Annotated in this window: 52 protein-coding genes and 2 tRNA genes (2 of these 54 running past the window's edge); 17 read left to right on the top strand and 37 right to left on the bottom strand. The window is 61.2% G+C overall.

Annotation, left to right across the window (positions count from 1 at the left end):
* The 6 genes in view from glp to KUV26_RS02970 are tightly spaced (at most 11 nt apart) and all read right to left on the bottom strand, a layout consistent with a single transcriptional unit that may run on beyond the window.
* Positions 1-483, bottom strand: the start of a protein-coding gene (gene glp, locus KUV26_RS02995; protein WP_222507253.1) for a gephyrin-like molybdotransferase Glp. Its footprint begins 690 nt before the window's first position; 483 of the gene's 1173 nt are visible here — the first part of the coding sequence; its start codon is at positions 481-483; its stop codon lies beyond the left edge, outside the window.
* On the bottom strand, positions 484-954 hold the full coding sequence (gene moaC, locus KUV26_RS02990) for a cyclic pyranopterin monophosphate synthase MoaC (protein ID WP_222503178.1): 471 nt from the start codon (positions 952-954) through the stop codon (positions 484-486).
* A gap of 11 nt (positions 955-965) precedes the next feature.
* Positions 966-1778 carry an indole-3-glycerol phosphate synthase TrpC gene (trpC, locus tag KUV26_RS02985; RefSeq protein WP_222503179.1) on the bottom strand — a complete coding sequence of 271 codons (813 nt, stop codon included), beginning with the start codon at positions 1776-1778 and terminating at the stop codon, positions 966-968.
* The gene (locus KUV26_RS02980) at positions 1775-2446 is read right to left on the bottom strand and encodes a uracil-DNA glycosylase (RefSeq protein WP_222507252.1); all 672 of its coding nucleotides are present in this window, start codon (positions 2444-2446) and stop codon (positions 1775-1777) included. Before KUV26_RS02980 ends, trpC begins: the two co-directional genes overlap by 4 nt.
* Positions 2443-3462 carry an anthranilate phosphoribosyltransferase gene (gene trpD / locus KUV26_RS02975; protein WP_222507251.1) on the bottom strand — a complete coding sequence of 340 codons (1020 nt, stop codon included), beginning with the start codon at positions 3460-3462 and terminating at the stop codon, positions 2443-2445. Before trpD ends, KUV26_RS02980 begins: the two co-directional genes overlap by 4 nt.
* Positions 3459-4040, bottom strand: coding sequence for an anthranilate synthase component II (locus KUV26_RS02970; protein ID WP_222507250.1), 582 nt, complete (start codon positions 4038-4040; stop codon positions 3459-3461). The genes trpD and KUV26_RS02970 overlap by 4 nt, the downstream gene beginning before the upstream one ends.
* Positions 4041-4227: 187 nt before the next feature.
* On the opposite strand from KUV26_RS02970, the gene KUV26_RS02965 reads away from it, so the two are divergent.
* Positions 4228-5796, top strand: coding sequence for a divergent polysaccharide deacteylase family protein (locus KUV26_RS02965; protein WP_222507249.1), 1569 nt, complete (start codon positions 4228-4230; stop codon positions 5794-5796).
* Positions 5797-5866: 70 nt separating this feature from the next.
* Here KUV26_RS02965 and trpE read toward each other — a convergent pair whose 3' ends face one another.
* The 5 genes from trpE to fabI all read right to left on the bottom strand — a co-directional run bounded on the left by trpE (position 5867) and on the right by fabI (position 12081).
* On the bottom strand, positions 5867-7378 hold the full coding sequence (trpE, locus tag KUV26_RS02960; protein WP_222507248.1) for an anthranilate synthase component I: 1512 nt from the start codon (positions 7376-7378) through the stop codon (positions 5867-5869).
* Between the two features lie 15 nt (positions 7379-7393).
* A complete protein-coding gene (locus KUV26_RS02955) occupies positions 7394-9235 on the bottom strand; it encodes a peptidyl-prolyl cis-trans isomerase (RefSeq protein ID WP_222507514.1) in 1842 nt (613 codons plus the stop codon).
* A gap of 115 nt (positions 9236-9350) precedes the next feature.
* Complete coding sequence (locus KUV26_RS02950; RefSeq protein ID WP_222507247.1) at positions 9351-10526, bottom strand: aminotransferase; 1176 nt, start codon at positions 10524-10526, stop codon at positions 9351-9353.
* A gap of 166 nt (positions 10527-10692) precedes the next feature.
* Positions 10693-11196, bottom strand: a complete 504-nt coding sequence (gpt, locus tag KUV26_RS02945) for a xanthine phosphoribosyltransferase (protein WP_174144832.1) — start codon at positions 11194-11196, stop codon at positions 10693-10695.
* Positions 11197-11277: 81 nt separating this feature from the next.
* Positions 11278-12081: an enoyl-ACP reductase FabI gene (gene fabI, locus KUV26_RS02940; protein ID WP_222503187.1), complete on the bottom strand. Its 804-nt coding sequence runs from the start codon at positions 12079-12081 to the stop codon at positions 11278-11280.
* A gap of 125 nt (positions 12082-12206) precedes the next feature.
* On the opposite strand from fabI, the gene pdxH reads away from it, so the two are divergent.
* From pdxH to KUV26_RS02915, 5 genes are all read left to right on the top strand, one after another.
* Positions 12207-12818 carry a pyridoxamine 5'-phosphate oxidase gene (pdxH, locus tag KUV26_RS02935; protein ID WP_222503188.1) on the top strand — a complete coding sequence of 204 codons (612 nt, stop codon included), beginning with the start codon at positions 12207-12209 and terminating at the stop codon, positions 12816-12818.
* Positions 12819-12950: 132 nt separating this feature from the next.
* Positions 12951-13490: a cold-shock protein gene (locus KUV26_RS02930; RefSeq protein ID WP_222503189.1), complete on the top strand. Its 540-nt coding sequence runs from the start codon at positions 12951-12953 to the stop codon at positions 13488-13490.
* A gap of 4 nt (positions 13491-13494) precedes the next feature.
* On the top strand, positions 13495-13971 hold the full coding sequence (locus KUV26_RS02925; RefSeq protein WP_222507246.1) for a DUF192 domain-containing protein: 477 nt from the start codon (positions 13495-13497) through the stop codon (positions 13969-13971).
* A gap of 44 nt (positions 13972-14015) precedes the next feature.
* A tRNA-Pro gene (locus KUV26_RS02920) sits at positions 14016-14092 on the top strand.
* A 723-nt stretch (positions 14093-14815) separates the two neighbouring features.
* A complete protein-coding gene (locus tag KUV26_RS02915; protein WP_222507245.1) occupies positions 14816-18460 on the top strand; it encodes a vitamin B12-dependent ribonucleotide reductase in 3645 nt (1214 codons plus the stop codon).
* A 316-nt stretch (positions 18461-18776) separates the two neighbouring features.
* Here KUV26_RS02915 and KUV26_RS02910 read toward each other — a convergent pair whose 3' ends face one another.
* Together KUV26_RS02910 and KUV26_RS02905 are read right to left on the bottom strand one after the other, a co-directional pair.
* Entirely contained in the window at positions 18777-19640 is an 864-nt protein-coding gene (locus tag KUV26_RS02910) for an acyl-CoA thioesterase (protein ID WP_222507244.1), read from the bottom strand.
* 54 nt (positions 19641-19694) lie between these two features.
* On the bottom strand, positions 19695-20906 hold the full coding sequence (locus KUV26_RS02905; RefSeq protein ID WP_222507243.1) for a serine hydrolase domain-containing protein: 1212 nt from the start codon (positions 20904-20906) through the stop codon (positions 19695-19697).
* A 273-nt stretch (positions 20907-21179) separates the two neighbouring features.
* Here KUV26_RS02905 and aroQ point away from each other — a divergent pair, with 273 nt between their 5' ends.
* A complete protein-coding gene (gene aroQ, locus KUV26_RS02900; RefSeq protein WP_222502694.1) occupies positions 21180-21629 on the top strand; it encodes a type II 3-dehydroquinate dehydratase in 450 nt (149 codons plus the stop codon).
* Positions 21626-22381: an autoinducer binding domain-containing protein gene (locus tag KUV26_RS02895; RefSeq protein ID WP_222507242.1), complete on the top strand. Its 756-nt coding sequence runs from the start codon at positions 21626-21628 to the stop codon at positions 22379-22381. The genes aroQ and KUV26_RS02895 overlap by 4 nt, the downstream gene beginning before the upstream one ends.
* Positions 22382-22857: 476 nt before the next feature.
* Here the strand turns inward: KUV26_RS02895 and tsf are convergent, their stop codons facing one another.
* From tsf to KUV26_RS02870, 5 genes are all read right to left on the bottom strand, one after another.
* Positions 22858-23733 (bottom strand): translation elongation factor Ts, encoded by an 876-nt coding sequence (tsf, locus tag KUV26_RS02890; protein WP_222502692.1) that lies wholly within the window; start codon positions 23731-23733, stop codon positions 22858-22860.
* A 79-nt stretch (positions 23734-23812) separates the two neighbouring features.
* On the bottom strand, positions 23813-24583 hold the full coding sequence (gene rpsB, locus KUV26_RS02885) for a 30S ribosomal protein S2 (protein WP_222502691.1): 771 nt from the start codon (positions 24581-24583) through the stop codon (positions 23813-23815).
* 188 nt (positions 24584-24771) lie between these two features.
* Complete coding sequence (locus tag KUV26_RS02880; protein ID WP_222507241.1) at positions 24772-25602, bottom strand: lysophospholipid acyltransferase family protein; 831 nt, start codon at positions 25600-25602, stop codon at positions 24772-24774.
* Positions 25599-26360, bottom strand: a complete 762-nt coding sequence (locus KUV26_RS02875; RefSeq protein ID WP_222507513.1) for a GNAT family N-acetyltransferase — start codon at positions 26358-26360, stop codon at positions 25599-25601. The genes KUV26_RS02880 and KUV26_RS02875 overlap by 4 nt, the downstream gene beginning before the upstream one ends.
* A gap of 106 nt (positions 26361-26466) precedes the next feature.
* A complete protein-coding gene (locus KUV26_RS02870) occupies positions 26467-26649 on the bottom strand; it encodes a DUF3553 domain-containing protein (protein WP_039145992.1) in 183 nt (60 codons plus the stop codon).
* Positions 26650-26683: 34 nt separating this feature from the next.
* On the opposite strand from KUV26_RS02870, the gene KUV26_RS02865 reads away from it, so the two are divergent.
* Positions 26684-27280, top strand: a complete 597-nt coding sequence (locus KUV26_RS02865) for a histidine phosphotransferase family protein (protein WP_222507240.1) — start codon at positions 26684-26686, stop codon at positions 27278-27280.
* Between the two features lie 59 nt (positions 27281-27339).
* Here the strand turns inward: KUV26_RS02865 and KUV26_RS02860 are convergent, their stop codons facing one another.
* From KUV26_RS02860 to KUV26_RS02830, 7 genes are all read right to left on the bottom strand, one after another.
* The gene (locus tag KUV26_RS02860) at positions 27340-28605 is read right to left on the bottom strand and encodes a glutamate-5-semialdehyde dehydrogenase (protein WP_222507239.1); all 1266 of its coding nucleotides are present in this window, start codon (positions 28603-28605) and stop codon (positions 27340-27342) included.
* A gap of 75 nt (positions 28606-28680) precedes the next feature.
* Positions 28681-29787, bottom strand: a complete 1107-nt coding sequence (gene proB, locus KUV26_RS02855; protein WP_222507238.1) for a glutamate 5-kinase — start codon at positions 29785-29787, stop codon at positions 28681-28683.
* The gene (obgE, locus tag KUV26_RS02850; protein WP_222502685.1) at positions 29775-30809 is read right to left on the bottom strand and encodes a GTPase ObgE; all 1035 of its coding nucleotides are present in this window, start codon (positions 30807-30809) and stop codon (positions 29775-29777) included. Before obgE ends, proB begins: the two co-directional genes overlap by 13 nt.
* A 120-nt stretch (positions 30810-30929) precedes the next feature.
* Complete coding sequence (locus KUV26_RS02845) at positions 30930-31466, bottom strand: GNAT family N-acetyltransferase (protein WP_222502684.1); 537 nt, start codon at positions 31464-31466, stop codon at positions 30930-30932.
* 252 nt (positions 31467-31718) lie between these two features.
* Positions 31719-31988 carry a 50S ribosomal protein L27 gene (rpmA, locus tag KUV26_RS02840; protein ID WP_222475790.1) on the bottom strand — a complete coding sequence of 90 codons (270 nt, stop codon included), beginning with the start codon at positions 31986-31988 and terminating at the stop codon, positions 31719-31721.
* 11 nt (positions 31989-31999) lie between these two features.
* Entirely contained in the window at positions 32000-32563 is a 564-nt protein-coding gene (gene rplU, locus KUV26_RS02835; protein WP_222507237.1) for a 50S ribosomal protein L21, read from the bottom strand.
* 216 nt (positions 32564-32779) lie between these two features.
* Positions 32780-33631, bottom strand: a complete 852-nt coding sequence (locus KUV26_RS02830; protein WP_222507236.1) for a DUF2059 domain-containing protein — start codon at positions 33629-33631, stop codon at positions 32780-32782.
* Between the two features lie 119 nt (positions 33632-33750).
* Between KUV26_RS02830 and KUV26_RS02825 the strand changes: the two genes are divergently transcribed.
* Positions 33751-33840: transfer RNA gene (locus KUV26_RS02825), tRNA-Ser, on the top strand.
* A 226-nt stretch (positions 33841-34066) separates the two neighbouring features.
* Here the strand turns inward: KUV26_RS02825 and KUV26_RS02820 are convergent.
* The 5 genes from KUV26_RS02820 to KUV26_RS02800 all read right to left on the bottom strand — a co-directional run bounded on the left by KUV26_RS02820 (position 34067) and on the right by KUV26_RS02800 (position 39805).
* Positions 34067-34918 (bottom strand): tyrosine-type recombinase/integrase, encoded by an 852-nt coding sequence (locus KUV26_RS02820; RefSeq protein ID WP_222507235.1) that lies wholly within the window; start codon positions 34916-34918, stop codon positions 34067-34069.
* A 242-nt stretch (positions 34919-35160) separates the two neighbouring features.
* Positions 35161-36771: a hypothetical protein gene (locus tag KUV26_RS02815; protein WP_222507234.1), complete on the bottom strand. Its 1611-nt coding sequence runs from the start codon at positions 36769-36771 to the stop codon at positions 35161-35163.
* Between the two features lie 705 nt (positions 36772-37476).
* Positions 37477-38538, bottom strand: a complete 1062-nt coding sequence (locus tag KUV26_RS02810) for a methyltetrahydrofolate cobalamin methyltransferase (RefSeq protein WP_222502670.1) — start codon at positions 38536-38538, stop codon at positions 37477-37479.
* A gap of 17 nt (positions 38539-38555) precedes the next feature.
* Positions 38556-39482 (bottom strand): methylenetetrahydrofolate reductase, encoded by a 927-nt coding sequence (locus tag KUV26_RS02805; RefSeq protein WP_222502669.1) that lies wholly within the window; start codon positions 39480-39482, stop codon positions 38556-38558.
* Between the two features lie 26 nt (positions 39483-39508).
* Positions 39509-39805: a virulence factor gene (locus tag KUV26_RS02800; RefSeq protein ID WP_222502668.1), complete on the bottom strand. Its 297-nt coding sequence runs from the start codon at positions 39803-39805 to the stop codon at positions 39509-39511.
* A gap of 285 nt (positions 39806-40090) precedes the next feature.
* Here KUV26_RS02800 and KUV26_RS02795 point away from each other — a divergent pair, with 285 nt between their 5' ends.
* Genes KUV26_RS02795 through KUV26_RS02785 form a run of 3 tightly spaced genes read left to right on the top strand, consistent with a single transcriptional unit; the run spans position 40091 to position 42383 of the window.
* The gene (locus KUV26_RS02795; protein WP_222502667.1) at positions 40091-41203 is read left to right on the top strand and encodes a Ppx/GppA phosphatase family protein; all 1113 of its coding nucleotides are present in this window, start codon (positions 40091-40093) and stop codon (positions 41201-41203) included.
* A gap of 30 nt (positions 41204-41233) precedes the next feature.
* The gene (locus KUV26_RS02790; protein WP_222507233.1) at positions 41234-41614 is read left to right on the top strand and encodes a hypothetical protein; all 381 of its coding nucleotides are present in this window, start codon (positions 41234-41236) and stop codon (positions 41612-41614) included.
* A 52-nt stretch (positions 41615-41666) separates the two neighbouring features.
* A complete protein-coding gene (locus KUV26_RS02785; protein WP_222502666.1) occupies positions 41667-42383 on the top strand; it encodes an RlmE family RNA methyltransferase in 717 nt (238 codons plus the stop codon).
* Positions 42384-42389: 6 nt separating this feature from the next.
* Here KUV26_RS02785 and KUV26_RS02780 read toward each other — a convergent pair whose 3' ends face one another.
* Both KUV26_RS02780 and KUV26_RS02775 read right to left on the bottom strand, forming a co-directional pair.
* Complete coding sequence (locus KUV26_RS02780; RefSeq protein WP_222507232.1) at positions 42390-42578, bottom strand: hypothetical protein; 189 nt, start codon at positions 42576-42578, stop codon at positions 42390-42392.
* Between the two features lie 129 nt (positions 42579-42707).
* Positions 42708-43574 (bottom strand): YihY/virulence factor BrkB family protein, encoded by an 867-nt coding sequence (locus KUV26_RS02775; RefSeq protein ID WP_222502730.1) that lies wholly within the window; start codon positions 43572-43574, stop codon positions 42708-42710.
* A 144-nt stretch (positions 43575-43718) separates the two neighbouring features.
* Between KUV26_RS02775 and cls the strand changes: the two genes are divergently transcribed.
* Positions 43719-45134 carry a cardiolipin synthase gene (cls, locus tag KUV26_RS02770; protein WP_222502664.1) on the top strand — a complete coding sequence of 472 codons (1416 nt, stop codon included), beginning with the start codon at positions 43719-43721 and terminating at the stop codon, positions 45132-45134.
* Here the strand turns inward: cls and KUV26_RS02765 are convergent.
* Complete coding sequence (locus KUV26_RS02765; protein WP_222502663.1) at positions 45131-45580, bottom strand: potassium channel family protein; 450 nt, start codon at positions 45578-45580, stop codon at positions 45131-45133. The genes cls and KUV26_RS02765 overlap by 4 nt on opposite strands.
* 195 nt (positions 45581-45775) lie before the next feature.
* On the opposite strand from KUV26_RS02765, the gene KUV26_RS02760 reads away from it, so the two are divergent.
* Genes KUV26_RS02760 through KUV26_RS02750 form a run of 3 tightly spaced genes read left to right on the top strand, consistent with a single transcriptional unit; the run spans position 45776 to position 49885 of the window.
* Positions 45776-46432: an ABC transporter ATP-binding protein gene (locus tag KUV26_RS02760; RefSeq protein ID WP_222507231.1), complete on the top strand. Its 657-nt coding sequence runs from the start codon at positions 45776-45778 to the stop codon at positions 46430-46432.
* On the top strand, positions 46429-48846 hold the full coding sequence (locus KUV26_RS02755; protein ID WP_222507230.1) for an FtsX-like permease family protein: 2418 nt from the start codon (positions 46429-46431) through the stop codon (positions 48844-48846). The genes KUV26_RS02760 and KUV26_RS02755 overlap by 4 nt, the downstream gene beginning before the upstream one ends.
* Positions 48836-49885 (top strand): lipocalin-like domain-containing protein, encoded by a 1050-nt coding sequence (locus KUV26_RS02750; protein ID WP_222507229.1) that lies wholly within the window; start codon positions 48836-48838, stop codon positions 49883-49885. The genes KUV26_RS02755 and KUV26_RS02750 overlap by 11 nt, the downstream gene beginning before the upstream one ends.
* 27 nt (positions 49886-49912) lie before the next feature.
* On the opposite strand, the gene KUV26_RS02745 is transcribed toward KUV26_RS02750, so the two are convergent.
* The 4 genes from KUV26_RS02745 to KUV26_RS02730 all read right to left on the bottom strand — a co-directional run.
* A complete protein-coding gene (locus tag KUV26_RS02745; protein WP_222502659.1) occupies positions 49913-50344 on the bottom strand; it encodes a universal stress protein in 432 nt (143 codons plus the stop codon).
* On the bottom strand, positions 50341-52950 hold the full coding sequence (locus tag KUV26_RS02740) for a TRAP transporter permease (RefSeq protein ID WP_222507228.1): 2610 nt from the start codon (positions 52948-52950) through the stop codon (positions 50341-50343). Before KUV26_RS02740 ends, KUV26_RS02745 begins: the two co-directional genes overlap by 4 nt.
* Before the next feature lie 114 nt (positions 52951-53064).
* On the bottom strand, positions 53065-54030 hold the full coding sequence (locus tag KUV26_RS02735; protein WP_222507227.1) for a TAXI family TRAP transporter solute-binding subunit: 966 nt from the start codon (positions 54028-54030) through the stop codon (positions 53065-53067).
* A 793-nt stretch (positions 54031-54823) separates the two neighbouring features.
* Positions 54824-56726: the 3' portion of an efflux RND transporter permease subunit gene (locus tag KUV26_RS02730; protein WP_222507226.1), read on the bottom strand. It continues 1223 nt past the right edge of the window; 1903 of the gene's 3126 nt are visible here — the last part of the coding sequence; the start codon falls outside the window, past its right edge; its stop codon occupies positions 54824-54826.

Below are 56726 nucleotides of genomic sequence, written 5' to 3'. Positions count from 1 at the left end.
GATGTTCATAGCCGCCAGCAGCGCAATGTCGGCCGGGGCCAGCAGCCGCGGCGCACTGACGGTCTGGCCATCGGTGAAGTCGCCGCCGCGGGGGCGGATGTTGTGGTTGCCGCCTGGCTCATCTGTGATGGTGATGAGATCGCCGCTGCGGGTCACATCTTCTTGGATGACAACGAAACTTGCGCCTTCGGGCACCGGGGCGCCTGTGAAGATCCGCACCGCCTGGCCAGCGCCGACGCGGCCAACGAAGGCGTGGCCGGCGGCCGCCTCTCCAATCACCTTGAACATGGCGTGCAGTTCAACCTCGGCAGCGTTGACCGCATAGCCGTCCATCGCGGAGGCGGAGAACGGCGGCTGGTCGCGGCGCGCTTGCATATCCCGGGCTAGCACCCGGCCCGCGGCCTCTGCCAACGGGGCTTCTTCGGCTTCCAGCTTGACAACCAGATCCAGTAAATGCGCGCGGGCTTCGCTGACGGGGATCATTTACGCCTCGTACCTGCCTGATTTTCCGCCGTCTTTAAGCGTTACGCGGATGCCGCCGATCTGCATCGCCTTGTCGACGGCCTTGGCCATGTCATAGACGGTCAGTGCAGCGGTGGAGACCGCAGTCAGTGCCTCCATCTCGACCCCGGTCTGACCGGTGGTCTTGACCGTCGCCTTGATGCGCACGCCTGGCAGGTCCGGGTCCAGAGTCAGTTCCACCGCAACCTTGGTCACCGGCAGAGGATGGCAAAGCGGGATCAGCTCCGGGGTCTTCTTGGCGCCCATGATGCCGGCCAGCCGGGCCACTGACAGCACGTCGCCCTTTTTGGCCCGGCCTTCGGCAATGATGTCAAAGGTTTCCTGTGCCATGGCGATGTGGCCCTCGGCGGTGGCGATGCGCGATGTCACCGCCTTGTCCGAGACGTCGACCATATGGGCATCGCCCTTGGTGTCGAAATGCGTGAGGCTCATGGCGCTCCTCCTTACATCATTCCCGGCATCAGCGGGTTGGCCAGAAGTGCGCGGGTGGCGGATGCCACATCGTCCTGACGCATCAGGCTTTCGCCGATCAGGAAGGAGCGGGCGCCGTAACGGGCCATGTCGCTGAGGTCGCCGGGGGTGAACAGTCCGCTTTCGCAGACGATGGTGCGGTCTGCGGGCACCAGGCGGGACAGCTGACGGGTGGTATCGAGCGTGGTTTCGAATGTCTTGAGATTGCGGTTGTTGATGCCCATCAGCGGCGACTTCAGGTTGCACGCACGCTCCAGCTCGTCGGCGTCATGCACTTCCAGAAGCACGTCCATGCCCCATTCGAAGGCGCTTTCCTCAAGCTCCTGCGCCTGGGCATCGGAGACGGAGGCCAGGATGATCAGGATGCAGTCGCCCCCCAGGGCGCGGGCTTCGGCCACCTGATAGGTGTCATACATGAAATCCTTGCGGAGCGCCGGCAGGGAACAGGCATCGCGGGCCTGGGTGAGGAAGTCCTTGGCACCCTGGAAGCTGGGGGTGTCGGTAAGTACCGACAGGCAAGCGGCGCCGCCTTCCTCATAGGCCTTGGCCAGTTCCGCCGGCTCGAAATCGGCGCGGATCAGGCCCTTGGAGGGGCTGGCCTTCTTGATTTCCGCGATCAGGCCATAGCCTTCGCGGCTGGCCTTCATGAGGCTGTCGGCAAAGCCGCGCACCGGGGAGGCCTCGCGCGCCTCGGCCTCGACCGCCTCCAGCGGTTTGGCGGCCTTGTCGGCGGCCACTTCCTCAAGCTTGTAGGCCTTGATCTTGTCGAGCACGTTTTCGGTCATGCCTGTGCCTCCGTTCCTGCGTTCCAGTCTATGGCATCTTCGCCGCGGGCGGCGAGCCAATTGTTCACTTTTGAAAAGGGCCGGGACCCGAAGAAGCCGCGCCGTGCCGACAGGGGCGAAGGATGGGCGGTTTTCAGGATCAGGTGATCGCCCGGTTTGATATGTTTTTCAAGCTTTTGCGCCGCATTTCCCCAGAGAATGTAGGCCGTAGGGGTTTTGGACGTCAGTTCCAGCACCTGATGCACCAGATGGTGCCAGCCGAAGGACTTATGGCCGTTTGCCTCTCCCGCCGGGACCGAGAGCGCGGTATTCAGCAGGAGCACGCCCTGGCGCGCCCAGCCGCGCAGGTCTGCATCGCGCCGGATGACACCAAGATCATCGGACAGCTCCTTGTAAATGTTAGACAAAGAGCGGGGCAAAGGGCGCACGTGAGGCTCCGCGGAGAAGGCAAGCCCGTGGGCATGTCCCGGGGTCGGATAGGGGTCCTGGCCCAGGATCACCACTCGGGTGTCCTGCGGCTGTGTCAGTTCCAGCGCCGCAAACCGCTGATCGGCGGGCGGCAGAATGTCACGCGCATCTTCCGCGATTGCCGCAGAGATGTCGGGCCAATGGGCAGTGAAAAACGGCAGGCTGGACCAGGCGCCCAGCCCTGCGGGCAACTCGGTCATGCGGCTGAGGTGATCCGGGCCAGTGCCTCAACCTTGGCTTTGGCCGCACCGCTGTCGATCGACTCCGCGGCCCGCGCCACACCATCCTTGAGGTCCGGGGCCTTGCCGGCAACCACCAGCGCGGCAGCTGCGTTCAGCAGCACCGCGTCACGGTAGGCCGACGGTGCTCCCTGCAGCAGCATGCGGAAGGCCATCGCGTTTTCCTCAGGCGTGCCGCCGACGATCTTGTCGAAGGAATGCACCGGCAGGCCGGCGTCCTCGGGGTGCAATTCAATATCGCGGATGGTGCCGTCTTCCTCCAGCGCCGAAATCCAGCTGACGCCGGTGATGGTCAGCTCATCGGTGCCGTCGGAGCCATGCACCAGCCAGGCGCGCTCCGCCCCCAGCGTCTTGAGCGTCTCGGCCATCGGGCGGATCAGGTCGCGGCTGAAGGCGCCGGTCAGCTGGCGCTTCACGCCGGCCGGGTTGGTGAGAGGGCCGAGGATGTTGAAAATGGTGCGGGTGCCCAGCTCCTGGCGGGTCGGCATCACATGCGCGACAGCCGGGTGGTGCATCGGCGCCATCATGAAACCGATGCCGGCCTCATTGATCGCCCTTTCGACCACGCCAGGACCGACCATCACGTTGATTCCCATCTGGGACTGCAGGTCAGCGGTGCCGGATTTCGAGCTGAGGTTGCGGTTCCCGTGTTTGGCCACCACCACATCCGCACCCGCGACCACAAAGGCGGTGGCGGTGGAGATGTTCAGGGTGTTCTTGCCGTCACCGCCGGTGCCGACGATATCCATGGCGCCCGCGGGTGCCTTCACCGGGTTGCATTTGGCGCGCATCACGGCGGCGGCGGCGGCATATTCATCCACACTTTCACCGCGGGTGCGCATCGCCATCAGCAGGCCGCCGATCTGGCTCGGCGTGGCCTCGCCCTCGAACAGCAGGGTGAAGGCGGTTTCGGCCTCGTCACGGGACAGCGAACGTTCTGCGGCAGCGCCGATCAGCGCTTTCAGCTGGTCGCTCATGCCGGCACCTGCATCACGTCGAGAAAGTTCTTCAGCAGCGCATGGCCGTGTTCCGAGGCAATTGATTCCGGGTGGAACTGGACGCCGTGAATCGGCAGCTCCCTGTGCTGGAGGCCCATGATTGTACCGTCTTCCAGCTCGGCGGTGATCTCCAGGCAATCCGGCAGGCTCTCGCGCTCAACCACCAGGGAATGATATCGGGTCGCTTCAAAAGGTGTCGGCAAGCCTTTGAAAACACCGGTGTCCTTGTGGTGCATCATGCCCATCTTGCCGTGCACGATCTCGTGGCAGCGCACCACCTTGCCGCCGAAGGCCTGGCCGATGGTCTGGTGGCCGAGGCACACGCCCATCAACGGGGTCCTGGTTTCAGCCGCGGCTTCGGTCAGCGCCAGGCAGATGCCGGCCTGATCCGGGTCGCAGGGGCCGGGGGACAGAAGGATGCCGGAAGGCTTCATCGCCATCGCTTCCTGCACGTTGATGGCGTCGTTGCGGTGCACTTCCATTTCAGCGCCAAGCTCCCCCAGGTAATGGACGAGGTTGTATGTGAAGGAATCGTAGTTATCGATCAGCAGCAGCATCTTGCGGGCTCTTTTAAGGGTGGCGGGCGGGGTGCGCACCGCAGTATAGTGGTTGCAACATACTTGTTCAGGGATACGGGGCAGCGTCAAGGGCAGGATAGGCGAATGCAAGGCGGAACGGAGACAGTCTCCGCCGGGCAAGCCGGAACGGCGCAGCACGGAAAAACGATTGAGAGGCAAAACAGGCATGCGGGGATTTCTGGGCGGCGTGAGTGTCGGGGCATTGCTGGCCGCGGGCGGGCTGGCGATGCTGTCTTTGTCGGTGCCGCTGCCGGAACAGGCGGCTCAGCCGGACCTGGTGCCGGAACCTGCGGAGGAAAACGCCGCGCAAGTGCCGGAGCAGGACGCCGCCGGCGAGCTTCCTGAACCTGTTGCGCATGATCCCGGTGAGGCGCCGCAAATGCCCAATGGCGCAGCCAAAGAAACGGACGTTCCCGAAAATGATCAGGTCCGGGATGCGGATCTGGCCGAGGTTCAGCCTGAAGCGCCCGGTGCCGGGGCCGCAGGCGATGATCTGAGCGCTCTGGCGGAAACCGACACATCCCCGGCGGAAAAGCCGGCGGTCGGGCTGTTGCCTGCCACGGAAGAGGCCGGGACGCTCGCGCCGCCGGCAGCACCGGAAGCGATGGAGATCTCCGCCGGACGGCAGCCTCAGGCGGTGCAGCCTGCGCCCCCTGCCGCACCGGGAAACGAAAATGCCGTCGTGGCCGCGACTGAACCCGCGCTAGAGCCCGATGACAGCTCCGCGGGAGAGGATATCGCTGCCGCAGAGCCGCCGGAGCCGGAACAGGCCCCCAAGACGGTTGCCGCGCCGGACAGCAGCGCGGTGCAGGCCCCGGATATCGGCAGCGCGCCGCAGGCAATCACGCTCCCGGTGATCGGTGCGGCACCTGCCGTGCCGGCCGGTTCTGCGGGCAACGGTGCCGAGACCGGTGCCGCTGCCGGGGACACCGCTGGCGGCACCGAAGCGGCGGATCCAGCCCCCCTGACGCCCGGAATCGGCACGCCGGTGGTGCCGCTCACCGAGCGCGACAAGCAGGAAACAGGTTTTCCGGCCTCCGGCAGCCGGCCGGACATGACGCCTTTCACCGCCAACTCCGAGCCGTTTTTCAACCCGGAAGACCGCCCCTTGATGTCGATCGTTCTGATTGATGATGCCGGTGCCATCGGGGCCGAGGCGCTGGCTGAATTTCCCTACCCGTTGAGCTTTGCCATTGACCCGGATGACCCGGATGCGGCGGCAAAGATGGCTGCGCGCCGGGAGGCCGGTTTCGAGGTGCTGATGCTGGCTGACCTCCCGCGGCAGGCATCGCCGCAGGACGCGGAGACCGCACTGGAAGTCTGGCGCGGCAAGCTGCCGGAGGCGGTTGCGATCCTGGAAGGCGTGGAAACCGGCGTTCAGGGCAACCGGCCGCTGGCGGACCAGGTGGCGGCGGTTGCGGCCTCTGCCGGGTACGGCCTGGTGACGCAGGACAGCGGCCTCAACACCGTGCAGAAGCTGGCGCTGCGTGACGGCGTGCCGGCCGGTGTGGTGTTCCGGGATTTCGACGGTGCCGGCCAGGACCCGCGGGCCATCCGGCGGTTCCTGGATCAGGCGGCGTTCCGCGCCGGGCAGGAGGGGGCCGTGATCATGCTGGGCCGCCTGCGCCCGGACACGATTACGGCGCTGCTCCTGTGGGGGCTGCAGGACAGGGCCGAGCGGGTGGCGCTGGCCCCGGTTTCGGCCAGCCTCGAGTCGCTGCTGCCGGCCAAGTGAATACGGCGCCCTGTGCGGGCGCCGCTGACTTGGGCGAGAATGCTGAAAATAAGGCCTTGCGTGCCGACCTTCAGCTGTTGCCGTTTCCAGTGAAGCGGGCGGCGTCCGCGGCAGCGCGGCGGATGGCGTTGGATTTGTGGACAGTCTCCATGTATTCCGCCTCCGGGTCGCTGTCATAGACAACGCCGCCGCCGGCCTGGATGTAGAGGTTCTGGTCCTTGACGATGGCGGTGCGCAGCGCAATGCACATGTCCATGTCGCCGCCGGCAGAGAAATAGCCGACGCCGCCGCCGTAGATGCCGCGCTTCTCCGGCTCCAGTTCGTCAATGATCTCCATCGCGCGCACCTTCGGCGCTCCGGAGACAGTGCCTGCGGGCATGCCGGCAAAGAAGGCATCAAGAGCGTCCTTGTCTTCGGCCAGTTCGCCCACGACGTTGGAGACAATGTGCATCACGTGGCTGTAGCGCTCGATGATGAATTTCTCGGTCGGGCGCACGGTGCCGATCTTGGCCACCCGACCGGTGTCGTTGCGGCCAAGGTCCAGCAGCATCAGGTGCTCTGCCAGTTCCTTTTTGTCGGCCAGCAGGTCGGCCTCCAGTGCCTTGTCCTCTTCGGGTGTGGCACCGCGGGGGCGGGTGCCGGCGATCGGGCGGATGGTGACCTCCTGCCCGAACACGCGCACCAGGATTTCAGGGCTCGCGCCCACCACCTGGAAGCCGCCGAAGTTGAAGTAGAACATGAACGGCGACGGGTTGGTGCGGCGCAGCGAGCGGTAGAGCGCAAACGGCGGCTGGCGGAATTCCTGGGTCCAGCGCTGTGCCGGCACCACCTGGAAGATGTCGCCTGCGCGGATGTACTCCTTGGCCTTCTCCACCGCGGCCATGTAGCCCTCTTTGGTGAAGTTCGACACCGGCGGCGCGACCTCGTGCGCCTCGCCCAGATCGCGGCTTTCCGCGGGCATGGCGCGCTCCAGGTCGCGCACAGCATCCATCACCCGTTCGGCGGCCTGGGCATAGGCAGCCTTGGCCGTCTGGCCGTCGCTGGACCAGACCGGCGACACCACGGTAACCTCGCCCTTGACGCCGTCCAGCACGGCAATGACGGAGGGGCGCAGCATCAGCGCGTCGGGCAGCCCGAGCGGGTCAGGGTTTACGTCTGGCAGATGCTCCACCAGGCGGATCATGTCATAGCCGAGATAGCCGAATAGCCCGGCCGCGGCCTGGGGCAGATCGTCGGGCAGGTCGATTTTGCTTTCGGAAATCAGCGCCCGCAGGTTGTCCATCGGGTTGCCGTCCTGCGGCGTGAAATCATCCGCGTCGAACCGCGCCGAGCGGTTCAGCGCGGACCGCTCGCCGTGGCAGCGCCAGACCAGATCCGGTTTCATGCCGATGATCGAGTAGCGCCCGCGCACCTCGCCGCCGGTGACCGACTCCAGCATGAAGGCGTCCTTCTGGGCGCCGGTCAGCTTGAGCATCAGCGACACCGGCGTGTCGAGGTCAGCGGCAAGGCGGGTGTAGACGACCTGGTTCTCGCCGGCCTCATATGCCTTGGCGAAAGTGTCGAAATCGGGGGTCAGGGCCATGAGTGCGCGCCTTGATTACTGGAAGTTTGCCTGCGCTGCATTGAGCGCCTGCTGGTCAACACGGGGTTCGGCGCGGGTCTGGACGTCCTGCGCGTAGGCCTGAAACAGTTCCTGGGCCAGCGACTGGTCCAGCTGTGCCTGCAGAGCCTGGGTGAGCAGGGCCATGTCGTCGCTTGCTTCCGGCGGCAGGATGGCGTCGAGGCGGACAACCACGGCGGAATCCGCGTCCTGCACCAGGCGGAAATCGCCGACTTCCAGCTCAAACACCTGGCTGACCAGATCGGCCGGCACAGTGTCGATATAGGCGGTGCGGGTCAGGCCGCTCTCGGTGCTCACCTCCGCGTCTTCGGCAAAGCCGCCTGCGGACACAGCCTGCGCAAGAAGCGCTTCGCCCTGCGCCTTCAGAGCGTTGGCAAGCCGGTCTGCCTGCCAGGCCTCCAAAACCTTGTCTTTGGCCTCTTCAAAGGGTTCCGGGCGTTCCGGCAGGACCTCATCAAGACGCAGGGCAAAGAGGCTGCCGTCGTCGAGGAAGGCGACCTCCGGGAAGTCATCGGCGGTCACCGCTGCCGCAGCAGCGCGAAAGCCTTCATAGGCGGCGATATCGTCGCTGGTTTCCTCGGTCCAGTTGATCTGGGCCAGTTCCAGGCCGCTTTCGGTTGCCAGCTCCTCCAGCGTCGCGCCGCCGGCCAGCATATCGTCAATGTCCTCGGACTGGGTTTCCACCAGACGGCGGGCACGGTCGGAGGCGAGTTCCTCGATCAGGTCCGGCTTGGCGTCTTCGAAGGCGGTGATCTGTGCCTCCAAACGGCCGTTTACCCTGTAGAGCGCGGGGCCGAGATCCGAGGGCAGGGGGCCTGCAACGGTGCCGACCTCTGCAGCGAAGATGTCGCTGGCCGCGGCTCCGAGGTCGCCCATGGTGACGTCGCCCATGTCGATGTCCTGCAGCGTCAGGCCGCGGGCCTCAACCAGGCTTTCGAAGGTGGCACCGCCGGTTTCCAGCTGCGCCTTGGCGCTGGCGGCGGCCTCTTCATCGGCGAACACAAGGCGTTCCACAAGGCGGCGCTCCGGCACCTGATACTGATCTGCGCGGTCCTCGAACAGCCGCTGCAGCTGGGCTTCATCCACCTCGATCTCATCCAGCAGCGCTGACGGGCGCAGGGCGGCGTAGGTGATGACCTTGGTTTCCGGCAGCATGAACCGCTCCTGGTTGGCCTCGTAGAAGGCCTTCAGGTCCGAATCCGAAGGCGCTTCGGCGGTCAGCGCAATATCCGCGGCGTTCAGCTGCACATACGAGAAGCTGCGGCGGGCGCCGATGTAGCCGGTCAGCGTTTCTGTCAGCGTGGCAGGCATTTTGGTGCCGGTCAGGATTGCATTCTGCACGATGGTGCGGGCCGCTTCGCGGCGCAGGTCCTCTTCGAACTCCTTTTCCGAAAGGCCCGCGTTGCGCAGGGCAAAGCTGTAGGCTTCGCGGTCGAACTGGCCGTTCACGCCCTGGAAGGCGTCGATGGCAGCCAGTTCATCAATCAGGTTCTCATCGCCCAGCGACAGCCCGAGGCTTTTTGCCTCGTGATCCAGCGCTGCCAGCGAAATCAGGCGGCCAAGCACCGCCCGGTCAAGGCCGAAGGCAGTCATCTGGGACATCGGCATGGCCTGGCCGGTCTGCGCCTGCAGGGCGCGCTGTTCGCGCTGCAGCTCACGCACATAGTTGCCGATGCTGACTTCCTCGTCGCCGACGGTTGCGACCGAGGAGGACGAACTGGTGAAGTTCACCGCGCCAAACCCGGCAAGGCCGACGATCAGCATCCCCATCAGGATCCAGACAAAGGTTTTGGATAGATGTTTCATGCCTGCGGCCATGATGCCCTCTTTATTGTTCTGCTGCACCGGGTCACGGGCAGCGGGAAATGCCGCTGACTGAATACGCGGCTGCCCGCACAGGGGCAAGATGGTTGCGGAGCAAACTGCTGGATGTTCAGGGATTAAAGGCGGCCAGACGGTCAAACAGCGTGCGGATGCCTTCACGGTCCACATTGGCAAAGGCAATCCGGAACTGGCGGGCGCCGTCCGGCGCACCGGCCGGCATGAACATCGAACCCGGCAGCATCAGGATCGACGCCTCGTCCACCAGCCTGCGGGCGATTTCCTCGGACGTCTGGTCGAAAGGATGTTCAACATAGGCGAAATAGGCGCCGCAGCCGAGCAGTTTCCAGCCCATTTCGGCGAGCACCGGGAAACCCTCCTCGATTGCCAGGCGCCGGTCGAGGATTTCCTGGCGCTCGCCCGCGAGCCAGTCCTGCAGATTTTCAATGCCCCAAAGAGCACCGGCCTGTCCCAGCTGCGAGGGGCAGATCGTGACGGTGTCGAGAAATTTCTCCATCTCAAACAGGCGGTCCGAAGACGCGGCAAGAGCGCCGACCCGGTGGCCGGTCAGGCGGTAGGCCTTGGAAAAGGAATAGAGATGTATCAGGGTGGCGTCCCAGTCCGGCATCCGGAACAGCCCGTGAGGCGCACCGGTGCGGCTGTCGAAGTCGCGGTAGGTTTCATCAACGATCAGGGCAAGGCCGCGGTTTCGGGCGAGGGTGAAGAAGGCCTGCACCAGCCCGGCCGGGTACTCCACGCCGCAGGGGTTGTTGGGGGTCACCAGCACAATGGCACGGGTGCGCTCGGTGATCAGCGCCTCGGCCTCGGCCGGATCCGGCAGCATGCCTTCGCCCACATGCAACGGCACTGCGGCGACGCCCGCCATATCCAGCCACATTTTGTGATTGAAGTACCAGGGAACAGGGATGATCACTTCATCGACTTCGCCGCAAAGTGCAGCAATGGCAGCAGCAAAGGCCTGGTTGCAGCCGGAGGTGATGCCAACCTGTTCCGGTTTGACGTCAGCCTGATAGTGGCGGCTCATCTGCCGGGCCAGCGCCTGGCGCAGCGGGCCGTTTCCCAGAACGGGACCGTACAGATGCGCGTTCACGTCATTCAGCGCGGCGTCGGCCAGCGCTTGCCGCAAGCCTTGCGGCGGGGCCTCGGCCGGAGCGGCCTGGCTGACGTTCAGAAGCGGGCGGTCCGGCGGGAAATCCGCCCCGGCCACCCAGCGGCGCGATTCGACGATGGGGGAAACGAAGGTCGTTTGTGTGCGGGGCAGGGGCATGGAGGGCTCCGGGCTGCAGCGTGAATTCAGGCACGTCCGATTGCGCGCGCGACATGTCTGGCATGCCATCCCCGGCGGCTCAAGCAGGAACGGCTTTGCCGGGCCGGGGCAAAAGGAAAAGGCGCGCCAAGGGGCGCGCCTTTCCTGTCATGCGGCCGGAACCGGATCAGTCCTTGCCGCGGTAGGGCTCCACATACTGGAGCGCCATGTCCCAGGGGAAGAAGATCCAGGTGTCCTGGCTGACTTCGGTGATGAAGGTGTCCACCATCGGGCGGCCCTTGGGTTTGGCGTAGACGGTGGCGAAATGCGCCTTGGGGTACATCTCGCGCACCAGCTCAAGGGTTTTGCCGCTGTCGACCAGATCGTCAATGATCAGTACGCCCTCACCGTCGCCCATCAGGCCTGCGTCCGGGGATTTCAGCACTTCCGCCTCCCCCTGGGCCTGATGGTGGTAGGAACGCACCGAAATTGTGTCGACGGTCCGGATGTCCAGCTCCCGGCTGACAATCATGGCCGGGGCCATGCCGCCGCGCGTGATCGCCACAACAGCGCGCCAGGCGCCGTCATCGGGGCCTTGCCCGTCCAGACGCCAGGCCAGCGCGCGGCTGTCGCGGTGGATCTGATCCCAGCTGATGTGAAAGCCTTTTTCGTGCGGCAGACGGTCGGTCATGGTTCTTGCTCCCCGCGAGATCGCGCCAGAGTGCGGGACCCGGGGGTTATCCCGGATCCGGCTGGAGTGGCTGTTTCAGTGTTACTTGGTGATGTCCGGCGCGTCCACGGCCTTCATGCCGACGACATGATAGCCCGCATCCACATGCAGGTTCTCCCCGGTCACGCCGGAGCTGAGATCGGACAGCAGATAGAGAGCCGATTTGCCGACATCATCGGTGGTCACATTGCGGCGCAGCGGCGAGTTGTATTCGTTCCACTTCATGATGTAGCGGAAATCACCGATGCCGGAGGCAGCCAGCGTCTTGATCGGACCGGCGGAAATCGCGTTGACGCGGATGCCGTCCTTGCCCAGATCCTCTGCCAGGTATTTGACAGACGCCTCCAGCGCGGCCTTGGCGACACCCATCACATTATAATGCGGCATCACCTGCTCGGCGCCGTAATAGGTGAGGGTCAGCAGGGAACCGCCTTCGGACATCATCTTTTCCGCGCGGTTGGCGACGGCGGTGAAGGAAAACACCGAGATGTCCATGGTCATCTGGAAGTTGCTGCGGCTGGTGTCGACATAACGGCCGCGAAGCTCGTTCTTGTCAGAGAAGCCGATGGCGTGGACGACAAAGTCCAGCTTCCCCCATTTGGCTTCCAGCTCGGCGAACAGCGCGTCGATGGACGCTTCGTCCGACACATCGCACGGCAGGACGATGTTGCTGCCAAGCTGTTCGGCCAGCGGGTCGACCCGCTTCTTCAGCGCTTCGCCCTGATAGGAAAAGGCAAGCTCGGCACCGGCATCGGCGCAGGCCTTGGCAATGCCCCAAGCAATGGATTTGTCGTTGGCCAGGCCCATGATTAGGCCGCGCTTACCGGCCATCAGTTGACTAGACATGCAGGTTCTCCGCCTGTGATCTGATAATTTAGCGGTGTTTAATATGCTGCGCGGGGCGCTTCAAGGGTTCACGCCCTTGCCGAGGGCCACGAAGCTGCATAGGTTGCATCAAAATCCGACAAGAGGTGCCCATGTCCGACCGTTCCGGTATTTTTGCAGGTGACGATCCCTTTGCCATCGCCAGGTCCTGGCTGACGGAAGCGGAAGCATCCGAACCCAACGATCCCAACGCAATTGCGCTGGCAACGGTAGATGAAACCGGCCTTCCGAACAGCCGCATGGTGCTGCTGAAGGAGATCGAGGACGACGCCTTTGTGTTCTACACCAATTACGAAAGCGCCAAGGCCCGGGAACTGGACCATGCGGGCAAGGCAGCGTTTGTGATGCACTGGAAATCGCTGCGGCGCCAGATCCGGGTGCGCGGCGCCGTCACCCGCGAGGACGGGGCAAAGGCCGACGAATACTACAGGTCCCGTTCGCTCAAGAGCCGGCTGGGCGCCTGGGCATCGAAGCAATCGCAGCCGCTGGACAGCCGCGGCACCCTGATGGCGGAAGTTGCCAAGGTCACGGCCATGAAAGGGCCGAACCCGGACCGCCCCCCGTTCTGGGGCGGTTACCGGCTGGTGCCGGTCGAGATCGAGTTCTGGGCTGATGGCGCCTTCAGGTTGCATGACCGGTTCCGCTGGCGCCGGGATGACGCAAATGGGGCATGGCGGATCAACCGCCTCAATCCCTGACGAAAATCGTCATCTTACCTAGGGTCAAGAAGCCTTTCATGACGATTTCAAGACTTTTTAGCTTGAATTCCAAGGTCAATTTGGCGCATCAGAGCACAATCAAAAAACAAGAAACGCGGTAGGGAATATCCAGTGGCAGAAGATCTCAGCAGCTTGCAGCAGGTTCATGGGCTGGTGAAATGGTTTGACCCGGCAAAAGGCTACGGGTTTGTCGTTTCCGACACTGGCGGCCCGGACATTCTGCTGCATGTGAATGTCTTACGGAATTTCGGTCAAAGCTCTGTCGCAGACGGCGCACGCATTGAGATCGTGACGCATCAGACTGGCCGCGGCGTTCAGGCGGTCGAGGTGATTTCGATCCAGCCGCCGGAACGCGAAGATACCCCCGTGCTCAGCGATTTTGCTGAGCTGGACATGGACAGCCTGCAGAACGAACCGCTGGAGCCTGCGCGGGTGAAGTGGTTCGACAAGGGCAAGGGCTTCGGCTTTGCCAATGTCTTCGGCCGCAGCGAGGATGTGTTCCTGCATGTCGAGGTGCTGCGCCAGTCCGGCCTTGCGGACCTGCAGCCGGGCGAGGCTTTGGCGATGCGGGTGATTGATGGCAAGCGCGGCCGCATGGCGGTTGAAGTACTGGCTTGGGAAGCCGCGCTGATGCCGGCTGTACAGGCCTAACCAGATGCTGCGGCGCCTGCTTTTCAGAGGAGCTGCAGCTGCACTGATTGCTGCTTGCGGAACAGCGTTGGCCGCAGACTGCAAGCCGGACCGGGTAGATCTTCGCGGCAGTTGGGGGCAGGCCGGTTTCACCGTTGAAATCGCCGATGACGAGCAGGAGCGCGCCCGCGGGCTGATGTTCCGCGACAGCATGCCCAGCGGGGCAGGAATGCTCTTTGTCTATGAACACCCGCAGCCTGCCGCCTTCTGGATGAAGAACACGCTGATCCCATTGGACATCATCTTTGTGGACGAGCTGGGCCAGGTGACTTCCGTCCATCAGAACGCCAAGCCGGGGGACCTGACACCGATCCCGGGCGGCGACCATGTGTACGCAGTGCTTGAAATCAACGGCGGCCTTGCTGGTCGATACGGTATTACTGCCGGGTCACAGATGCGGCACGAAATTTTTTCTGCTGTCGGCGCAGTTTGGCCCTGTTAGGGGGTTTTCAAATCAATCTGCCGGGGATAGGAAGGCGCACGGTCCGGGGCGTGGCGCAGTCTGGTAGCGCACCTGTTTTGGGTACAGGGGGTCGTGAGTTCGAATCTCGCCGCCCCGACCACTTCTTTCCATTAAGGTTCAGCGAATCTAAGCCAGCTTGAAACAGCTTTGGAGTTCCAGTCTCCCTTGTGGAGTCTGAATGGCGGCCTGCACAACCCAAAGCATTAACGCTCTCTTAACACCTTGTTAACACACTCTTAACCTTCTGCTTCTGACCCGCATCAATTTGTTAAGCCTGTTGCATGTTTAAGGGCTGAAGATGCGTGATGGCTGCGACAGATCACCGAAAAGTTGTTTAGGTAGCCAGGAGACGCTGCCAGTCCCGTAAGCTGTGCATCACTGCAGGAACCGGCTGGTTGGCCGGTTTTTCTGCGAAGCGGCAAGTTACTCACCGGGAATAAGAAATCGGGATTGCCCGCGAAGGGCGCCGGAACGGCAATACCCGCCATTGCCTGTGGATGAATCAATGCCCGGAAGGCGACCCTGCAAACCACGGAAAGCGTCAACAGCAAAGATCGTTGCCAAGGGGTAAATTTAACATTGACCCTTTGTGTCTTAATACGCCAAATTGTGGACACCGGTTGCGATGGCACTAAATCTGGTGGGTGACAGGGCCGCAGCAACAACGCTGAAAACAGCAGACAGCCCAGTGAAGAAAGGCCGGCGAGGGCCGCAAGCATGCCATCTGCGGCGTGCGCCGGGTATCTGCGTGTTGCGCGGCCGGGCTGGCTGGTGCGGGGGCACCGTGACACTTGACCGATGTGTGCTTGAGAAGGGGCAGAGCATGAAGATCGAACGGAAATTCACCAAACCCGGACAGGATGCCTATGCCGATCTGGCCTTTGTCTCGGCCACCTCGGAAATCCGCAACCCGGACGGGACCATCGTTTTCCGTCTCGACAATATTGAAATCCCCGCCTCCTGGAGCCAGGTGGCCAGCGATGTCATCGCCCAGAAGTATTTTCGCAAGGCGGGCGTGCCGTCCCGGCTGAAGAAGGTCCGCGAAAAGGGCGTGCCCGAGTTCCTGTGGCGCTCTGTCCCTGAAGAAGGCGCCGCCCTGGGCGGTGAAACATCCTCCAAGCAGGTGTTCGACCGCTTGGCGGGCGCCTGGGCCTACTGGGGCTGGAAAGGCGGCTATTTCTCCTCCGAGGAGGACGCGCGTGCCTACTACGACGAGATGCGCTTCATGCTGGCGACGCAGCGCTCTGCGCCGAACTCTCCCCAGTGGTTCAACACCGGCCTGCACTGGGCCTATGGCATCGACGGCCCGGCGCAGGGCCACCACTATGTCGACTACAAGACCGGCAAGCTGACCAAGTCGGACAGCGCTTACGAGCACCCCCAGCCGCACGCCTGCTTCATCCAGTCGGTCTCTGACGACCTGGTCAAGGACGGCGGCATCATGGACCTGTGGGTGCGCGAGGCGCGGCTGTTCAAATACGGCTCCGGCACCGGCACCAACTTCTCCCATCTGCGCGCCGAGGGCGAGCCGCTGTCCGGCGGCGGCAAATCCTCCGGCCTGATGGGGTTCCTCAAAATCGGCGACCGCGCGGCGGGCGCCATCAAATCAGGCGGCACAACCCGTCGGGCAGCAAAAATGGTGATCGTGGACGCCGATCACCCGGATATCGAACAGTTCATCGAATGGAAAGTTATCGAGGAGCAGAAGGTCGCGTCCATCGTCGCGGGCTCCAAGATGCACGAGAAGATGCTGAATGGTATCTTCGAGGCGATCCGCAGCTGGGACGGCGCGGAGTCCGATGCCTATGACCCGGCCGTCAACGACGGGCTGAAGAAGGCGATCCGCGAAGCCAAGAAGGTCGCGATCCCGGAAACCTACATCAAGCGGGTTCTGGATTACGCAAAGCAGGGACACACCTCGATCGAGTTCCCGACCTATGACACCGACTGGGATTCGGAGGCCTACAGCTCTGTTTCCGGGCAGAACTCAAACAATTCGATCCGGGTGACCAACGCCTTCCTGCATGCGGTCGAGAAGGACGCCGACTGGGAACTGTTCAACCGCACCGACGGCAAAGTTGCCAAGGTGGTGAAAGCCCGCGACCTGTGGGAGAAGGTCGGCCATGCGGCCTGGGCCTGCGCCGATCCCGGAATCCAGTTCCACGACACCGTGAACGAGTGGCACACCTGCCCGGAAGACGGTGAAATCCGCGGTTCAAACCCTTGCTCGGAATACATGTTCCTGGACGACACTGCCTGCAACCTGGCCTCGCTCAATCTGCTGAGCTTCCTCAAGGACGGGCTGTTTCAGGCGGACGACTTCATGCATTCCTGCCGCCTGTGGACTTTGACGCTGGAAATCTCGGTGATGATGGCGCAGTTCCCTTCCAAGGAAATCGCGCAGCGCTCCTACGACTTCCGCACCCTGGGTCTGGGCTATGCCAACATCGGCGGCCTCTTGATGAACATGGGCTACAGCTACGACTCGGATGAGGGCAGGGCGCTTTGCGGTGCGCTGACCGCACTGATGACTGGTGTGGCCTATGCCACCTCGGCCGAGATTGCCTCAGAACTGGGTGCCTTCCCGGGGTACGCGAAGAACGCAGATCACATGCTGCGTGTTATCCGCAACCACCGCAATGCTGCAAAGGGCAATGCTGACGGCTATGAGGCGCTGTCTGTGAAGCCGGTGCCGCTGGACATCGCCAACTGCCCGGATGCGCTGCTGGCCGATCTCTCGGCGAGCGCTTGGGACGAGGCGCTGGAACTGGGGGAAAAGCACGGCTACCGCAACGCCCAGACCACGGTGATTGCGCCGACCGGCACCATCGGCTTGGTGATGGACTGCGACACCACGGGCATCGAGCCGGATTTTGCCCTGGTGAAGTTCAAGAAACTTGCAGGCGGCGGCTACTTCAAGATCATCAACCGCTCTGTGCCTTCGGCGCTGGAGGGGCTGGGCTACAGCTCTTCCCAGATCGAGGAAATCGTGTCCTACGCGGTCGGCCACGGTTCCATCGGCAATGCGCCGGGCATCAATCACACTTCGCTGGCGGGACACGGCTTCGGCCCCAATGAACTGGCCAAGGTCGATGCGGCACTGGAATCCGCCTTCGACATCCGCTTCGTGTTCAACCAGTGGACCCTGGGCGAGGATTTCTGCACCGGCGTGCTGGGCATTCCAGCGACCAAGCTGAACGACCCGACCTTCGACCTGCTTCGCCATCTGGGCTTCACCAAGGCGGATATCGAGGCGGCCAACGACCACGTCTGCGGCACCATGACCCTGGAAGGCGCACCGCATCTGCAGGAAGAGCACTACGCGATCTTTGACTGCGCCAACCCGTGCGGCAAGAAAGGCAAGCGTTTCCTGAACGTTGACAGCCACATCCACATGATGGCGGCGGCGCAAAGTTTCATCTCCGGCGCGATCTCCAAGACCATCAACATGCCGAACTCGGCCACCATCGAGGACTGCCAGAAAGCCTATGAGCTGAGCTGGAGCCTGGGAATCAAGGCCAATGCGCTCTACCGCGACGGCTCCAAGCTGAGCCAGCCGCTGGCGGCGGCGCTGGTCGAGGACGACGACGATGCGGCGGAAGTGCTGGAAAGCGGTTCCAGCCAGGAAAAGGCAGCTGTTCTGGCCGAGAAGATCGTCGAGAAAGTGGTCATCAAGGAGGTGCTTAAATCGCACCGCACCAAGATGCCGCAACGGCGTAAAGGCTACACACAGAAGGCGGTTGTCGGTGGTCACAAGGTGTATCTGCGCACTGGCGAATACGAGGACGGCAACCTCGGCGAGATCTTCATCGACATGCACAAGGAAGGCGCAGGCTTCCGGGCGATGATGAACAACTTCGCCATCGCGGTGTCGGTCGGCTTGCAATACGGTGTGCCGCTGGAGGAGTTTGTCGACGCCTTCACTTTCACCAAATTCGAACCCGCGGGCATGGTCCAGGGCAACGACTCGATCAAAAACGCGACTTCGATCCTCGACTACGTTTTCCGTGAGCTTGCTGTCAGCTACTTGGACCGCACCGACCTGGCGCATGTGAAGCCGGAAGGCGCCACCTTTGACGATCTGGGCCGCGGCGAGGAAGAAGGTGTTTCGAACCTCTCCGAGCTGAGCGAAAGCGCAGCAACCCGGTCACTGGAAGTGCTGAAGCAAATCTCCTCGACGGGCTATCTGCGCAAACGCCTGCCGCAGGACCTGGTTGTGCTGCAGGGCGGCCAGATGGACGCAGGCGTGCTGGGCACCGGCACCGATCCGGTGGCGGCGCTGCAAACCCTGGTGCCGGAAACCACCGAAGCACCAGCGCAATCCACAGGCGGCATGGACGCGCGTACCAAGGCGAAAATGCAAGGATACGAAGGTGAAGCCTGCGGCGAATGCGGTAATTACACGCTGGTGCGAAACGGCACCTGCATGAAGTGCAACACCTGCGGGGGAACCTCTGGCTGCAGCTGAGGGCCTCTGCCTGCGGCGCCGGCATTACCCCCGGCGGCGCCGCAAACAAACACCGGAAGCGGGGCTGAACCTGCTTCAAGCGAAATCAGGGACGGGTGCGCCCGTTCTGAACACCGGGATGGCCCAGGTAAGAAAAAACTTTCGGGCAGTCAATGAAGGAGCCTGACCGGTGAAAACTGGCTTCCTCTGGATCAGAGGGAGCCATTTTCTTTTCCGGAACGCTGATCGCTCAGGTGCATACAGATATCTTATAATCAGAATTATGTTAAATGAAAGCGTGCAAGGCCACTCCAAAAAGTGTTTATTTTCCGAAAAATCAAAATCTTAACGGGCGAAGCAAACCTTCCTGGGCCACGCTAGCGACCAATTTCCCGTCCTCAGTATAGATAGATCCGCGATTGAAACCGCGGCCGTTGCCTGTGAACGGCGCGTCCATGGAATACAAGTGCCAGTTCTGCAATTGTATCGGTGAATGAAACCACATGGCGTGATCCAGGCTGGCGGTCATGGCGCCAGGTTTGTGAAATGTCAGCCCGTGCGGTCGCATCGAGGACCCCAGCAGCCCGAAATCGGAAACGTATGCCAGCAGAACATGCTGCAGTTCGGGGCCAGCGTCCTTGGCCGCCTCCATTCGGATCCACATCTGGTTGGCATCACTGGTCTTTTCCGGCTCCAAGGGATCGCGCGGTTCCACTTCCCGGATTTCAAATGGCCGCGGGCGCAGCAGTTCCGGCTGCTTTTCCGGTGCAAAGCGGCTGGCGTTGCGCTTCAGGATTTCGTGGCGCGGTTCCAGGCTTTCCGGCGCCGGAACCCGAGGCATGCCGTGCTGGTGGTCCAAGCCATCTTCCTGTGCATGAAAGGATGCCGCCAGGTTCAGGATCTGCTTGCCGTTCTGCATCGCAACCACCCGGCGCGTGGTGAAACTGCGGCCGTCGCGGGCCGGATCGACCTCGTAGATCACAGGGCGTGACGGGTCTCCGGGCCGGATGAAATAGGCATGAAGAGAATGGCACAAACGGCTGGAAACAGTTGAATATGCCGCCGTCAACGCCTGCGCGATCACCTGGCCTCCATAAATCCGTGTCGGAGTTTCTCCGCCGGATCCGGACCCCCGGAATAGATTGGTATCCAGCTCTTCGAGGTCCAGAAGATCCAGCAAGGTTCTGGCGGTATCAGTCATGTGCAACGTGTTCCTTTTACCGGGAGCAACCTAGCGGTTTCAATCGGTTGGACGTTAATCCGTGATTGCCGCATGCACCAGTGCCTTGAGTTCAGGACGTGACGGATACGAGCTGGACGGCGCAAGCTGCGTGAGGAACACCACCGACAAATCCAGCTGGCGGTCCACCCAGAAGAAGGTTGAGGCAATGCCGCCCCAGCAGAAATCCCCAATGGATCCCGGACAGCGCGCACGCACCGGGTTCAGCACCACGGCGCCGCCGAGACCAAACCCCATGCCCTGCATCGGCTGTTCAGCGAAGCTGAGCGGCCCCATCGAGGCAATTTCGCCTGAAAGATGGTTTTGCATCATGAAATCAGCAGTTTGCGGTCCGATAATAAAGCTATCTCCAAACCTGCCGCGGCACCGGAGCATTTCGGCGAATTTCATGTAATCATCAATGTTTCCAACCAGACCGCCGCCGCCGGATTGCATGTCAGCATGTTCAAACGGAGAGCGCCCGTAGCTGTCCGTCAGCCGCAGGCTCTCACCGCTGGTCACTGCTGAATTCAACGCCATCGCATCACCGGCCAAAGGCGTATAGAGAGACGCAAAGCGGTTCCCTGCCCCATCCGGCACGCGAAATCCGGTCTGTGTCATGCCGAGTGGTGCGAAGATCTCATCGGCCAAAAAATCGCCAAACGGCCGGCCGGACACCACTTCGATGACACGGCCCAGCACGTCGGCTGCCACGGAATATTCCCAGCGGTTTCCCGGCTGGAAGGCCAGCGGCAGCCGGGACAGGCGTTCAACCATGCGGTCCAGCGATCCCTGGTCCGGTTTGAACATCAAATCCTTAGACGCCATCGCTTCCGGCAGGACACCGGGATTGAACGGATAGCTCAGACCGCTGGTATGGGTCAGTAGCTGATGCAGTGTCGGCGGCGGGCATGGCTCTGTCTGATCAATGGCGCTTGCGCCTGGTACCAATGCCTCCATGCAGCTGAATTCCGGAAGAAAGTCGCTGACAGGCGCATCCAGATGAAACAGCCCGCGCTCCAGCAAAATCATGATGGCCACCGAGGTGACCGGCTTTGTCATCGAGTAGAGACGCACCAGCGTGTCGCGGGTGAATGGCAGGTCTTCCTCGATGTTGCGCAGTCCCGCGGCGTGAAAGCACACCTCCTTACCGCCGCGCCAGACCAGCACAGCGCTTCCTGGATATTTTTGTTCATTCACATAACGTTGCTGCCAGGATTTGATCCTTTCCAGCCGTCCGGTATCCATTGCCGCCTCCCGCCAGTACCCGGCTATTTTCATAACCGGCAATTTCAGGAATAATGCGTTGCATGACCGGCGAGGTCGAGCGGCTTTCGTGTTTCCAGGAGGCTCTGACCCGGATTTTCTCTTCGGGCAAAATTGCCGGAAACGCCGCATTTCAAGGCTTCAACCAGAGCAGGTTATGCGGCTTTTTTTTCAGCTTTATGCGTTTGTTTGTTCGCTTTCGAAGTAAATTTGTCTTAGTAGTTCAATGGGAAAGACGGCAAGGACATACATCTGATGGCGAGTATTCTGGTATTGAACGGACCAAATCTGAACCTGCTGGGCACCCGCCAGCCAGAAGTCTACGGATCAGTTACTCTGGCAATGGTAGAAGACGCCTGTGCTGACCACGCCAAGAAGCTTGGCCTGGACGTGACCTGCCTTCAGTCAAACCACGAAGGCGCCCTGATTGACGCCATCCACGACGCCAAAGGGCGGCACGATGGAATTATCCTGAACGCCGGTGCTTACACCCACACTTCAATTGCCTTGATGGACGCACTGATTTCCGTGGAAATCCCGTCAGTTGAAGTGCATCTTTCCAATATTCACGCACGCGAGCCTTTTCGACACACCTCTTACATTTCCAAGGCGGCGCTGGGACAGATCTGCGGTTTTGGCGCCCAAGGCTACTTGCTTGCACTGGATGCACTCGCCACGCATCTGCGTGAGGCCGGCGCGGCATGAAAATAAAGAAATACCTGAACTTCGTCTGCGGCGCGCGGAGCCTCGAAGAGTTGTGGCACGGCCATGTCCAGCAAATGGGCGAGTTTGGTTTTGACCGGCTGATCTATGGCTACACCCGCTACAAGACGGAGACGTCTTTGGGCGACCCGGAAGACTTTGTTGTTCTGTCAAACCATGACGAAACTTATCTTGAGGGCTTTCTGAACAAGGGGCTCTATTTCCATGCGCCGATGCTTCGCTGGGCGCTGGAAAATGAAGGCGCCGGCAGTTGGCGGATTGTCCAGGAGATGGAAGCCAACGGAGACCTCGGGCCTGAGGCCCGCAAGGTGCTTGAATTCAACCAAGCCCTGGACATAACGGCCGGCTACACCGTCAGCTTTTACTCCGCCTCTCCGCGCTACAAGGGCGCGATATCATTGGGAGCCCGGCGCGGCCTGAGCCAGGATGCTGTGGACGCGCTGTGGGAGAAATCCGGAGACGATATCGTTCTGATGAACAATGTCGCGCACCTGAAGATCCAAACCCTGCCTTACGCCGCCCGGAAACGGAACCTGACCAAACGGCAGCGGGAGGTCCTGCAATGGGTCGGAGACGGCAAGACCACGCAGGACATTGCCTTGCTGATGGGCCTGACACCCGCGACGATTGAAAAGCACCTCCGGCTGGCCCGGGAAACCTTGTCTGTCGAGACCACTGCACAGGCTGTCCTGAAGGCGGCACTGCACAATCAGATGTATGTCATGGATGCCTGACCGGCGCCGCCCTGCCCCTCAATTTAGCGCCGCAAACATTTGAATCAGCCTCATATTTTATCCCGGCTCCGTTTCCGTTTCAAACCACCGCGCACAGACGCCAAACGGCGTCAAAAGTATGGTTTTCACTACTACCGTTAAAGGTTATTTCATTGCAGTTTGCACATGTTCCGTGAGTGGTGGCTTTAGCCAAGGAACTTTGGGTATCGACCCCTGCGATTACAGGGCTCTCCTACCTGATCGGGGGCAGGCACGTATAGATCCGTGTCCTGCCCCGATACATGAGGGGTCCTGCCCATCCCCATCAGCGGGGCCCCTCGACCTTTCCTTGCAGGCCTCCGGGCATTTTCGGACAGTCGTTTTCTCCAGGCCCGCAGCGCACTGACCGGGCACTGAACCACCGCCCCCAGCGCAAAAGAAAACCGGCAGGAGGTGATCCCGCCGGCTTCAAATTTCCAAGCTGTAAGAAGAGCCGATCAGCCCTGAGCAGCCTTGGCCACTTCAGCTGCGAAGTCTTCTTTCTCGACTTCGATGCCTTCGCCAACTTCAACGCGGACAAAGCCGGTGATGGTGGCGCCAGCTTCTTTGGCAGCGGCTTCCACGGTCAGGTCCGGGTTCACCACGAACTGCTGGTTCAGCAGGGTCGATTCAGCCACGAATTTCTTCATGCGGCCTTCGATCATCTTTTCGATCACCTGCTCCGGCTTGCCGGACTCGCGGGCGATGTCCATCTGGACCTGCTTTTCCTTTTCAACCACGGAGGCGTCCAGGTCAGCTGCAGACAGCGCGGCCGGGTTCACGGCTGCAATGTGCATTGCAACCTGCTTGCCGATGGCTTCGTCGCCGCCGGTCATGGCGACCAGAACGCCGATCTTGCCCATGCCTTCGGCCGCGGCGTTGTGGACGTAGGAGATGACGGTCTCGCCTTCCAGCTTCTCCATGCGGCGCAGCGACATGTTCTCGCCGATGGTGGCGATCTTGTCGGTCAGGGTATCGGCAACGGATTTGCCGCCCAGGTCGGCCGCCTTCAGCGCTTCGACGTCGTCGGCGTTCAGGGCCGCCTTGGCGATGCCAGCCACCATGGACTGGAATTCGCCGTTCTTGGCAACGAAGTCGGTTTCGGAGTTCACCTCGACAGCAACGCCTTTGCCGCCTTCGACGACAACGGCCACCAGTCCTTCTGCGGCGGTGCGGCCGGATTTCTTGGCGGCTTTCGCCAGGCCCTTGGTGCGCAGCCAGTCAACCGCGGCTTCCATGTCGCCGTTGTTTTCGACCAGTGCTTTTTTCGCGTCCATCATGCCTGCGCCGGTGGATTCGCGCAGTTCTTTCACCATTGCTGCAGTGATTGCCATCTTAGGCTCTCCTCAATTCAAAAACAGATTTGGGGCAGGTGATACCCTGCCCCGCATGTCAGTTCCGTGACAGGACGGATCAGGCTTCGGCGGCTTCTTCAGCCACGGCTTCTTCTGCCGGTGCCTCTTCCAGCGCGCCCAGGTCAACGCCTGCTGCGCCCAGCTGAGCCGACATGCCGTCCAGAGCCGCGCGGGCAACCAGATCGCAGTACAGCGAGATGGCGCGCGATGCGTCGTCGTTGCCCGGGATGATGTAGTCCACGCCATCGGGGGAGCAGTTGGTGTCGACAACAGCCACAACCGGGATGCCCAGTTTCTTGGCTTCAGCGATGGCCAGTGCTTCTTTTTTCACGTCGATGACGAACAGCAGGTCCGGCACGCCGCCCATTTCGCGGATGCCGCCCAGGGAGGCCTGCAGCTTCTCCTGGTCGCGTTCCATGCCCAGACGCTCTTTCTTGGTCAGGCCTTCAGCGCCGGTGGACATCTTCTCGTCGATTTCCTTCAGGCGGTTGATCGACTGGGAAACGGTTTTCCAGTTGGTCAGAGTGCCGCCCAGCCAGCGGTGGTTCATGTAGTACTGAGCGGATTTCTCGGCAGCTTCGGCGATCGGGCCTGCGGCCTGGCGTTTGGTGCCGACGAACAAGATACGGCCGCCCTTGGCAACGGTGTCACGGACAACCTGCAGCGCCTGGTCCAGCATCGGAACAGTCTGGGTGAGGTCCATGATATGGATGCCGTTGCGCGCGCCGTAGATGAAGGGCGACATGCGCGGGTTCCAGCGCTGAGTCTGGTGGCCGAAGTGAACGCCAGCTTCCAGCAGCTGACGCATGGTGAACTCGGGAAGAGCCATGCTATTCTTTCCTTTCCGGTTTCTATCCTCGGCGGGGGTTCAGAGCAGATGCTCCAACCGGGGGTCCGTCAGGGATGTCTCCCCTGATCAGGCCAAACCCCGCCTGCGGGTTCGTATGCGCGCCTATAGAGCAGTTATTGCCAGCTGGCAAGGCCCGTCCCGCAGAAAACGCCACCCTGCCCCGGATTTCAGGCTTGCAGTGCGTCCTGATGCCCGCGGCGCACTAATTGCTCCGCCCTGGCGGCCAGCGCCTTCCGGTCCGGAAAATCCGCCACTTTCAGAGGCGGATGATAGACCAGCTCCACCGTTCCCTGGCGCGGGGCGGCCAGAACCTTGAGAAGGTGCGGGCCAAAATCCATGTCCCCCCACCAGCCATAGAACCGGGCGGGCGCGCCGTCTGGTGCATGATACACCACGGACACTGGCTGAACGTGCAGGCCGTTCCGTAGATGATCTGTGAAAAATGCGGCGAAGAGTGTTGTTTTAAAACGCAAAACCCGCAGCCCGTCGGTTGACGTGCCTTCCGGGAAAAACAGCAGTTTATGCCCGGCGCGCAGCCGCTGCTCGAACAGGTCCGCCTGCTCCCTCGCTTTTCTGGGGTCGCGTTCGATGAACACAGTACCGGTGGCCCGCGCCAGCCAGCCGATGCCCGGCCATTCGGCGACCTCAGCCTTTGACACGAAATAGATCCGCTTGCGCGCATTCAGGGCGAAAATGTCCAGCCAGGAGGAGTGGTTCGCCACAACCGGCCCGCGCTGCTGCATGAGGGAGCCGCGGGTTTTGTAGCGGATTCCCATAAGCCGGAAGGCATTGCGGCAGACGAACTGAGTGATGAACGGCGTGACTGGCCGCTTGAGCCCGAACAGCGGCCGCTCAACCACCCGCAGGGTCAGCAGGAGCAGCAGCCCGCCAAACACCAGCAACGCCAGCGGGATCCCGCGCAGCAGCGCCAGGCACCACCCCAGGGCGCCAATGCGGACCGGATCGGGCGCCTCCTTACTTTGCCAGCTGATGTTCATTCCCTGCCCCGGCCTCCTGCGTAGATCTTCCGCTGCCGTTCGTTCATCCGCTCGGTGTCCAGGAGCAAGCAGACATCAGTGGTGTTGAACGCGTGATCAATATAAGCGCCCTCTCCGACAAACCCGCCGAGCCGCAGATATGCCTTGATCAGCGCAGGTGTTTCCACCATCGCCCGCTTGCGGTCCAGTCTATCCGCGCTCACCAAGTCCATGGACTGAAGGATTTTCGACCGTACCCGCAGGTCCGGCGGCGCCAGATGGTTTTGGTGCAGCATCGCCAGAGGATTGGCCAGCGCATGCGGGTCGGTTCCGTGGAAGCTGGCCACGCCGAAAAGAATCTCTATCCCGTGCCGCTCGACATATTGCGCCAGTCCAGACCAGAGGTGGAACATCGCCATGCCGCCGCGGTAGTCGGCGTGCAGGCACGAACGCCCCAGTTCCAGCAGCCGGCGGCCGGAGGTTTTTAGAACGCTCAGATCGTATTCGTCCTCGGAATAAAACTGTCCTGCTCTGGCCGCCTGATCATCGCGCAGCAGCCGGTACACACCGACCACCATGCCTTTGGCTTCATCTGTCACCAGCATGTGGTCAAAAAAGGGGTCGAACCGGTCCCGTTCCAAGCCGGCATCGTGATCCACCATCTCGCCGCCGCCTCCCAGCTCGCGGACGAAGACATCATAGCGCAACGCCTGGGCAGCCTGCAGGTCTTCCTCCGTTTCGGCAATTTTCACGGAAAACTGCGAGGACATGTCTGGCATTCGGTCACCTTGCATAGTTCAGGCTTGAGCGCTTTTCGCCATTCAGGCAAAGAGCGCGCAGCAGTTGGTAAAAATTTGAGGGACTTCGTTAACCCTTCATAAACCGTTATGGATCAAAGACGGGAATAAGGGAGACGCGCGCTCCGTCAATCACAAGCTTTCCCTGATCGGGAAAATTGACAGTGATCTTGCCGCCCGCGTTTGACTGGACCTGTCCCACGCCCCACTCAGGGTGATCCGGGTGCCGGACAAACATGCCGGGGGCTAAAATAGCGTTGAGGTCATTCATTTGCGGATGGCCCAGTTTGGAGGAAGTATTTGTTATGGGTGTAGATAACGCCAATCTGGCCGCATTGGTAGGGTCCCGGATCTGTCATGATCTGATCAGCCCGGTCGGCGCCATCAATAACGGCCTTGAATTGCTGGGCATGGCCGGCAGCATGTCCGGTCCGGAACTGGAACTGATTTCCGACAGCGTCGCCAATGCAAATGCCCGCATCCGCTTCTTCCGCATCGCCTTCGGCGCAGCCGGCGACCAGCAGACTCCCCGGGCGGAGATCGTATCGGTGCTGGAGGACATCAGCAAAGGCGGACGCATCAAGTACCAATGGTCGCCGCTCGAAGGCTGCACCCGCAGTGAGGCCCGGCTGGCACTGCTTTCGGCGCTGTGCCTGGAGTCGGCCCTGCCCTATGGCGGCGCCGTCAAGATCTTCTCTGCCGACGGAAAATGGACGGTCATGGGCGAAGGCCGCAAGGTGACCGTCGATGATGAGCTGTGGGCGCGGATCAGCGGCGGCAGGTCGAACGCGGAGATCACCCCGGCGCTGGTTCAGTTCGCGTTGCTGCCGGAAGCTGCCAAAGAGGCTGGCCGCACCGTCCGGTTGGAACTGAATCTGGAAAAGATAACACTGCAGTTCTGATCGCTGGCATGCTCAAGGAAACGCCGGGCTGGCTGCCCGGCGTTTTTCGTTGCTGAGGATCAGGCGCGGGTGGTTCCATTGCCGCGCACCAGGTATTTGAAGCTGGTGAGCTGGGTAGCCCCCACCGGACCGCGCGCATGCATCTTGCCGGTCGCGATGCCGATTTCCGCCCCCATGCCGAATTCGCCACCGTCGGCAAACTGAGTGGAGGCATTGTGCATCAGGATGGCGCTGTCGAGCTCGGCAAAGAATTTCTGAACCGCATCCTCATCCTCAGTGACGATGCAGTCGGTGTGCTGGGAATGATGCGTGCGGATGTGCTGGATCGCCTCATCTATGCCCGCTACCTGTTTGGCAGCGATGATGGAATCCAGATATTCCTTGCCCCAGTCCTCAGCCGTGGCGGCGGTCATGCCGCCAGGGCCCGGCAGGCCTGCCTCGGCGCGGATTTCAACGCCGGCAGCGGCAAGAGATTCCAGAACCGCCTTGCCGAGCGTCGGCGCAATATCCTGGTGGATCAGCAGGCATTCGGCGGCGCCGCAGATACCGGTGCGGCGGGTCTTGGCGTTCAGCACCACATCCAGCGCCTTCTGCGGGTCGGCAGCCTTGTCGAGGTAGATATGCACGATGCCCTCAAGATGGGCAAAGACAGGCACCCGCGCCTCGCGCTGGACCAGGCCGACCAGCCCCTTGCCGCCGCGGGGCACGATGACGTCGACGTATTCGGTCATGGTCAGAAGTTCCTGCACCGCGGCGCGGTCGCGGGTCGGTACCAGTTGAACAGCATCTTCCGGCAAGCCTGCGGATTTCAGCCCCTCCGCCAAACAGGCATGGATTGCTTGGCTGGAGTGGAAGCTTTCCGAGCCGCCGCGCAGGATCACAGCATTGCCCGATTTCAGGCACAGCGCGCCGGCATCGGCGGTGACGTTGGGGCGGCTTTCATAGATCACGCCGATCACCCCCAGCGGGGTGCGCACACGCTGGATTTTCAACCCGGTGGGCTGTTCCCACTCTTCCATCACTTCGCCGACCGGATCGCGCTGCTCCGCCACTGCACGCAGTCCATCGACGATGCCCTGGATACGGGGTTCATCCAGCATCAGCCGGTCCATCATCGCGTCCGACAGGCCCTTGGTGCGACCGAACTCCAAATCTTTCGCATTGGCTGCGATGATCTCTGCCCTGCGGCTCCAGACCGCTTCCGCAGTGCCGATCAAGGCTGCATGTTTGCGTTCCGCACTGGCTGTTGCCAGGACTTGCGCCGCTTGCTTTGCACGTTTGCCAAGCTCCGCCATCACGGCGGGAATGTTTTCATTGTCTCTCATATGTCTCGCGCCCTTGCCGGTCTCTGTGCGGCATTGAATGCCGTTCCGGCTGGGATAATCTATCAGAATGTTCAGTCAAAGCGCCATATCATCGCGGTGAATCAGCGCGGCGCGGCCGGGATAGCCCAGCGTGGCCTCGATCTCCTGCGATTGGCGCCCCTGAATGGCACGGGCTTCATCGGCGGTGTAGCGAGACAGCCCCTGGCCCAGCTTCCGGCCGTCTGGGCCGAGGATGGCCAGCGGATCGCCGCGGCCGAAGTCACCCTCCACATGACGGACGCCTGCGGGCAGCAGGCTTTTGCCGGACATCAGCGCGCGGGCGGCGCCTTCGTCGATGGTCAGAACCCCGCGTGTTTTCATCGCCGCGATCCAGCGCTTGCGCGCGGCCTGCGGATCGCCCTGTCCAGTGAACCAGGTGCAGGGAGCGCCTTCGTGAAGCGTTTTCAAAGGGTTCAGCGGCGAACCTTCAGTGATCGCCATGGCGCAGCCCGCCGCGGTCGCCATCTTGGCTGCCAGCAGTTTGGTAATCATGCCGCCCTTGGACAGCCCGGAAACACCATCTCCGGCCATCGCTTCGATCTCCGGCGTGATCTCGTTAATCCGGTCAAAGCGCTTTGCGTCCGGGTCCAGCGCCGGGTTGGCGCTGTAGAAACCGTCGACATCGGACAGAAGGATCAGCGCGTCCGCCCCAACGGTCACGGCCACCTGCGCCGCAAGACGGTCGTTGTCGCCATAACGGATCTCATCCGTTGCAATGGTGTCGTTTTCGTTGACGATCGGCACGGCGCCCAATCCCAGCAGCGTTTCGAGCGTCGCGCGGGAGTTCAGGTAGCGGCGGCGGTTTTCGCTGTCTTCCAGTGTCACCAGAACCTGCGCGGTGGTGATCCGGTGCGGCGCCAGCGCCTCCTCATAGGCGCGGGCCAGACGGATTTGACCTACGGCAGCGGCGGCTTGGGACTGTTCCAGCGGCAGGTCCGCGCGCGGCAGACCCAGCACGCCGCGACCCAAGGCAATCGAGCCCGAGGACACCAGCACCACATCCGTGCCACGGGATTTCAGCCAGGTAACATCATTGGCGAGTGAGTGCAGCCAGCCTGCCCGCAGCTCGCCGGTCTGCCGGTCGACCAGCAGCGCCGATCCGATCTTAACGACAATCCGTTTTGCAGACGTCAGGGCTGCCAAGGCGCTTCCTCCTCAGAGGGTTTCAACCGCAGACGGTCATCGTCGATCTCGTTGCGCAGCGCGCGCAGGATCTCGTTGACACCCTGCCGGCTGACACCGGACATCAGATACACCGGGCCTCCGCTGGCCGCTTCCAGGGCAGCACGCTTCTCGTCCAGCTCCTCCGGATCAATGGCGTCGACCTTGTTGAGCGCGGTGATCCGGGTCTTGGTGGCCAGAACGCCGCCATAAGCTTCCAGTTCGCCAATGATGGTCTCGTAGTCCTCGACCACAGTATCGGAGGTGCCGTCGATCAGATGCAGCAAAACTGCACAGCGTTCCACATGGCCGAGGAACCGGTCGCCGATCCCCTTGCCCTCATGCGCGCCTTCGATCAGGCCGGGAATGTCCGCCACAACAAATTCGGTGTTGTCGATACCGACAACGCCAAGGTTCGGGTGCAGCGTGGTAAAGGGGTAATCCGCAATCTTGGGCCGGGCGTTGGAAGTCGCCGACAGGAAAGTCGATTTGCCTGCATTCGGCAGACCCAGCAGGCCGGCATCCGCAATCAGCTTCAGCCGCAGCCAGATGGTGCGCTCCACGCCCTCCTGGCCCGGATTGGCACGCCGCGGCGCCTGGTTGGTGGCAGACTTGAAGTGCAGGTTGCCAAAACCGCCGTTACCGCCTTTGGCCAGCAGAACCCGCTGGCCGACCTCGGTCAGGTCCGCCAGCACGGTTTCTTCATCCTCGTCCAGGATCTCGGTACCGACAGGCACCCGCAGCACGATGTCATCACCGTCCTTGCCGGTGCGCTGGCGGCCCATTCCGGACTGGCCGTTTCTGGCAAAGAAGTGCTGCTGGTAGCGGAAGTCGATCAGGGTGTTCAGCCCTTCGGTGACTTCGGCCCAGACAGAGCCGCCCTTGCCGCCGTCGCCCCCGTCCGGGCCGCCGTATTCGATGTATTTCTCACGGCGGAAGCTGACGCAGCCGTTCCCGCCTGCGCCCGAGCGGATGTAGACCTTTGCCAGATCGAGGAATTTCATGACAGCTCCTTAATGCGGCAGGACACATTTCCTGCCCGCGCAGTACACGTGTCCCGCCAAGGCCCGAAGCCTTAGCGGGACTGTTTCGATTGCCTTACCGCAAAGCGCAGGCCGCGCCAATCACAGTTTTCGGCTGTAGGTCCAGGTTGGAACGGAGGCGCCGCGCGCCACCGAGTAGCTTTCGGCATCGCCGAGGTAATCAAAGCCGCAGTGGATCAAAACCCGTGCCGAAGCCGGGTTGTCCTGAAAGACGGAAGCAAACATCGCATCGTTCTTCTGCGGGTTGGCGTCAACCAGCGCCTTCAGCGCCGCGGACGCCAGCCCGGTGTTCCAAAACGGAGGCGCAGTCCAATAGGAGACTTCCGACTGGTTGCGGTCCATCCGCTTCAGCCCGATCACGCCTTTCAACTCGGAATCGCCCTCTATGGTACCATCGATAACCCAGACGTCCTCATCCCGCTCCTCTGCCATGGCGCGGGCGACAAAGGCCTCGGCCGCACCGGGCGGCAACGGATGCGGCACTGAGCGGGTCATGCGGGCGACACGGGCGTCGCTGACATAGTGCTCAATCAGGCCGGCGTCAGACTTCCTCAGCGGCCGCAGGACAAAACGCTCGGTTTCGATAACCTGCTGGCATACGATCTGCTCCAAGTTCATGTCTCTGCTCCTCCTCAGCCGGTATTTATGCGGCTGCAAGCCTGAAATGTGCCTGAGCTGCCGCAACGGCAATAGTTACGGTGTTCAAATTGTGCAAAATTTCCCGTTTGACCGGCATCAATGCCTGCTGCACACGTTCCGGCACAGATGCCTTCGGCAATACTCATCACATTCTCACAGGCTAAAACAGAAAAAGGGGGACCGGCCCTGAAGCCGATCCCCCTAAAAGATATCTTTGCCCTTCGGGTCGGCTTACTCAGCGGCCTCCGCCACTGGGAGAACCGATACAAAGGTGCGGCCTTTCAGGCCTTTGCGGAAGCTCACAGCACCGTCTGCAGTCGCAAAGAGAGTGTGGTCTTTGCCAATGCCCACGCCTTCGCCCGGCCAGAACTTGGTGCCGCGCTGACGCACGATGATGTTGCCTGCGATGGCCGCTTGGCCGCCGTAGAGTTTCACGCCAAGGCGGCGACCTGCGGAGTCGCGGCCGTTACGGGAGGAACCGCCAGCTTTTTTATGTGCCATTCTGTCTCTCCTTAGCCTTTAGCCAGTTCTTTGGCCTGCTCAACCCACTCGGGCTTCACTTTGATTGCCTCGATACCAGCAATGTCGTCTTCGGACAAGGCTGCGATCTGGGCAAAGCTGGTGAGGCCTGCTTCCGCCAGTTTCTTGGCAGCTGCGGGGCCGACGCCGGTCAGCTGGGTCAGGTCGTCCGAACCTGCAGCGGCTTCAGCAGCCGGAGCGGCTTTGGCTTTGGCAGCAGCTTTCGGAGCGGCTTTGGTTGCGCCCGAAGCCAGAATCTCGGTGATCCGGACCAGGGTCAGTTTCTGACGGTGGCCTTTGGTGCGCTTGGAGGAGTGCTTCCGGCGGCGCTTCACGAAGTGGATCAGCTTCTCGCCTTTGATCTGCTCGATCACTTCTGCCTTGACGGCAGCGCCGTCAACCAGCGGAGCACCGACAACCGGAGCGTCGCCGCCCAGCATCAGAACTTCGTCGAATTGGATAGTGTCGCCGGCATCTGCAGCAAGTTTCTCAACGCGGAGCACGTCGCCCGCCTGAACCTTGTACTGCTTGCCGCCAGTCTTGAGGACCGCAAACATATGCGTCTTTCCTTTTCTAACCGCGTCCTACGGCCCCCTTGCGGGCGTTTCGGCAGATGCCGCCTCGAACAGCGCGCCCTTGGATGGGCGTATGACAAATAAACCCCGGCGCACGGATTCCGGGCCGGGATGCGGGCTTATGGTTCGGAACAAGCGGTGTGTCAACCGTTTTCCACAGGCTTTCCCCGGCCGGCCACCGGAAGGGCCGCCGGAGACTTAAATATCCTGCCCCGGCGTCAGCTCCGCCATGCGGTGCGCCAGTTCTTCGAACCTGTTGGCGGTGATTTCATATTGCACCGCATTCAAAAGCTCATAGACCCGCTGCATCGCCTCCTCCTCCAGGGCCTCGACGTAGGCCTGCACCTCCGCGTCCGAGAATTCCTGATAGGTGTAGGCGGAGGCTGCAAGACTGGAGGCCTGCAGGCTGAGGCGCAGCTCCCCCTCCTGCTCCTTCATCAGCGCGCGCAGTTCGTCCGCGTCCAGGTCCATCTCGATTACGCCTGCGGCGGAGGCCGCCATGAGAAAACGGAACTGGATCTGCTGCAGGGCCCTGACCCCGGTTCCCGCCGCGTCGATGGCATTTCCCATCCGCTGATACATCGCGACACGCTTGCTTCCCGCCTTGACCAGATCGGAAATGATGCGGTTGCCCGCCAGTTGCTTCACCTCATCATCCTCAACCAGATGCGAAGCGTTTTCGGCGCGCACCAGCCGTTTCCCAAGATCACTGGCATAGAAACCGGCGGCGTGCTCCAGCGCCTCGTCATCCAGCGTGTTTTCCAGGATATCCAGAGCAAGGCTTCGCATCCGGTCCGTGTCAAAGACGTCTTCCGCCAGCCGCGTCCATTGGCTGCCAAAGGCGCCCGCATCAACACCCAGCATATCCGGTGCGCTGGAGGCAGACAGGGCAATACTGTCGAGCGCAACATCGAAGCCGGTCACTTCCAGGAAAGCCACCACCCGCTCACGGTCCGCCGCCGCGGCGGGTTGGGACATGCTCCAGCAGGCCAGGCAGAGCAAAGCCAGAGAACGCATCACGAGTGCGGCGATTGGGAGGATCATCTGCATAGTGCAAATCTAGGCAAAAACCTTTGTCGGGCAACGGAAATCCGGCTTTTTTTGCCAAAGCTGCAATTCGCCCCTTGCGCCGGTCCGGAATCAACATTAAACCGCGCCTCACCCCCCGCGGAGAGGTGCCGGAGTGGTCGAACGGGGCGGTCTCGAAAACCGTTGTGGGTGCAAGCCCACCCAGGGTTCGAATCCCTGTCTCTCCGCCACTATTCCCCTGATATCGATAGATATTCATCTGCCCCCGCCCGGATGGGCTGGTCTCGAGGCTATTGGCCAATCTCGGCATAGTTTGACGACTTTTTGCCCTGTCAGCTGTGCCGACTATGCCAGGATGCCCTCGCCCATGCCGTCGGAGCCGATCATTCGGATGTCCCAAAATGACGAAGCCCCGCCGGGCTGGGCATGGCTCGTAGCCGTTGATGGCTTTCAGTATCAGAGGCCGACGTTGCCGTCGGAGTTGGCGACCTCCTGCTGCTCCTGGGTGAGATAGCGGAAATAGTAGCGCTCGGTGGTCTTCACTGACCCGTGTCCAATGTATCGCTGCACGCGATAGACCGACCAGCCTTCCTTCAGCCGCTCGATCGCGAACTTGTGCCGCAGGTCGTGCATTCGGGCTCCGAAGTCGACTTCCTGCGCGTAGTCCCAGAAGAGGTTGGCCGCGGTCCGGTAGTATCCTTCGTCGGTCTTGTTCCAGAAGACATAGGGAGACCGGTTCGAACGCGGAATCTTCAACAGGATGTCGATGGCTTGCTGGCGCAGAGCGATCGTGCGGACTTTTCCGCCTTTTGTGTTTTCCAATGTAAGTGTCACATGACCTTCGAGTGGCTGGTCCATGCCAACCAGGTCGCTCCACTTGATCATCGTGGTTTCGGTGATCCGGCCCCCGGTCTCATGCAAGAACTCCGGCAAGAACGTGAGCGTCCCTGGCGCGCGCTCCGAGAGCCGGGTAATCGCCTGTTCGGTTGGCAGGACAATCGGAGGAAGCTTTTCGCGCATGCCCTGCTTCTCGAAAAGCTGAACCGGATTGATTTCGATCCAACCCTTGTTCTTGATGTGGGACATCAGATGGTTGAACGCTGTCAAATCACGGTTGATGGTCGCCACGGACACACCGGCATCCTTGCGCAGCTCGACGAACTCGGTGACCTCGGCCAAGCCGATTTCCCATGCGGCGACTTCCTCAATTTCTTCATCCCGCTCAGCAAAGATATCCGCCAACGTCCGGCCGATCTGAAGGAGGCTGGTGCGGTAGCGCTTGCAGGTCGAGGCGCTCCAACCATGCATACCAGCCGCATCATCTATGCTGTCATAAAGGTCGTGACGGACTGTTCGAAGTGGTCACCAGGACGCCTTTTTCCGCGGCCGCCCTGCCCTTCGGTCGGGGTCGTCTACGATGGCACCTTTTTTGTCTGAAGAAGAGAGAATTGATAACCCGTAGGGACTGGACCCGAGCTACCGGGCCTTGAAGATCACGTTCACTCGTAAGTGCCGGGATGCCAGTGGGAAATCCATGGTCCCGGCACCGCTTACGTTGCACTTGTCCGGCGATGTGCGGGTAGATGGTCAATGACGGTTTGTTGGGTTTCAGGCTCCCAGAAGTAGTAAATTCGTAGGCACCTTTTGGGATCGCGTACGTTACCGCCATTCTTAACATGCCAATCAACCTCATAGCGCCTACCTTTCCAGTCAGTCGAATAGGTATCCCCACCACACGGCGAATTCAGAATACCGTTCTCGACCGGTACATCCCGGAGGCTACCACCGCCATTGATACGCCTGTCATGTTGAACGGTTGCCAGCCATGCGATTGCTCGTGCCACCAGTGTCACATCTTCGAACTCGGGGGAACGTGCCATTCTCCGCGCAGCAGGAGTCAACAAGACTTTGTCGGGATATGTCTGGTCGAGCCAATCGGTGAACTCTGACCAGACTTGCGGTAAAGGTGGCTCCTCTGTTGGGACCTCTCCTCCCTCGGCCAACGCGGCCTGCAACTGTCTGACGCGGAACAACAAAGACCGGTTTTCCTGCTCGGCAGCTTGAGCGCGATCCTCTACAGCTTCAACTTCCGCGATGTAGCCGTCGATCTCCTTGTCTTTTTCTTCGATCTGCTTTTCCAAGCTTTCAACCAACTCTTCCGCAGTCTTCAGAACTTCGTCGTCTGGCGCGGCTTGGTTCGAAAGATCAGTCTTCCGAAGTTTTCTGCTCGCAGTACGGACCGACGCGAAATCAAGCACATCTTTGCCCAGCCGCGTTTCGGAAATACTGACCTCGGCGGCCAGCGCACGTAGACTTCGAACACAGGTGGCCCCACCACCAACTTTGCGCAAATCCGCTTCCAGAAATAGGCGGTGCCGAAATGGGTCATCGGTCGCGGAGAAGCCACGCAGATAGGCCCGCACACCACCATTGAACACCGAGCGGTATTTCCCGAAGCGCTCGGTCAATACCCAAGTCAACTCGGCGGGCACCAGTACAATACGGGCAAGGCCCGCGACTGCCTTAGCCAAAACCGCAGCATTGAACTGGAGTTTGCCGCCACCATCCGGCAAGGCCGCGACGAAGATCGGCAAACGGCGCTCCGGATCTTCCAGATGGTCGCAAAGGTCTTCCGCATCGTTTTCTGTCTGGATCGTGACCGGCTTCGAGGTGAGCCGTCGAGCACCCCTGATTAGTCCTGGCGTCTCGATCATTTGTAAGACAGGCCCAGGTACATGGGGTTCGACAGCGAAATCCGGTTCGGTCGTGCTGACGATCAAACGAAGGCTGACATGGGGACGGCTACCAACTTCGCCGCCGATAACGATTTCGGTGGACCAGATACGCCCCGCTATGTCCTTATCGGGGTCTTCCGCCCGCAGCGCCCAGAGGTCGAGCGCGTCATTCTCGATACGCACCGCCGTACTGCTGCGCCCCCCCACCAGGAGGTCGAAGTCCTGCAATTCCCACGCGGCCTTAGGTAGCGCTCGCCCCGCCCGCTTCTTTGCCCATTTCAGAGCTTCTTTCCGCGAAGCCTCAGCTGAGGCAGCGTAGTCTTCACCTTCAAGCTGGGCTGTCACACGCAGGATTTCGAAATCGCGCACAGCGTGCGGTATGCGTGTGGATATTTTGGTGAAGGCTTCGGAGAAGGCTGTATTCATTGGAAAATTTCACGATACGCATTGGAGGTCTTGCCAAGGCTATTCGTTTCTCATCGCCAAAACAACTTACGAATGTAAGTTTCAGTACCGATCTTGAAACGGCAATCCGGCAATGAGTAATACTCTTGAGACCAGCGGCCCCTTGCCGAACAGTTCGTGAATGGCGGCTCAGGACCAGGCCGACGAGCCAGAGGTCCCTGCATGCACCTGCCCGATCTGACATGCCGCTGTCGGCCCAGTTTCGAAGCCTAATTGACCTGCCTCGTAGGAGGTCAAACGAACCTCAGACTTTTTGCCGTTTTCAACCAGGCGCTCCGGACTTCCTTGAACGATGGCAGAAGCACTGGAGCTATGCCGTCCGACTATGCCGCCCTGCCCCGTTCAAGCCGCCGGAGCCGCGTATTGCTTCGCTAAGAAGCCAATAAAATAAGGCCTCGCAAGCAAGCGTCTTGAGCCGAAAACGGTCTCGAAATCCGTTGTGGGTGCAAGCCCACCCAGGGTTCAAATCCCTTTCTCTCCGCCACTTCCCCCCGCAGGCCGCCTTAAAATCATGCGCTTAGCGCAGCGCCGGGACGTTCAAATACTCCGGTTCGAAGATAAGCCCGCATTCCGCAGCACTCCGTAGCCTCCCGAATTCTGCAAACGACCTGAACAAAAAAGGCCGGACATTGCTGCCCGGCCCCTGTCTGCATTTTTCCGTCTGGATCAGGCGCGGCGGCGGCGTCCGCCTGCCCGGCCGCCACGGCCGCGGGTCTCTTCGCCCTCGGCAGCCGGCGGCTTGTTGAACTTGATCCAGTCGCCGCCGTGCGGGTCGTTGTTGGTCAGCAGGTTGGCGGCGCGGATGGCTTCCATTTCCTTGCCGGCGCGCGGTTGGGTGGAACCCAGGCCGAACATGGTCACGAAGGCTTCGTCGTCCATGCCGTCCGGCAGGATGATGCCGGCGGCTTCTACCATGGCCTTTTTCTCGGCAATGGCTTTCTGGGTCACCGGCAGCGCCACCGGGTTCATGATCGCAGAGGTCATGCCCGCGCCCATGGCCATCGGCAGGAAGGCATTGTTGATGCCGTGGCGGTTCGGCAGCCCGAAGGAGATGTTGGACGCGCCGCAGGTGGTGTTCACGCCCAGTTCTTCGCGCAGGCGGCGCACCAGGGCAAACACTTGCTGGCCGGCAGTTGCCATTGCGCCGATTGGCATCACCAGCGGGTCAACCACGATGTCATGCGCCGGAATGCCGAAATCAGCTGCGCGCTCGACGATCTTCTTGGCCACGGCGAAACGGACATCGGGATCTTCCGAGATGCCGGTGTCGTCGTTGGAGATCGCCACAACCGGAACGTTGTACTTCTTGACCAGCGGCAGCACGTGCTCCAGGCGCTCTTCTTCGCCGGTGACGGAGTTCAGCAGCGGACGGCCTTCGGCTGCCTGCAGGCCGGCTTCCAGTGCGCCGGGCACCGAGGAGTCGATGCACAGCGGCACATCGGTCAGCCCCTGCACCAGCTCGACGATCTTGGTCATCAGCGGCGGCTCGGTCTCGTTCGGGTTCGGGTTGGAGTTGTAGACCACGCCCGCGTTGATATCGAGGATGTTTGCGCCGGCCATGACCTGCGCCAGGGCATCTTTCTCGACGGTGGTGAAATCGCCGGCTTCCAGCTCGGCCGCCAGTTTCTTGCGGCCGGTCGGGTTGATGCGCTCGCCGATAACGCAGAACGGCTGGTCAAAGCCCAGGATCGCGGTTTTGGTTTTTGATTCTACGACTGTACGGGTCATTGGTGATCCTTAGGGTCTTAGGAGTTGACCGGCTTTGCCGAGGCGCCGCCGTTGTTGATGGCCCAGGTGGCATTGGTCTTGATGCCGCCCAGCGGGAAGAAATGGACGTTGGTGATGTTGAAGTCCGGATTTTCCGCCTTGTATGCGGCCAGTTCGGCGACAACGTCGGTCGGTTCGTAGGGCAGCAGCAGCTTGGACACATCCATCGCGCGCTTCTGCAGGACTTTCAGCGACGGGCCGACACCGCAAGCAATTGCGAATTTGATCAGGGTCTGCAGCTTGGCCGGGCCGGCAATGCCGATATGGATCGGCAGATCCACGCCCGCGTCCTTCAGGCCGTTCGCCCAGGCGATGATCGGCTTGGCCTCAAATGCGAACTGGGTGGCCAGCGCCATGCTGGCGTCGGTGCGCTCGGAAAATTTCTGTTTCCACTGCAGTGCCTCGGACACGTTCTTTGAAGAGCCGTCCGGGTCGATGTCCTTGTTGCCTTCCGGGTGGCCGGCAACGTGCAGGTTGGTGAAGCCAGCCTTGTCGAACAGGCCTGTTTCCAGCAGCTGCATCGAGCTGTGGAATTCGCCGTGCGGCTTGGCAACGCCGCCGGCCAGCATCAGCGCCTGTTTGACGTCGGCCTCCCCCTGGTAGCGGGCAATCCAGTCCGCCAGGGTTGCCTCGTCCTTGATGATACGCGCCGGGAAGTGCGGCATCACCGGGAAGCCTTCGTCGTTCAGGCGTTTGGCGGTGGCAACCATGTCCTCGATCGGGGTGCCTTCGATGTGCGCGATGTAGACGCGGGTGCCGGCCGGGAGCAGGTCGCGGAAGTCCTCGACCTTTTCTGCGGTGCGCGGCATGACTTCGATCGAATAGCCCTGCAGAAAGGCTTCAACCTGAGGATTGACGGTCTGTGCCGCACCAGAGTCACGTTTTTTAAAGTTCAGCAAAGCCATCACGGCCTCCCAAAGTGGTCTACGGGTCATGCCCATCCGTCATTCGCGATCAGCGCCTTCAGGCGGTCCTGATCATACTCAGCTTCCAGGCGCTTGGCTTCGGCCTCGGCAATGTCAGCCGCCTCGCCGTCAGCGGAAAACGGCTGTGCCTTGCGCCATTCAGCCAGGTAGGCGTCGGCATCCTTAGCGTTCACCTTCATGGCTGCGCGGTCAATTGCCTGCTCGAACCGTTCTTCGAGTTGACGCTTGGCGCCACGGCGGCCTTTGCCAACGATGACCTGCGCGGGGATATCGCGCCAGTAAACGATCGTTACGTCGGGCATGGCTTGTCTTCCTCCTAGCCTGGATAGACCACGTTCTAGTGCGGTGGAGCGCCGCAGGTTGGTCGAATTTCGACAACACGATGGGATTGAGCGACGTTTTGCTGCCGCGACACTAGCTTTGTGCTCTTTCGAATGCCACCGGGCAAAACCGCCAAAATATTCATGTGGATTATGAGATTTCCGGGAAGCGGCGGAAATTGCTTCACTTCTCCTGCCGGGGCGCTTGCGCCGCCGCACATGCGCACCTATTGTCATTCTTAACACGATAATCGGAGGGCGTGAATCATGGCGCCCAGGCGCTCGAAAGGTGCGGGCGCGTTTCCCAAAGCGGTTGAGACCCCTGCACCGGCCCGTCCCGATCCTGATGCGCTCTATGCGGCGCTGGATTTGGGAACAAATAGCTGCCGCATGCTGATCGCCCAGCCCAAGGGCAGCGGTATCCATGTGGTCGACAGCTTCTCCAAGTCGGTGCAATTGGGCGCCGGACTGGAGCGGACCGGGCGGCTGTCGCGGTCCTCGATGGCGCGCACCATTCAGGCGCTGCGCATCTGCCAGCAAAAACTCAAGCGCAACAAGGTCAAGCGGATGCGTCTGGTGGCAACCGAAGCCTGCCGCCGGGCCAAGAACGCGCGCGACTTCATTCGCCAGGTGAAACGGGAAACCGGGCTGACGCTGGAGATAATCCAGCCGGAGGAAGAGGCCCGGCTGGCGGTGATCTCCTGCGCGCCGCTGGTGTCCACCAAGACAGAGCAGCTTCTGGTGGTTGATATTGGCGGCGGCTCGACTGAACTGGTGTGGATCGACATCTCCTCAGTACCGCGGCGGGACCGTCCGGCGGCAATCATGCGGCTGCACAATGGGTTTCACCCGACCGAAAGCCCCTTCCCCGCGGCCAGGGTGGTGGACTGGATCTCCGTGCCGCTGGGGGTTGCTACGCTGCGCGACCAGTTCAACGATGTGGAAGATGATGCCGCGCGTTTCGCCCTGATGAGTTGGTTCTTTGAGGAGAACCTTGCTGATTTTGCTCCCTACAAAGATGAGCAAGCCCGGGAAGGGTTCCAGATCGTTGGCACATCCGGCACCGTCACAACCGTGGCGGCATCGCATCTGGGGCTCAAACGCTATGACCGGACCAAGGTCGACGGCCTGCGGATGACCAGTGACCAGATTGACAAGGTGATCCGCGGCTACCTGGAACTCGGCCCTCAAGGCCGCCGGCGCGACCCCCGCATCGGAGAGGACCGGCAGGCGCTGATCATGTCCGGGTCCGCGATCCTGCAGGCACTGCTGCGCTGCTGGCCCACCGACCGGCTGTCGGTCGCGGACCGCGGCTTGCGCGAAGGCCTGCTGTACGCGCAGATGAGTGCGGATGGCGTTCTGGAAGACGGCCTGTACTGACTGCTCTACAGAATTTGCAAGGTGCCATGCATGTATTCGACCATTGCCATAGCTTACCGGCTCAGCACAGTCTCAGTAACGGTTTCAGCCCTGGAGGCTGCCGGGTTCCAGGTATTCTGCCCGGGGATCAACACAATCACGCTTCTGCCACATCACAGCCTGGCATTTGGCGGGGTTCCGATCCGGGTTCCGGCCGAAGAGGCAGCGGAGGCTTCTGAGTACCTTCGCGCTATTCACAGAGGGCATCTGAGACCAGTGGCCACTGAAGATTTTTGGGGCGAGGCCCCTCCCGCTGCAGAGGATAAGAATGGCCCTTGGGACAAGGCTGCAAACCTTCTAGGGTATCTGGTGCTTGGCATTTCCGCTCCCTGGCCTGATCTTGCGCTGCCGGGGAAAAAAGCATCGCCTTGATCCGGCAGGAGCAAGAGGTTATCTGCAGCCGGCACTTTCGGAGAAAACGCTTATGGCAAAGACCCCCACTGGTAAAAACACATCCGGCCGCGGGCAGCGGGATCTGAAGGTCAATGTGAAAACCGCCCGCGGGCGCAAGCTCAGCTCGACCCGCTGGCTGCAGCGGCAGCTGAACGATCCTTATGTCAAACGCGCCCAGGCCGAAGGCTACCGCGGTCGCGCCGCGTATAAGATCATGGAGCTGGACGATAAATTCCGCTTTCTGGTGAACGGCGCCCGCGTCGTCGACCTTGGCTGCGCGCCCGGCGGCTGGGCGCAGGTCGCGGTCAAGCGCATCAATGCACTTGGTGAAAAACAGGGCAAGGCCGTGGGCCGTATCATTGGCGTTGACCTGCAAGAAGTCGAACCGCTGGCGGGTGCGGAATTCCACCAGCTGGACTTCATGGACGACGGCGCCGACGACAAGGTCAAGGAATGGCTGGGCGGCAAGGCGGATGTTGTTATGTCTGATATGGCGGCAGCTAGCTCCGGCCATAAGCAGACCGACCATTTGCGCATTATCTCGCTGTGCGAAACCGCCGCCTATTTTGCCTTTGACGTGCTGGAGGACGGCGGCACCTTTGTTGCCAAGGTGCTCGCTGGAGGTGCCGAGGGTGAACTGCAGAAACTGCTGAAACAGAAATTCACCAAAGTGATGAATATCAAGCCGCCCTCCTCGCGGTCGGACAGCTCTGAGAAATTTGTGGTAGCCACGGGTTTCCGCGGCTGATCCCGATCAGATCCGGCGGCTGTGGGGCGTTGTCAGCGACCGGGCTGCCAGGGTGCGCAGCAGGGCTGCGTCCTCTCCGTCTTCATCTGAAAGCCGGGAGACCCGCAGATTGCGGCCGGTATGACAGGCCATCCCGCGCTGCCGCATCAGCTCAAACAGCCGTATGTGGCGCAGTTTGGTTTGCAGTTCTGTCATGATGGCCCCTTCTGGATCCGCTGCCTTGCTGCAGTCCTAATGGGCGACCGGGATGAAACTTGGGCGCAATTGTGGCAAAGCTGCCTAATTGTTGAACAAACGGAAACAGTTGCGGCAGTTCCGCAGGTGCTACGTGCGGCCCATGCTGTTTGCCATATCGATCAGAGCGCCGTTAAATTCCGCGCCCAAGATCAGAATGGCGGAGTTCAGGTAAAGGAAGATCATCGCCGCCATGGCCCCGGCAAGGCCCGCATAGGTGGCTGAATACTGGGCAAAGGACCCGACATAGATGGCGAAACCGCTGCCGCAGATAAGCCAAAGCAGCAGAGTCAGCACTGCGCCCGGAAGGATCCGCCGGAAACGATGAACGCGGCCCGGAAGCAACACATGGAACGCCAGAACCGCACCGGTCGGAAGCGCCAGCGCCAGGATGCCTCTCAACCCCTGCTCCCAGCCATGCGGCACGGTGGCGAACGGAAGGAGTTTGGCGATATGGCGCACATACAGCGGCATGATCACCTCGAACACCGCAGCGGCCAGAATGCCTGCCCCGCCGAGGATAACCAGGGCAATGCACAGCGCCCGCGACCGCCAAAAAGGCCGGCTGTCCGTATCATGGTAGGCTTGAACCATGGCTGTGCGCACGGCGTCGACTCCGTTTGACGCGAAATAAAGCGCAAACAAGCCGCCGAGCGTCACCAACTGGGTATTGGATGTCCGCAGAACCGCTTTCAGCTCTGTCAGAATCGGCCGTGCCACCGCGTCCGGCCAGACGCTGAACACCTGCTCCGTCATGGCCTCAACCTCAACCTCCTGGGACAAGAACCCGGCGACAGTGCCTGCCAGCGCCACGGTGAACAGCACAAAAGGAAACAGTGCCAGCATCATCGACATCGCGATATGGCTGCTCATCACCCAGCCGTTCTTCCGGTTAAAACGGCTTGCGGCGGTTAACAATGCGGCAGGCCACATTCGGAAGGGCGGCAGGATCGGCATACCGGCAAGGTCCCACAACTGCAGGGAAAATACCAGCGCCAAAACACCTCCTCCATCAAAGCTGAAAGGACGCAGCGGCAGTTGGCATGGCGGGCTGCCCCTTTCCGCATTAGGTTGAGTCAAAGGCAGATTTTGGAGCCCTAGATGTTCTGGATTGTTTTCAGCACGGCCGCCCTGGCTGCAACCTGGACGGCTGCCGGCCTGGCGGCGCTGAGTGCCGCCCGGACCGCACGAACGCCGCAAGGCGCTATAGGATGGGTGGTATTTCTGCTTGCGGCCCCTCTCCTTGCCCTGCCCGCCTACCTGATCTTTGGCCACCACCGGTTCAAAGGCTACTGGAAAGCGCGCCGGGCGGCGGAGCAGGCGGTCATTGCCAAACGCAACTATACAAGTTCTCAAACGGAGGCGCCCGCGGCCAAGGGGATCAACACAGCCCCGTTTGAAATGATCGCGGGCCTGAAAGTATGCCGCGGCAACGGCATGAAGCTTCTTGTCAACGGAGAGGAAACTTTTAATTCAATATTTGAAGCCATTGAAAATGCGCAAGATTATATTCTAGTCCAGTATTACATTCTGCGGGATGACGGCCTGGGTAGGCAGTTCCATTCCCGGCTGATCGCCGCGGCACAGCGCGGCGTCACGGTTTGGTTCGTGACCGACAGTGTAGGCAGCCGCAAGCTGTCCCGGGATTTCAAGCAGACGCTTGAGGAAGCGGGTGTCAACATGATTGACCCGGCTGTGCAGCGCGGCCCCTGGCACCGTTTGCGGATCAATTTCCGGAACCACAGGAAAACCGTGGTCATCGATGGCCGCACTGGCTTCACAGGTGGCCTCAACGTCGGGGACGAGTACATGGGGCTGAATCCTCATTTCGGCCCCTGGAGAGATACCCATGTCCGCCTGAACGGGCCAATTGTCCAGCAGCTGCAGCTGTCTTTTGCCGAGGACTGGCACTGGCGCACCCAAGAACCGGTCCTGGACCTTCTGAACTGGGAGCCTGAACCCTCGCCGCAAGACCTGCCTGCCCTGATTGCCTCGACCGGCCCCGGCGACACAACCGGCAACGGCTCGATGCTTTTCTTTTCTGCAATCACCGCCGCCCAACACAGGATTTGGCTGGCGTCCCCCTACTTTGTTCCTGACCAGGATGTTTTTGCGGCATTGAAACACGCCGGGCTGCGCGGCGTCGACGTCAGGCTGCTGCTGCCGGAGACGGTCGACCACTACCTGCCGTGGCTCGCCAGCTTTGCATTTTTTGATGAACTGCGCGACGCCGGGGTACGCATCCTGCGCTATCAGGGCGGCTTTATGCACCAGAAATGCTTTGTAGCGGACGACACAATCGCAGGGATTGGAACAGCGAATTTGGACAACCGCTCTTTCCGGCTGAATTTTGAAACCATGGCCTTGTTTTTTGATGAGCGCCCGGCGGCCGAAATTGCTGAAATGCTCGCCAAGGATTTTCAAAACGCCCGGGACCTGACGGAAGGGCTGGTCCAGCAGAAACTCAGGGTCCGCCTGTTGGCCCCGGCCGCCCGCCTGCTGGCTCCGGTGCTTTAATTTCTGCTGTCAGAGTGCTGACCGTCCAATGAAAAAAGGCGGCTCATGGCGCTGACAAGGAAGGCAGTGCTGATTCCAAATCCGAACAGTCCCGTTACCGCTGCAAAGGCAGCGAAAATCCTCAAGGCGGGCCCTAGCACGACGTCGCCGTAGCCCAGTGTGGTATAGGTTGCCAGCGAAAAATAGACCGAAGTATTCCAGTCCGCGATCGCCCCGACCAGGACAAATGCCGCGGACCAGATCCAGACCTGCGCCGTATGGCTGCCAAGGATAATGAAGATGGCCACCACCAGCATCAGGGCCAGCTGCCAGCGTCGGTAGGGTTTCCCGAACCGTTCTGACAGCCTGTTCAAGACGGACGCACACCAGACGAGGATCGTGATCTCCAGGATCAGGCAAGCACTGAGATTTATGGATCCCCACAGCAGCTGGTTCCACAGCGTCATGCCGGACCTCCTGTTCTTTTTTCGACCCTAGGCGCCCCCGGCTTCACCTCGGAAATCATGCCAGCTGGCTGGGATTTCAGCAATCCGCTGCGCCAATGAACCAGCGTCCTGGATGTGTCCGGCTGGACATCCTGCAGCCATCGGTATTGACTACCTTGCAGCACATCAAGACCAAAGGCCGGAAGGTTGCCGTAAATGGTTCTGACGATCCGCGATGTCACCAAGTCGTACCCGGGCCAAACAGTGGAGACAGCTGTGCTGCGCGGGGTCTCGCTGGACCTGTCAGCAGGCACCAGCCTGGCATTGACAGGCGATAGCGGCTCCGGCAAGAGCACCTTGCTGCACCTGGCGGCGGCACTGGATCATTTCGACAGCGGAGAGATCGGGATTGATGGTGTCCGCCTGTCGGAGCTTGGGGACGGACAGAAAGCCGCCCTGCGACGTCGTCACGTTTCACTGGTTTTTCAGCAATTTAACCTGATACCTTCACTTAACATTGAGAAGAATATTGCGCTGCATGCCAGGCTCGGGGGCACATGGGATGCGGCTTGGGGGCAAAGGCTGGCGGACCGCCTCGGCTTGTCCGGCCTGTTGGGCCGTTATCCAGAGCAGCTGTCCGGCGGCCAGCAGCAGCGCGCCGCCATTGCACGCGCTCTGGCCGTGCGGCCCAAACTTTTGCTGGCGGATGAACCAACCGGCAACCTGGATGAAGCCGCCAGCACGGCAGTGATGGAGCTCATGCTGGAACTCGTCCGGGAAAGCGGTACGGCGCTGTTTCTGGTAACCCACTCAAACGCCATTGCGCAAATGCTGGACCGGCGTCTGCATCTGCGGCACGGTACAGTTTCATGACCCCCGCAGCATTGCAGGCGATCCTGTCGCATTGGCGGCGCCACCCGCTGCAACTGGCGACCCTGATTGCCGGACTGGCACTGGCAGCCGGATTGTGGTCAGCGGTTCAGGCCATCAATGCAGAGGCGCGCGCTAGTTATGCTCAGGCAGCAGAACAACTAGGCACAGCGGACTCCGCACGTCTTAACCCCGAATCCGGAACCATCCCGCTTGGCCGGTATGCGGATCTGCGGCGCGCCGGTTGGAAACTGGCGCCGGTGCTGACGGGGGTGGTCAGGTTCGAACTGCAAACGTTTGATTTAATGGGGGTGGACCTACTCCAGCACCCCCGCGCAGCGGCACTGCAGGCGGCCGCGGAGCACGGCACCGCGCGTCCTTTGGAGGCGCTGCTGCCGCCTGGCAGGCTTTTTGCACATCCGGAAACGGCGGTGCAATTGCAGGCGGCGCAAACCGTTCACCCAGTGACGCCCACGGCTGCCTTGCCACGCGGCGTGGCGTTGGCGGATCTCAGCCTTGCCAGCCGCCTGCTGCGGCGGCCCGACAGCCTGAGTTATCTGCTGGTGCTGCCGGATCAGCGGCCGGGTCTGGCACCGCTTAAGGAACTGGCGCCGGAACTGACCTTCGTCCCTGCAAGAGCCGACGGGTCCGACGCAGCGCGGCTGACGGATAGCTTCCATCTGAACCTGACCGCTTTCGGCCTTCTTTCCTTTGCCGTCGGCCTGTTCATCGTTCAAGGTACCATCGCCCTCAGCCTTGAGCAGCGGCGCGGGATGATCAGGACCTTGCGCAGCCTTGGGGTGCCGATGCGGCTTCTGACAGCTCTTTTTGCTGCTGAGATGGCTGTGATTGCACTCATCTCCAGTGCTGTGGGGCTCGCCGGGGGCTATGCGGTTGCGGCGGCGCTGCTACCGGGGGTCAGTGCCACCTTGGCCGGCCTTTATGGGGTACCAGTGGATGGCAGCTTGTCCCTGCGCCCAAGCTGGGTGCTGTCCGGTCTGGCCATGACTTTGGTCGGAGCCTTCCTAGCCGGCGCGAAGGCTTTCTATTCGCTCTGCCGGATGCCGTTGCTGGCCGCTCCGGCAACCCGCGCCCGGGGCCAGCAAGCCACACGATCGCATTTGGCCGGAGCCTTGACCGGTTTTGTCATAATCGCCGGCGGAGTGCTTGTACTTCAAATTTTTCAAGGTCTTATTGCTGGGTTTGCATTCCTTGGCGCGCTCATGCTCGGAGCCGCGCTGATGCTTCCACTTTTGATTTCCGCCGGGCTGTCGCTGGGAGGGCGGCTGGCCGAGGGCGCTTTTGCTGAGTGGCTTTGGGCGGATACGAAAGCACAGCTGCCAGGTATGTCGCTTGCCCTTATGGCGCTTTTGCTGGCGCTTGCGGCGAATGTCGGCGTCGGCACCATGGTGTCCAGCTTCCGCCAGACCTTTACCGGCTGGCTGGACCAGCGGCTGTTTGCCGAGATCTACGTCACCGCGATCAGTGACGCCCAGGGCGCCGAACTGGAGCAATGGGCGGACAAGCAGGGCATTACGGTTCTGCCGCGCCGCTACTATGATACCCGGTTCAAGGGGACTTCCCTGCGGATCTATGGCTATGAAGACAACGATGCCTACCGGGAGAACTGGCCGTTGCTGGACGCGCTTCCGGATGTCTGGGACCGGATTTCCAGCGGCGGCGGCGTGCTGATCAATGAACAGCTTGCGCGCCGGTACGATCTGGCCCCGGGCAGTCTCGTGGAACTCGAACCGGGATGGCGGTTGCCGGTCGCCGGGATCTACTCCGACTACGGCAATCCCAGCGGCCAGGCGATGGTTGCCATGCAGGCGCTTTTGGCCCGCGCACCTGACATACCAAACCGCCAGTTTGGCCTGCGGACTTCCCCTGAGGAGGTTCCAGGGGTGATTAGAAAAATCCGGCAGGACATTGATATACCAAGGCAAAACATTACTGACCAAGCCACGGCCAAGGCCCGCTCCCTGGCTGTATTCGAGAGAACATTTGTCATTACCGCCGCTCTCAACCTGCTGACGCTCGGCGTGGCCGGATTTGCGCTGCTGACCAGCCTGCTAACCTTGTGGACCCAGCGCCTGCCGCAGCTGGCGCCGGTTTGGGCCATGGGCCTGACCCGCCGCCAGCTGGCCGCCACGGAACTGCTGCGCAGCCTGCTTCTTGCAGCCTTCACTGCGCTGCTTGCGCTGCCGCTGGGCCTGGTTCTGGCCTGGGCGCTGCTGTCTGTGATCAATGTGGAGGCCTTTGGCTGGAAGCTGCCTATGTTCCTCTTTCCCGGCGACTGGCTGCGGCTGTTCCTGCTGGCGCTCTTGGCAGCAGTTATTGCCGCCGCCCTTCCGGCGCGGCGTCTCAGCCGCATTGACCCGGCGGACCTGTTAAAGGTGTTTGCAAATGAACGTTAGGTTTTTGCTTTGTGCCGTTGCGGCCGGCTGGACAACCGCTGCTCAGCCGCAGGGCTACGCAGGGCTGGGTTCGGATGCTGAAGGCTTCGCCATCCCGAAACCCGGAACGCAGCTGATATTTCCTCGAGATCATGGCCCGCATCCTGATTTTCGTATTGAATGGTGGTATTTGACGGCCAATCTTGAGGGGCCGGATGGCAAGGCCTACGGCATTCAGTGGACGCTTTTCCGCTCTGCGCTGGCCCCCGGAGACACGGACGGATGGCAAAGCCCGCAAATTTGGATGGCGCATGCTGCCGTGACCTCCAAAAAGCAGCATGTCTTTTCTGAACGCATTGCCCGTGGCGGGATCGGGCAGGCTGGCGTCCGGCTCAATCCTTTTATTGCTTGGATCGACGACTGGAGGTTCCACTCAGACAGGGAAAGCATTGAAAACATAGAGCTATCCATTGACGGCGGCCGTTTTTCATACGACCTGGAATTAACCTCGGGCGGCCCACTTGTGCTGCACGGAGACAACGGATATTCGGTAAAATCCGCCAAAGGTCAGGCGAGCTACTATTATTCCCAGCCGCACTACCAAGTCACTGGAACTCTGACGCTGCCGGACGGGCCAGTTGACGTCTCCGGCCACGGCTGGCTTGACCGGGAATGGTCGTCGCAGCCCCTGGCGCCGGATCAGAAGGGCTGGGACTGGTTTTCTCTCAGCTTTGACAGCGGTGACAAGCTGATGGGATTTTTGCTGCGCGGCGACAGCGGCGATTTCACATCGGGAACCTGGATACCTGCGGAAGGCCCAGCCGAGCCTCTGGAAGCGGGAGCGTTTCAGGCAGCACCTTTGGAAACCACCAATGTGGCAGGCCGCACGGTCCCTACACGCTGGCGTGCCAACCTGCCATCCAAGGGCGTTTCCATCGAGATTCAAGCCCTTAACCCGCAAAGCTGGATGGGAACCACATTTTCCTATTGGGAAGGCCCGGTCACGGTCACCGGCAGCCACAGCGGCACAGGCTACCTGGAGATGACCGGCTATGAATAAGGGCGCCCGAAAGCGCCCTTGTCAGTTTCAGCGAACCACAAAGACCGAGCAGTCGGAATGCCGGATGACCCGGGCTGCGTTCGGGCCCAGCAGGTAGTCCTTGAGGTCGGGTTTATGCGCCCCTATCACGATCAGACCGCAACCGGTTGTTTCGGCAACCTTCAGTATCTCCTGATAGGCAGTGCCGGTTGCCACCAGATGGCGCACCTTGGCGTTGCGTTCGTCCCCGAGCACCTTGGCGCAAAGCCCGGTAAGCCGCTGCGTCGTATCCTTCACGGCTTTTTCGTGGTGATGCTCCTCGAAGAACCCGGAGACCCAGCTTTCACCGAAGTCGGGTAAAACATTCACCACGTCAAGCTGGGCGCCGTCCAGGGCCGCCAGCCGGGCGGCCTGAGCCAGAACCTTTTCGTCCAGAGCTTCATCATTCAGCTCCAATGCGCAAAGAACCGGTTTGCTCATGCTGTTACTCCTTCTTCTTCCCGATCGCGGCCGCGCTGCATCAGGGCCACCAGCGCGACCAGCAGGAGCGCAGGCAGGAACATCAGTTCCTTCGGAAGCTGGCTGGCGGGCGCCTGAATTGCGATGATCTGCACCGGCTCGTCGGCGTAGAAATCAAAGCTTTCCAGGTTCGGTGCTGCCGGGGTTCCGAACATCGGCTCTTCCAGCTTGACCGCACCATCTTCCTCCAGCAGCAGCAGCCCGTAGGCATCAACCGCCGCCTGGCCATCGGTGCCGTCGGCGGTCATGATCATCGTGGTGCTCTTGATTTCGGAAGTGTCGAAATCAGGACCTTCCACGGTGATCCGCAGCTCCGCCCCTGGCTCCGCATCTTCCAGCGCCTGTGCCAATTGGGCCGGCGGTACCTGAGCAAAAGGCGGCATCACCCGGTCCATGAAGAAGTCCGGCCGGAACAGTGCAAAGGCTGCAAAGATCAGCAGGATGCTCTCGTAGATCCGGTTGCGGCTGACGAAATAGCCCATGGTGCCGGCGGTGAAGACCAGGATCGCGATCGTGGCCGATACAGCAACCAGTATGCCCTGCATCCAGTTCACATCGATCAGCAGCAGATCGGTGTTGAAGATGAACACAAACGGCAGCGCCACAGTCCGCAAGCTGTAGAAGAAAGCAGTGAAGCCGGTGCGGATCGCATCGCCGCCCGAAACCGCCGCCGCCGCAAAACTAGCAAGACCCACTGGCGGCGTCACGTCGGCCATGATCCCGAAGTAGAATACGAACAGGTGCACGGCGATCAGCGGCACGATGAGGCCCGACTGGGCGCCAAGCTCCACCACCACCCCCGCCATCAGGGAGCTGACGACGATGTAGTTGGCTGTGGTCGGAAGGCCCATGCCCAGTACCAGTGACAACAGGCCAACCATCACCAGCATCAGGATCAAGTTACCGCCCGAAACGAATTCAACCAGGTCCGCCATCACCTGCCCGACACCGGTCAGCGTTACCGTGCCCACGATCACGCCCGCGGTGGCTGTTGCCAGTGCGATGCCGATCATGTTGCGGGCGCCGTCGATCAACCCGTGCCACAGGTCATTGACACCTGCCATGAAGGCATTTGCCATGTTGCTTTGACCACGGAAAATCGCCTTGAGCGGTTTTTGGGTCAGCAAGATTACGAACAGCAGTGCCGTCGCCCAGAAGGCGGAAAGGCCGGGAGACTTCTGTTCGATCATCAGGAAATAGACCAGAACGATGATCGGCAGCAGGTAATGCAGGCCAGCCTTATAGATTTCAGCAACAACTGGAAGCTCAACTTCCTTGGCGTTCGGGTCGTCGGGCACCAGGTCATCGACGCCGGAAGCCAGCCAAAGCAGCGCGACATAGGCCAGCACAACCAGTGCCGACAAAGTCAGGCCCGAAGCATCAGGCATCGCGGCAACGATCCATTTCACCGGGTATTGGACACCGTAGCAAAGGGCCGCGAATCCGGCAAAGAACAGTGCCATTCCGCCGATGGTCCGGCCCATGGAGACGACCCGGTTGCCCAGCGTCGGCATGTTCCGTTTCACTGCCTCCAGATGCACGATGTAAACCAGCGCGATATAGGAAATCGCGGCCGGCAGGAAAGCATGGGTGATCACCTCGACGTAGGAAATGCCGACGTATTCCACCATCAGGAAGGCGGCAGCGCCCATCACCGGCGGCATGATCTGGCCGTTCACCGAGGAAGCAACCTCGACCGAGCCTGCCTGTTCGGAAGTAAAGCCCACACGCTTCATCAGCGGGATGGTGAATGTGCCGGTGGTGACCACGTTCGCGATGGAGGACCCGGAAATCAGGCCGGTTGCAGCGGAGCCGACCACGGCCGCCTTGGCCGGACCGCCGCGCAGGTGGCCGAGGGCGCCGAAGGCCATTTTGATGAAGTAATTGCCGGCGCCTGCCTTATCGAGCAGCGCACCGAACAGCACGAAGAGAAAGACAAACTTGGTGGAGACCCCAAGGGCAATGCCGAACACGCCTTCGGAAGTGATCCACATGTGGCTCATAGCCTTTTTCAGGCTGGCGCCCTTCCAGCGGATAACCTCAGGCACCCATTCGGAGGAGCCGAAGAACACATAGGCCAGAAAGATCGTCGCAATGATTGCCATTGCCGGACCCAAAGCGCGGCGGGCAGCCTCGAACAGCAGGATCAGACCGGCGAGGGCGAACCATTTGTCCACGTCATCTGCAAGCCCTCCTGAATCGACAATTTTCTGATAGAAAATATAGCCGTAGAGCGCGATGACAGTGCCAGCGATGGCAAAGACCCAATCCTGAACCGGGATGTAGCCGCGGGGGCTGGACTTCAATGCGGGATATGCCGCAAAGGCCAGAAAAATGGCGAAAGCCAAATGGATTTGGCGCGAATTGTTGATCACGCTGCCAGGCAGCAGCTGGTTGGCCAGCGGTGAGGCCAGGATGACTTGGAACACGGACCAGATGACGGCAACGATTGCCAGGAACAGCCCCACGCTCCCTACCGGGTTGCGGGCGCCGGCGTCGGAAGACGCGACCAGTTCCTGAAGCTCTTCTTCGCTAAGCGGCCGATTTCCCTGAGCATCGGATGTCATGGATAATCTCCCCTGCGGCCGCCGTTTCCCGGGGCCGGAATAGTCATGCCCGGGCCCTTGGCCTCAGGCGAAAACGGGGCGCCTGATGCGCCCCGCCCCTCATTGTCTGGCGGATTATTCGATCCAGCCCTTTTCCTTGTAATATTTCTCTGCACCCGGATGCAGAGGCGCCGACAGGCCATCCGCGATCATCTCTTCCGGTTTCAGGTTGGTGAAGGCCGGGTGCAGCTTCTGGAAGGCCTCGAAGTTTTCAAAGACAGAGCTGACAACCGCATAAACCGCGTCTTCGGAAACGTCCGCCGAGGTCACGAAGGTGGCGCCTACCCCAAAGGTCTGCACGTCTTCATCGGTACCCCGGTACATGCCGCCCGGAATGGTGGCGGTGCGGTAGAAGGAATTGTCTGCAACCAGCTTCTCCACCGCTTCGCCGTCCACAGTCACCAGGACTGAGTCACAGGCGGTGGTGGCTTCCTGGATGGAACCCGACGGGTGGCCGACGGTGTAGATCATCGCATCAATCTGGTTGTCGCACAGTGCCGCGGACTGTTCTGCCGCCTTCAGCTCAGTTGCCAGGGCGAAATCTTCCATGCCCCAGCCCTTGGCTTCCATCAGCACCTCCATGGTGCCGCGCTGGCCGGAACCCGGGTTGCCGATGTTCACGCGCTTACCCTTGAGATCGTCAAAGGTGGAAATGCCGGAGTCGGCACGTGCCACAACGGTGAAAGGTTCCGGGTGGACTGAGAAGACGGCGCGCAGACCCTCGAACGGCCCTGCTTCCTCGAACTTGGAGGAGCCGTTGTAGGCGTGGTACTGCCAGTCGGACTGGGCCACGCCGAACTGCAGTTCGCCTTCACGGATGGTGTTGATGTTGTAGACCGAGCCGCCAGTGGATTCCACGGCGCATTTGAAGCCGTGCTCCTTGCGGCCCTTGTTCACCAGACGGCAGATGGCACCGCCGGTCGGATAATACACGCCGGTCACGCCGCCGGTGCCGATGGTGATGTATTCCTGAGCGAATGCTGCGGGCGCCGAAAAGGACGCTGCCACCAATGCACCGATAGCCAGTTTGGTGTGTTTCATGATCAAGTCTCTCCCACTTGTCTTATGATTTGCAGCTTGGCCAGCACCGCCGGGAACACAGCTCTGAAGCCGAAGCGCGGCTGTCAGTTGCAGGCTGCCAGACAAGCTGCGTGCGGATTATTTTGCACGCGCAGAAGGGTTCCACCGCCCCCTCCTCAAGTCAAGGGTGCTATTTATTGACGCACCCTCATTGGACGCGTTTTTCCCGGTATTGACGCCAGTTAGAGATTTTTCCCCGCAAACGCCACCCTGTTTCCACTGAACTTGCACTATGTTTTTCGCTTGCACGTGCAGCCGCCTTAGGCGCGATTCTCCGCGCCCCTCGTTCCTGACCGCCCCAGCCCTGTTTCCTGCCTCCGCTAAAATTCCCGCGGCATAGTCCATGAAAGAAAACGAACCGGTGACAAACGGCTTCAACAAGGATATCAAGCCGCCATAATTAAAAAACTTGAGCCGCGGTTCAAAAGAGCTGAGGCAATTACCAACAATAGACAGGGAGCCTGCAGCAATGCTGCTGAGCCAAGTAATTTGTGACAATCCGTCCCTGACGGATTTCTGGGCATTGGAACGGTGTGTCTCCGCCCAAGCCCGCAGAATTCCAAAGGAAATCTGTGCGCCCCTGACGTGTGACGTTGAGCCGGAATTCCGATGCACGCCGCGAAAGTGGGAACTGATCCTGGCGGAGGCCCATGAGCGCGGCCTGAGGGCGCGGCAGGCTGCCTGATTTCCGGCTCAGGAAAGCACACTCTCAAGGCGAATCTCCGGCGAACTACGCCCGCCGGAGATGCTTCGATCATGCGGTTGGGCTGCCTTTGAGCTGACCTTTGATCCGCTCGCGCATGCCCTGCATCATCGCATATAACACCGGCACGACGATGACGCCGACCACGGTCGCTGCCAGCATGCCTCCGAAAACCGCGATACCGATCGCGCGCTGGCTGGCAGCCCCTGCACCGGACGCGATCATGAGCGGCACCACTCCCAGCAGGAAGGACAGCGCGGTCATCATCACCGCCCGGAAACGCTGTTTGGCAGCTTCCTGTGCAGCCTCACGGATGGACAGGCCAGCTGCCCGTTGCTCCATCGCGAACTCCACAATCAGAATTGCGTTTTTTGACGCCAGGCCGATCAGCATGATCATCCCGATCTGGGTGTAGAGGTTGATATCATTCCCCGCCAGCGCCACCGCAGCCACGGCACCGAAAAGCGCCACGATCACCGACAGCAGGATCGCAACCGGCATGGTCCAGCTTTCGTACTGTCCGACCAGGAACAGATAGCCGAACAGCACGGCCATCCCCAGGATCACGGTGACCAGACCGGCAGAGTCCAGCTGCTGCTGTGCGGTTCCAGTCCATTCAAATGAATAGCCCGGCGGCAGCGCTGTCGCGGCTTCCTCCTGCATCACCCGGATCGCGTCCCCCGTGGACAGGCCAGGTGCAGGAACAGCAGTGACGGTTGCAGAACGGAAAATGTTGTGCCGTTTCAGAAGCACCGGCCCCAGCACGTTCTCCACGTCGATCAGGGTCGACAGTGGCACCATCTCCCCGGATTGCGCCCGAACATACAAGCCTCCGATATCCTCGATTTTGTCGCGGTAAGACCCCTCCGCCTGCAAAAGCACCTTGTAGACACGCCCGAACAGGTTGAAATCATTCACATAGTAAGACCCCAGATGGGCCTGCATAGTCTGGAAGACTTCGGCAATCGGTACGTTCAGCGTTTTGGCCTTTTCCCGGTCCAGATCAACGAACACCTGGGGTACATTGGCCCGGAACGTGGTGTAGGACTGGGCAATCTCGGGCCGCTGGTTGGCAGAATAGACCAGCGAGCCGACTGACTGCGCCAGGTCTTGCGGGGTGCCCCCGGCGGTCTGCTGCACCTCCATTTCAACACCGGCCGACATGCCCAGGCCGGAGATCGGCGGCGGGTTGAAGGCAACGATGCTGGCCGCAGCCTCGCCATTGGCAATACTGTAAATCTGGTCAAGGATCGCATCAGGCCGCAGGCTGTCGTCATTGCGTTCATCCCAGGGATCGAGGTTCGCAATGATCATCGCGCCATTGGCGCTGGCGCCGTTCAGCAGGCTGAACCCGTTGACGAGAACAGTGCCTTTGACACCGGGGATCTGACGGATCTGCTCGTCAATCCGCCCCGTCACGGTCTCGGTCCGCCCCAGAGCCGCCGCATCAGGCAGCTGAACATCGACAAACAGATAGCCGTTGTCCTCCAGCGGCAGGAACCCTTTTGACGTGGTGCTGAAGACTGTTCCAGTTCCGAAGGCCACTGCGGCAATTATGGCGAGACCGATCACCGGCAACCGCAGCAGGCGCGTGACGATGCTCAGATAACCGGTCCGCACACCGCCGATCATGTTCTCGAACACCGCCAGCAGCCCCCTTGGCGGACCCGAACGGGGTTTGAGAACGATCGCGCAAAGCGCTGGAGACAGTGTCAAAGCGTTGACCGAAGAGATGACCACCGCGACCGAAATGGTCACCGCGAATTGCGAATAAAGCCGCCCGGTAATCCCCGGCATGAAGGTGACAGGCACAAACACCGCCAGCAGCACCAGCGTTGTGGCAATCACCGGGCCGGTGATCTGCCCCATCGCCTTGCGGGTTGCCTCTGCCGGAGGCAACCCTTCCTCGGCGATGATGCGCTCGACGTTTTCAACCACCACAATGGCGTCGTCC

This window comes from Leisingera daeponensis, assembly GCF_019801465.1.
Classification (GTDB): domain Bacteria; phylum Pseudomonadota; class Alphaproteobacteria; order Rhodobacterales; family Rhodobacteraceae; genus Leisingera; species Leisingera daeponensis_A.
Note: the sequence above shows the minus strand (reverse complement) of the source record. Positions and strands in the feature narration are given on the sequence as shown.

Coding starts and splice junctions, on each gene's coding strand:
- tsf (WP_222502692.1), bottom strand. CDS start 23,733: ATGGCAATCACTGCAGCAATGGTGAAAGAACTGCGCGAATCCACCGGC.
- KUV26_RS02915 (WP_222507245.1), top strand. CDS start 14,816: ATGAAGATCGAACGGAAATTCACCAAACCCGGACAGGATGCCTATGCC.
- KUV26_RS02845 (WP_222502684.1), bottom strand. CDS start 31,466: ATGAACTTGGAGCAGATCGTATGCCAGCAGGTTATCGAAACCGAGCGT.
- KUV26_RS02925 (WP_222507246.1), top strand. CDS start 13,495: ATGCTGCGGCGCCTGCTTTTCAGAGGAGCTGCAGCTGCACTGATTGCT.
- KUV26_RS02750 (WP_222507229.1), top strand. CDS start 48,836: ATGAACGTTAGGTTTTTGCTTTGTGCCGTTGCGGCCGGCTGGACAACC.
- moaC (WP_222503178.1), bottom strand. CDS start 954: ATGAGCCTCACGCATTTCGACACCAAGGGCGATGCCCATATGGTCGAC.
- KUV26_RS02905 (WP_222507243.1), bottom strand. CDS start 20,906: ATGGATACCGGACGGCTGGAAAGGATCAAATCCTGGCAGCAACGTTAT.
- KUV26_RS02805 (WP_222502669.1), bottom strand. CDS start 39,482: ATGGCTTTGCTGAACTTTAAAAAACGTGACTCTGGTGCGGCACAGACC.
- KUV26_RS02785 (WP_222502666.1), top strand. CDS start 41,667: ATGGCAAAGACCCCCACTGGTAAAAACACATCCGGCCGCGGGCAGCGG.
- KUV26_RS02965 (WP_222507249.1), top strand. CDS start 4,228: ATGCGGGGATTTCTGGGCGGCGTGAGTGTCGGGGCATTGCTGGCCGCG.
- KUV26_RS02955 (WP_222507514.1), bottom strand. CDS start 9,235: ATGGCCGCAGGCATGAAACATCTATCCAAAACCTTTGTCTGGATCCTG.
- KUV26_RS02950 (WP_222507247.1), bottom strand. CDS start 10,526: ATGCCCCTGCCCCGCACACAAACGACCTTCGTTTCCCCCATCGTCGAA.
- aroQ (WP_222502694.1), top strand. CDS start 21,180: ATGGCGAGTATTCTGGTATTGAACGGACCAAATCTGAACCTGCTGGGC.
- KUV26_RS02780 (WP_222507232.1), bottom strand. CDS start 42,578: ATGACAGAACTGCAAACCAAACTGCGCCACATACGGCTGTTTGAGCTG.
- KUV26_RS02980 (WP_222507252.1), bottom strand. CDS start 2,446: ATGACCGAGTTGCCCGCAGGGCTGGGCGCCTGGTCCAGCCTGCCGTTT.
- obgE (WP_222502685.1), bottom strand. CDS start 30,809: ATGAAATTCCTCGATCTGGCAAAGGTCTACATCCGCTCGGGCGCAGGC.
- KUV26_RS02775 (WP_222502730.1), bottom strand. CDS start 43,574: ATGCCGATCCTGCCGCCCTTCCGAATGTGGCCTGCCGCATTGTTAACC.
- KUV26_RS02820 (WP_222507235.1), bottom strand. CDS start 34,918: ATGCATGGTTGGAGCGCCTCGACCTGCAAGCGCTACCGCACCAGCCTC.
- KUV26_RS02860 (WP_222507239.1), bottom strand. CDS start 28,605: ATGAGAGACAATGAAAACATTCCCGCCGTGATGGCGGAGCTTGGCAAA.
- KUV26_RS02760 (WP_222507231.1), top strand. CDS start 45,776: ATGGTTCTGACGATCCGCGATGTCACCAAGTCGTACCCGGGCCAAACA.
- KUV26_RS02830 (WP_222507236.1), bottom strand. CDS start 33,631: ATGCAGATGATCCTCCCAATCGCCGCACTCGTGATGCGTTCTCTGGCT.
- rplU (WP_222507237.1), bottom strand. CDS start 32,563: ATGTTTGCGGTCCTCAAGACTGGCGGCAAGCAGTACAAGGTTCAGGCG.
- KUV26_RS02800 (WP_222502668.1), bottom strand. CDS start 39,805: ATGCCCGACGTAACGATCGTTTACTGGCGCGATATCCCCGCGCAGGTC.
- cls (WP_222502664.1), top strand. CDS start 43,719: ATGTTCTGGATTGTTTTCAGCACGGCCGCCCTGGCTGCAACCTGGACG.
- KUV26_RS02735 (WP_222507227.1), bottom strand. CDS start 54,030: ATGAAACACACCAAACTGGCTATCGGTGCATTGGTGGCAGCGTCCTTT.
- rpsB (WP_222502691.1), bottom strand. CDS start 24,583: ATGGCTCTTCCCGAGTTCACCATGCGTCAGCTGCTGGAAGCTGGCGTT.
- KUV26_RS02815 (WP_222507234.1), bottom strand. CDS start 36,771: ATGAATACAGCCTTCTCCGAAGCCTTCACCAAAATATCCACACGCATA.
- KUV26_RS02880 (WP_222507241.1), bottom strand. CDS start 25,602: ATGAACATCAGCTGGCAAAGTAAGGAGGCGCCCGATCCGGTCCGCATT.
- rpmA (WP_222475790.1), bottom strand. CDS start 31,988: ATGGCACATAAAAAAGCTGGCGGTTCCTCCCGTAACGGCCGCGACTCC.
- KUV26_RS02870 (WP_039145992.1), bottom strand. CDS start 26,649: ATGAATGACCTCAACGCTATTTTAGCCCCCGGCATGTTTGTCCGGCAC.
- KUV26_RS02790 (WP_222507233.1), top strand. CDS start 41,234: ATGTATTCGACCATTGCCATAGCTTACCGGCTCAGCACAGTCTCAGTA.
- KUV26_RS02810 (WP_222502670.1), bottom strand. CDS start 38,538: ATGACCCGTACAGTCGTAGAATCAAAAACCAAAACCGCGATCCTGGGC.
- KUV26_RS02740 (WP_222507228.1), bottom strand. CDS start 52,950: ATGACATCCGATGCTCAGGGAAATCGGCCGCTTAGCGAAGAAGAGCTT.
- KUV26_RS02795 (WP_222502667.1), top strand. CDS start 40,091: ATGGCGCCCAGGCGCTCGAAAGGTGCGGGCGCGTTTCCCAAAGCGGTT.
- trpC (WP_222503179.1), bottom strand. CDS start 1,778: ATGACCGAAAACGTGCTCGACAAGATCAAGGCCTACAAGCTTGAGGAA.
- KUV26_RS02910 (WP_222507244.1), bottom strand. CDS start 19,640: ATGACTGATACCGCCAGAACCTTGCTGGATCTTCTGGACCTCGAAGAG.
- KUV26_RS02865 (WP_222507240.1), top strand. CDS start 26,684: ATGGGTGTAGATAACGCCAATCTGGCCGCATTGGTAGGGTCCCGGATC.
- trpD (WP_222507251.1), bottom strand. CDS start 3,462: ATGAGCGACCAGCTGAAAGCGCTGATCGGCGCTGCCGCAGAACGTTCG.
- KUV26_RS02970 (WP_222507250.1), bottom strand. CDS start 4,040: ATGCTGCTGCTGATCGATAACTACGATTCCTTCACATACAACCTCGTC.
- KUV26_RS02765 (WP_222502663.1), bottom strand. CDS start 45,580: ATGACGCTGTGGAACCAGCTGCTGTGGGGATCCATAAATCTCAGTGCT.
- fabI (WP_222503187.1), bottom strand. CDS start 12,081: ATGTCTAGTCAACTGATGGCCGGTAAGCGCGGCCTAATCATGGGCCTG.
- KUV26_RS02875 (WP_222507513.1), bottom strand. CDS start 26,360: ATGCCAGACATGTCCTCGCAGTTTTCCGTGAAAATTGCCGAAACGGAG.
- gpt (WP_174144832.1), bottom strand. CDS start 11,196: ATGACCGACCGTCTGCCGCACGAAAAAGGCTTTCACATCAGCTGGGAT.
- KUV26_RS02745 (WP_222502659.1), bottom strand. CDS start 50,344: ATGAGCAAACCGGTTCTTTGCGCATTGGAGCTGAATGATGAAGCTCTG.
- KUV26_RS02895 (WP_222507242.1), top strand. CDS start 21,626: ATGAAAATAAAGAAATACCTGAACTTCGTCTGCGGCGCGCGGAGCCTC.
- trpE (WP_222507248.1), bottom strand. CDS start 7,378: ATGGCCCTGACCCCCGATTTCGACACTTTCGCCAAGGCATATGAGGCC.
- KUV26_RS02755 (WP_222507230.1), top strand. CDS start 46,429: ATGACCCCCGCAGCATTGCAGGCGATCCTGTCGCATTGGCGGCGCCAC.